Here is a 57,059-nt window from a genome sequence, read left to right as displayed (position 1 = left end):
GGACTCCTGGGCGCGCAGTGAGCACCCGCGCACCACTCCCGCGCTCGGTGCCCGGAGCCGGGCGGCGCGCCTAAGACCGCGCGTCCGCCGGCTGGTGCCCCGGGGCCTCGTCCTCGAAGAGCGCCGCCGTGCGGTCGGCCGTCGCCCTCGCCCAGCGGCCGGTGGTCAGTGCGCCGAGCAGCAGGACGGCCGCACCGCAGCCGGCGATGATCCACCACGCCGGGCGGCCGGCCGCGAGGAAGGCGTCCGTGGTGGCGGTGGCATGTGCCCCGCTCGCCAGTACGGCGCCGATCACCGCGACGCCGAGCGACTGTCCGACCTGTCTGCTGGTGGAGGCGACCGCGGCGGCCACCCCGGCCTGGGAACGGGGCATCCCGGACACCGCGGTGTTGGTGATCGGCGCGTTGACCAGGCCGAACCCGATGCCGAAGAGGACATAGCCGGTGAACATCAGCGGGTCCGTCGACTGGGCGTCGAACGCCGCGAAAAGCATTCCGCTGGCGCCCATCGCCGCACCGGCCAGAAGCAGGGAGAGCCGCGGCCCCCGGCTGCCGACCAGCCGTCCCGACAGCGGCGCGAAGATCAGCGTCATCCCGGCCATGGGCAGCATGTACAGACCGGCGTCCAAAGCGGACAGACCACGGATGTTCTGGAGATACAGCGTGTTGATGAAGAGGAAGCCGGCCAGCGCGGCGAAGGCGCACACCGCCACGACCGTGGCCCCGCTGAACGGCGCGCTGTGGAAGAACCGCAGGTCGATCAGGGGCTCCCGGCGGCGCCGCTCATAGCCGAGCAGGCCGGCCAGGGAGGCCAGCGCGAGCAGCACGAATGCCAGGATCTCCGGGGACGCCCAGCCGGCGTCCGGGGCCTCGATGATCGCGTACGTCAGCGAGCCGAGCAGCCCGATGACCAGCAGCTGGCCGACCGGGTCGACGCGGCGCGGCCTGGGGGCGCGCGATTCGGGGACGTAGCGCAGGGTCAGGAAGAGCGCGAGGGCGCCGATCGGGACGTTGATCCAGAAGATCGAGCGCCAGCCGACGCTCTGCACCAGCAGCCCGCCGATCACCGGTCCGGCCGCCATGCTGATGCCGACGACACCGCCCCACACCCCGATCGCGCGGGCCCGCTCACGCGGCTCGGTGAAGGTGTTGGTGATGATCGACATCGCGACGGGGTTGAGCATCGAGCCGCCGACCGCCTGCACCATCCGGAAGACCACCAGCCACTCCAGGCTCGGCGCCAGGCTGCACAGCAGCGAGCCGGCCGCGAAGACCACCAGCCCGACCAGGAAGACCCGGCGCCGCCCGAGCCGGTCGGCGGTGGAGCCGGCCAGCATCAGCAGCGCCGCCAGGACCAGGGTGTAGGCGTCGATGGTCCACTGCATGCCGGCGACCGTGGCGTGCAGATCGTGCTGGATGGACGGCAGGGCGACATTGAGGATGGTGTTGTCGAGGCTGACGATCAGCAGGCTCATACAGCAGATCGCCAGCACCAGGAGACGCCGTCGACGGCTGAGCTCAGGCATTCTTGAACGCTACAACGATCTGCCGTCCCCGGCCCTGGCGGGGCCACTCGCGCGGTGCGGGACAATGGGAGGTCGCAGCGGCCGGTTCCCCCGTACGGCCGCGGCCCGCCCGCCCCGCCAACGGAAGCCGAAGAAAGCCGAAGGTATCGCCGCCATGACTCTGCTCCAGATCGGTCCGCACGCGGTGCAGCCGCCCGTGGTCCTCGCGCCGATGGCCGGGATCACCAATGCCCCGTTCCGGACGCTGTGCCGGGAGTTCAGCGGCGGCAAGGGCCTGTTCGTCAGCGAGATGATCACGACGCGGGCGCTGGTCGAGCGCAATGAGAAGACCATGCAGCTGGTCCACTTCGACGAGTCCGAGAAGCCGCGCTCGATCCAGCTGTACGGCGTCGACCCGGACACCGTCGGCAAGGCCGTCCGCATGATCGCGGAGGAGGACCTCGCCGACCACATCGATCTGAACTTCGGCTGCCCGGTCCCGAAGGTGACCCGCAAGGGCGGCGGCTCGGCGCTCCCGTACAAGCGCAATCTGCTGCGCTCCATCCTGCGGGAGGCGGTGGCGAACGCGGGTGCCCTGCCGGTGACGATGAAGATGCGCAAGGGCATCGACGACGACCATCTCACCTACCTCGACGCGGGGCGGACCGCGGCCGAGGAGGGCATCACGGCGATCGCGCTGCACGGGCGCACCGCGGCCCAGCACTACGGCGGCACCGCCGACTGGGACGCCATCGCCCGCCTCAAGGAGCATGTCCCGGAGATCCCGGTGCTCGGCAACGGCGACATCTGGTCGGCCGAGGACGCCCGGCGGATGATGCGGGAGACCGGCTGCGACGGAGTGGTCGTGGGGCGCGGCTGCCTGGGGCGGCCGTGGCTGTTCGGGGATCTGGTCGCCGCTTTCGAGGGCACCGGCACCTACGCACAGCCGACGCTCAAGGAGGTCGCCGCCGTCATGCTGCGGCACGCCACCCTCCTCGGCGAGTGGATCGGTGACGAGGCGCGCGGCGTGATCGACTTCCGTAAGCATGTCGCCTGGTACACCAAGGGCTTCTCGATCGGCTCCGAGATGCGCCGCGGCCTCGCGGTGACCTCCTCCCTCGACGAGCTGGACGCGCTGCTGTCGGAGCTGGACCTGGACCAGCCGTGGCCGGCGGGCGCGGACGGCCCCCGCGGCCGTACCTCGGGCCGCAACCGCGTCGTGCTGCCGGACGGCTGGCTGGACGACCCGTACGACTGCGCGGGCGTGGACGCGGGCGCGGAGCTGGACACCTCGGGCGGCTGAGCCCCGCCGGGCGCCGGCTGCTCCGGCGGGTGGCTCCCCACACGACCCCCTGTGGCCTGGAGGCCGCCGTCCGGCCTACGGCACCCGTGTACCCCTGAGGCGTGTCGGCGCGCGGGCGGGGACCGGCGTGCCTCGACCCGTTATCGTTTGATCCCGTACGGGCGTTTTGTGGCAGCTCGTACGGCCGTCCACGAGGTCCGGCAGGAGTGGGCGGGACCGACGGACCGGCCGAGGGAGTCGCTGTGGTGAGCGGGCACCGTTCCACCGGGGACACGGAGAAGGACGTACAGGCCAAGCTCGGGGACACCCCCGTGCGCCACGAGCGGATGGCCGCGGTCGCACACCTCTACCGCGCCGCGGCCGCCGTACGGCAGCATTTCGAGAACTCCGTACTGCGCGGTGTCGAGCTGACCTGGACCTCCTTCGTCGTGCTGTGGGTGGTGTGGATCGGGGGCGAGCGGGAGACCCGCCGGGTCGCCGAGGACGCCGGGATCTCCAAGGGCACGCTCACCGGCGTCGCCCGCACCCTCCAGAGCCGCGGTCTGCTGGAGCGCAAGGACCATCCGACCGACGGACGGCTCGCCCTGCTCGCGCTCACGCCCGAGGGGGAGCGGCTGATGGCCCGGGTCTTCCCGGAGTTCCACGCCGAAGAGGTCTTCGTCACCGCGGGGCTGAGCGACGACGAGGCACTGGACCTGGCGGAGCTGCTGGGCCGGGTCGTGGCGCAGGTCGAGACCCGGGGCGAGGAGCGGCGGCTGGAGCTGCTGGACGGCCAGGACCCGCGCCCGCGGCGGAGCGGACGCCGGGCCAAGAGGTAGGGGAGCGGGGGCGTGGCGGCCGGGCGCACCGCCCCGGGCCGCGTCTACGGCCTTCGCTCCGTATGGGCCGCGCCCTTGCGGTGGCCGGTTCCCCGGGCCGCCGCCGCACCGGCGGCCACCAGCCCGGCGGCGCCGGTCTCCCGGTAGCGGCCGAGGAGTTCGCCGAGCACCCGGACGGCCTCCCCGTCGTCCGGCGTATAGATCCACATCTTGGCGTCCGGGACGGCCGTCGTGGTGAATCCGGTCGCCGTGATGGCGACCTCGCGGCCGTCGACCGTCCGGAACCGCTTGCGGTGGGTGACCGGTGCGGTGACTTCGTGCCGGGCCCACAGGTCCACGAAAAGCGGGCTCGCCTCGGAGAGTTTCCGGATATACGCGCGCCAGTGCGGGTCATGGAGCCGGCGACCGAATTCGGCGCGCAACTGGCCGACCATGAAGGAGACTTCCCGCTCCCAGTCGACGAGCGGCTGGCATTCCTCGTCCGCGGTGAAAAGGCGCCACAGTACATTACGGTCGGCCGGCGGCAGCAGCACCATACGGGGATCGAGCGCCGCATAGGCGTCGTTGAATGCCAGCACGTCATAACCGGCGGACACCAAGCCGGCCGGCAGCGGATTCAGCGAATCCAGAATGGTCTGCGCCTCGGACGGCAGCGGCTGCCGCGCCGGGGTGCAGGACGCGGTCCCGGGGATCCCGGCGAGCCGGTGCAGATGCTCGCGTTCGGCCGGGCCGAGCAGCAGCGCACGGGCGATCGCATCGAGCACCTGCACACTCGGGTTGATGGCCCGGCCCTGTTCGAGCCAGGTGTACCAGGCGATTCCGACACCGGCCCGCTGGGCGACCTCCTCACGGCGCAGCCCCGGGGTGCGCCGCCGCGGGCCGCCGGGCAGTCCGACATCCGCCGGGGTGAGGCGCTCCCGGCGGAGCCGCAGAAACGCGGCGAGTTCACCGCGCCGGGCGGCCGCGGCTGCTGGGGAACGGGTGCTGGTGCTGGACACCGCACCATCATGCGGGACGCCGTGACCCCGTGCCAGATACCGCCGGTACCAGGATCACTGGATATCTGGTACCCGAATACCCCGGCCGTGAGCATTGCTGTCATGAGTGAGATGACCCAGGACCGCCTCCCCGAATCCGGCCGGACAGCCGCCGGGGAATCCGTGGACGGCGGCACGACGAATCGGCAGCCTGTTGCCCCGGACGGAAAGCGACCGCGGCACACCGGAATTCTTCTCGTCATTCTCGGCGCGGTATTCATGGCGCTGCTGGATGCCACCGTGGTGAATGTCGCCACGCCGACCATACGGACCGACCTCGAAACCACCGGTTCCGCGCTCCAGTTGATCGTCTCCGGCTATACGATTTCCTATGCGGCGCTGCTGATCACCGGTGCTCGGCTCGGTGCCCGGCACGGCTTCCGGACCGTCTTCCTGGCCGGTCTCGCCACCTTCACCCTCGCCTCGTTCGGCTGTGGTCTGGCGCCGGGGGCCGGGGTCCTGATCGCTGCCCGGGTGGTGCAGGGCATCGGGGCGGGGCTGATGGTCCCGCAGATCTACAGCCTGATCCAGCTGACCTTCGAAGGACCCGCCAGGGCAAGGGCGTTGAGCCTGTACGCGGCGGTGATCGCGGTCGCCGTGGTCGTCGGCCAGGTCGCCGGCGGACTGCTGGTCAGTGCGGATCTGTGCGGCACCGGCTGGCGCCCGGTCTTTCTGATCAATGTGCCGGTCGGGCTGGCGCTGCTGGCCGCCGCGGTACGGCTGCTGCCCGCCGGGGCACCCCCGTCGGCCAAGGGCCTGGACCTGCCCGGCCTGGTCACCCTGACGGCCACGCTGTTGCTGCTGGTCGTACCGCTGGTCCTGGGCCATGAGCAGCACTGGCCGCTGTGGACGACGCTCTGTCTGGGCGCGGTGGTCCCGATGGCCGTGGTGTTCGTGCTGGTCGAGCGGGGGGTCGCCCGGCGCGGCGGGGCTCCGCTGGTGCCCGGCCGGGTGCTGCGCTCGAAGGATCTGGTGTGCGGTGCGGCCGCGCTGTTCTTCGGCATGGCCGGGTACGCCGGCTTCCTCTTCTCCTTTTCCCAGCATCTTCAGTCGGGGCTCGGCGAGTCCGCGACCCGCGCCGGTCTGGCCTTCGCCCCGCTGGCCGTCGGCGTCGCCACCGGCAGCCTCACCTGGCAGAAGCTGCCCGCCCGTTGGCATCTGCCGGTGATCGCCGCCGCCTGCGCGCTGACCGCGGCCGGCTACCTCGGCATCGGGTGGGCCCTGCGCACCGGCGGCCACGGCGGTCTCGTCCTGCCGGCGCTCCAGCTCCTGTGGGGCCTCGGTCTCGGGTACACCACCAGCCCGCTGCTGACCCTCGCGCTGTCCCGTATCGACCCCGCGGACGCCTCGGACGCCAGCGGGGTGCTCACCACCGTCCCGCAGCTTGCGCAGGTGGTCGGGGTCGCGGCGTACGGCAGCGTCTTCCTGGCCCTCGCGGACCGGCCCGGGACCGCCGGCGCCGCCGGTACGCCGTCGGCTCTCGCCTCGGCGCAGGCGCTGTACGCGACCGCACTGCCGGTGGCGGCCGGCGCCCTGCTGGGTGCGCTGGCGCTGCTCCCGCTGCTGCGCGCCCGGCGCTGAGCGTGGGGCGGCGCCCCGACGGCCCCGGGGCGTACGGCAGAGCCGTCGCGCCTGGCGGGCTCCCGGGCGATACTGAAGTTTGAGCCCAAACGGGGGCGTCGCATCCGGGGCCCCGGCGGCCCCGGCCGAGGGAGGGGAGTGACCGGCATGCGTGCCTTGGTCATCGTTCACGACCATCTGTCCACCGCGGGCCACGTGGGCGAGCGGCTGGCCGAACGGGGCTATGAGCTCGACGAACTGCTCGTCGTGCCGGCCGAGCGGTATACAACTCCGGACGTCGACGTGGCGTTCCCGGCGGCCGAGGACTATGGCCTGATCCTGACTCTCGGTGCTCCTTGGTCGGTGGCGCGGAGGAACGCCTGGATCGAGGCGGAGCTGGCCCTGCTGCGCTCGGCGCACCGGGCCGGGGTCCCGGTGCTCGGCATCTGCTTCGGTGGCCAGGCGCTGGCCACCGCCCTCGGTGGCGGCATCGAGGCCGCCCCGCGCTTCGAACTGGGCTGGAGCCGCCTGACGACCGACGCACCGGAGCTGGTCGGGCCGGGCCCCTGGTTCCAGTTCCACGGGGAACGCTGGCTGTTGCCGCCGGGCGCCCGGGAGCTGGCGCGCAACGACGTCGCCTCGCAGGCCTTCGTCTGCGGCCGCTCCTGGGGCGTGCAGTTCCATCCGGAGCTGACGCCTGAGGTGCTCCAGGCGTGGTTCGACGAGGACGGGGTGGCGATCGCGGCCGAGGTGGGCGTCGACCCGGAGCGGCTGGTGGCCGAATTGCGGGCAGATCTCCCTGCCGTCCGCGCGCGGGCCCACGTGTTGGTGGACGCTTTCCTTGATCACATAGCCGCGAGCGGGTCCAAATGATGGAACCGCGTCACACATGAGCGCGTGATTCTCGCCACCCCTGATAGGGGTGGCGCTCAGATGAGCGGTCGAAGTGGGGTTCCATCTCTCCAATGGTGGCACCGGGTGCCACGCTTCATTTGTTCGACTGATTAAGCCATTCGTTGCACTGAGTAGCACATATCCCTGGTTCTGACTGCGTAGCGGAGTGATGCATTCAGGTAATGAAGCATGGTCCAAACGCGTGATCACTTTCGATCTGGTGGCGGACGACTGGTTACGCAGGTATGTCGACCAAGTGGACGTACCCATACGCCTTCGATCTGGGTATGTTCCTCGCCGTCAGGGCAGCCCGTCGGCGAGGAGTCAGTGCCGTGCCGGAAACACAAGATCCCCACGTAACCAAGCCTTCGTCCGCGAAGTTCGTCTACGACTTCACTGAGGGCAACAAGGAGCTCAAGGACCTGCTAGGCGGCAAGGGCGCGAACCTCGCCGAGATGACCAACCTGGGACTTCCGGTCCCTCCCGGCTTCACGATCACCACGGAAGCCTGCAAGGTCTACCTCGACAGCGGCACCGAGCCCGCGGCACTCCGTGCCGAGGTCTCCGAGCACCTCGACGCCCTTGAGCAGAAGATGGGGAAGAAGCTCGGCCAGGCCGACGACCCGCTGCTCGTATCGGTACGTTCCGGTGCGAAGTTCTCCATGCCCGGCATGATGGACACCGTCCTCAACATCGGGCTCTCCGATGCGTCGGTTTCCGGCCTCGCCGCGCAGGCCGGTGACGAGCGGTTCGCGTGGGACTCCTACCGCCGCCTCATCCAGATGTTCGGCAAGACCGTGCTGGGCGTCGACGGCGAGCTCTTCGAGGAGGCGCTGGAGGAGGCCAAGCAGGCCAAGGGCGTCCGCGTCGACATCGAGCTGGACGCCGCCGACCTCCAGAGCCTGGTCGCGCACTTCAAGGACATCGTCGCCAAGGAGACCGGCCGCGACTTCCCGCAGGAGCCGCGCGAGCAGATGGACCTCGCGGTGCGCGCGGTCTTCGACTCGTGGAACACCGACCGCGCCAAGCTCTACCGCCGCCAGGAGCGCATCCCCGGCGACCTCGGCACCGCGGTCAACGTCTGCTCCATGGTCTTCGGCAACCTCGGCCCCGACTCCGGCACCGGTGTCGCCTTCACCCGCGACCCCGCCAGCGGCCACCAGGGCGTCTACGGCGACTACCTCCAGAACGCCCAGGGCGAGGACGTCGTCGCCGGTATCCGCAACACCGTGCCGCTCGCCGACCTCGAGAACATCGACAAGGCGTCGTACGACCAGCTGATGCAGATCATGGAGACGCTCGAAACGCACTACAAGGACCTGTGCGACATCGAGTTCACCATTGAGCGCGGCAAGCTGTGGATGCTCCAGACCCGGGTCGGCAAGCGCACCGCCGGTGCCGCCTTCCGGATCGCCACCCAGCTTGTCGACCAGGGCCTGATCGACGAGGCCGAGGCCCTCCAGCGGGTCAACGGCGCACAGCTGGCGCAGCTGATGTTCCCCCGCTTCGACCTCGGCGCGAAGTCCGAGATGATCGGGCGCGGTATCGCCGCCTCCCCGGGCGCGGCGGTCGGCAAGGCCGTCTTCGACTCGTACACCGCCGTCAAGTGGTCGCGCTCCGGCGAGAAGGTCATCCTGATCCGCCGGGAGACCAACCCCGACGACCTCAACGGCATGATCGCCGCCGAGGGCATCCTCACCTCCCGCGGTGGCAAGACCTCGCACGCCGCCGTCGTCGCCCGCGGCATGGGCAAGACCTGTGTCTGCGGCGCCGAGGAACTGGAGGTCGACACCAAGTCCCGCAAGATGACGACCCAGGACGGGTTCGTCATCGAGGAGGGCGACGTCGTCTCCATCGACGGCTCCACCGGCAAGGTCTACGCCGGCGAGGTGCCGGTCGTGCCGTCCCCGGTCGTGGAGTACTTCGAGGGCCGGATGCACGCCGGTGCCGAGGACGCCGACGAGCTGGTCAAGGCCGTCCACCGGATCATGGCGTACGCGGACCGGGTGCGCCGGCTGCGCGTACGGGCCAACGCCGACAACGCCGAGGACGCCGCCCGCGCCCGCCGGTTCGGCGCCCAGGGCATCGGCCTGTGCCGCACCGAGCACATGTTCCTCGGTGAGCGCCGCGAGATGGTCGAGCGCCTCATCCTGGCCGACACCGAGACCGACCGGGACGCCGCGCTCAGCCAGCTGCTGCCGCTCCAGAAGGCCGACTTCATCGAGCTGTTCGAGTCGATGGACGGGCTGCCGGTGACCGTCCGGCTGCTGGACCCGCCGCTGCACGAGTTCCTGCCCGACATCACCGAGCTGTCGGTGCGGGTCGCGCTCGCCGAGGCCCGCAAGGACGCCAACGAGAACGATCTGCGGCTCCTCCAGGCCGTGCACAAGCTGCACGAGCAGAACCCGATGCTGGGTCTGCGCGGCGTACGCCTCGGCCTGGTCATCCCCGGTCTGTTCGCGATGCAGGTGCGCGCGATCGCCGAGGCGGCCGCCGAGCGCAAGAACGCCAAGGGCGACCCGCGTGCGGAGATCATGATTCCGCTGGTCGGCACCGTCCAGGAGCTGGAGATCGTCCGAGAGGAGGCCGAGCAGGTCATCGCCGAGGTCGAGAAGGCCCACGGCGTCAGCCTCAAGCTCACCCTCGGCACGATGATCGAGCTGCCCCGCGCCGCCCTCACGGCCGGTCAGATCGCCGAGTCGGCCGACTTCTTCTCCTTCGGTACGAACGACCTGACGCAGACGGTCTGGGGCTTCAGCCGCGACGACGTCGAGGCCAGCTTCTTCACCGCCTACCTGGAGAAGGGCATCTTCGGCGTCAGCCCGTTCGAGACCATCGACAAGGACGGCGTGGGCTCCCTGGTCCGCAACGCCGCCGCGGCCGGCCGCGCCACCCGCCCCGACCTCAAGCTCGGGGTCTGCGGTGAGCACGGCGGTGACCCGGAGTCCGTCCACTTCTTCCACGAGGCCGGACTGGACTACGTCTCCTGCTCCCCGTTCCGCATCCCGGTCGCACGGCTGGAGGCGGGCCGGGCGGCCGCCGAGTCCAAGGGCAGCGACAGCCGCTGACCCCACCGGGGCACCGCGGGCGCCAGGCGCGTCCGCGGCGCCCCGGACAGCCCACCGGAGCCCGGTGCCACGGCACCTCTCCCTCACCGGCCTGGCACCGGCTCCGGCACCCCGACGAGGGCGGCACCTGTGCGGAGGTGCCGCCCTTCGTCACATCCAGACGTTGTGGCCGCCGCCCCGCCACTCGATGAGGTCATGGTCGTCGAGCGACACCACGTCGGTGTCCAGACCGGCCCGGCGCAGAAACTCCAGAAGATCGACGCTGCTGTACGCGAGGCCGAGGATCTCGCCCTCGATCGTGACGCGCCGGCCACCGGTGGGCGACGGCGGATGCACGATGACGGGCGGGTGCTCGGCCATGCCTCCAGCCTGCCCCCGTGTCCCCGAGGGTGCATCCGGTGGAGCGGGACTTTGAAAACAGGCCCCGAGGCCCTCCTGCTCCTGCCCGGTCCGACGAGAGCGGCACCTGTGCGGAGGTGCCGCCCTCGTTTTCTCCGGACTCCCCCCTCGGGAGCTGCCGCCACCCCGGTCGGCGCGGGAAGGCGGCCTTCAACGGGGCTGCCGAGCGGCCGGTGGTGTGCCCATCACCCCCCACGGGATCGAGCAACCCGGTCCGTTCGCACCGCCGTTGAATTGAGTACAGCATTCCTTCCGGCCCCCTGGCGGCGCGACCACTTTCAAGTCTGGCCAAAAGGGCATGGTGACCGCGCGTGTTGGCGTGCATACTCAGGCGTGCCGGGGGCCGACTGAGGAAACCAGGGGTGGGGGTTCGGTGTTACGCGTCCATTTCAGTGGACTCGATCTGGCCCGTGTGCGCATTGCGGCACGCCCGGACGCACTGTGGGAGACCGTCTTAAGCTTTCACCGGCTACGTGACAGACGGGACGATTCGGCGTTCGGCAAATGGCGATCGGAAACACGGGGAAGGTTGAATGGCGAAGCGCGGCTGCTGGCACCGCTGGTGCCCACCCGCGGCTATTTTCCCGATTTCCTGACGCCCGCCGAAGGGCTCCTCGGGATGACCGACGCGCTCGCCGCCCTGCGGGAGACGCCCGCCTCCCGGCTGGGTGCCGAGCTCGCCCGGCTCTCCACTGCCGCCCGCCCGTTCCCGTCCTGGATACGGGCGATGGCCGACGGTGACACCCGTGCCCTCGGCCGGCTCGCCGGGATACTCCAGCGCTATTACGAGGCGGCCGTCGCCCCGTACTGGGCGCGCGTCCAGGGCCGCATAGAGGCCGACCGGGCGGCCCGCGGCCGGGCGCTGCTCGACGGCGGCGCGGACCGGCTGCTCGCCTCGCTCCCGCCGATGATGCGCTGGCGCCCGCCGGTCCTGGAGGCCGACTATCCGGTGGACCGTGATCTCCACCTCAACGGCCGGGGGCTGTTGCTGCTGCCGTCGTACTTCTGCCGCCGCACCCCCGTCACCTTCCACAACCCGGATCTGACGCCCGTCCTGGTCTATCCGGTGGAGCATCCCGCGCCCCGGCTCACGCCCCAGGTCCCGCCGGAGCGCTCCCTGGGCCGGCTGGTCGGGCAGACCCGCTCCGCGATACTTCAGCGGATCGGCGTCGGCTGCACCACCAGCGAACTCGCCCGGCGCGCCGATGTCTCGCTGGCCTCCGCCAGCCAGCACGCGACGGTGCTCCGCGACGCCGGACTGCTGCTCACCCTGCGGCAGGGCAACGCGGTGCTGCACACCCTCACCCCGCTGGGCGCGGCCCTGCTGCGCGGCGCACGCCCGGCGGAGGAGCCGGCGTACGAGCGGCTCCGGTGAGGGGCGCCGGGGACGCCGTGCCGGGCGCCGGGAGCGTGCGGGAGGTAGGGACTCCCGTCGGCGGCGGCCCCGCGGTCAGAAGGGGCGGTCGCCCGCGATGGCGACCCGTTCGGCGACCCGGCGGTGCGTCCCGTAGTCGTTCACCGCGTAGTGCTGGGTGGCGCGGTTGTCCCAGAACGCGAGATCCCCCGGCTGCCAGCGCCGGCGCACCTGGAACTCCGGCACCTGCGCCTGCTGGAACAACAGCCGCAGCAACCGGTCGCTCGCCGCCCGGCCGAGACCCACGATGCGGGTGGTGAAGGAGGCGTTGACGAACAGCATCCGCCGCCCCGTCTCCGGGTGCTGGCGCACCACCGGATGCACAACCGGAGGGAACTCCTCCTGAAATGGCGCCAGTTGAGCGGGGGAGTAGAAGCGCGCGAAGCCCGGAAGATAGTCGTGCACCGCCCGCGCCTCATTGATCCGTGCCCGGATTTCCGGCGGCAAATTGTCGTATGCCGCCGCCATATCGGCCCACATCGTGTCCCCGCCAGCGGGCGGCACCTCACGCAGCTGCAACACCGCGCCCATCGCCGGGCGTTCCCGGAACGTCACATCCGTGTGCCATACATTTTCGAACGTCGGGACCCCGCCGGCCGCCTTGTCGAACCGCACCACGTCCTTCGAATCACCCGGCGCCAGCAGCGGATTGGTCTCCAGCTCGCCCCAATTCCGGGCGAATTCCCGCTGTGCCGCGGAGCTCAGCCGCTGCCCGCGGAAGAACAGCACCTTCCACTCCAGCAGCGCCCGGTTCAGCTCCGTACGCAGCTCCCCGGACAGTGGCCGGGACAGGTCCAGCCCACGGATTTCGGCCCCGATGGTGGCCGCCTGCGGTACGACCTCGAAGCGCTCGTAGGGGCGGTCGTCCCAGCCGTCGGGGGTCCGGCGCAGCAGACGGGGCCCTTCGTACAGCCCGTCGGCGGGGATGCGGTGGGGGCGCAGGACGGGAGTGGCGGAAGGGGCGGGAGTGGTGGCCGGAGCGGGAGCGGCGGAGTCGGTGAGAGCCGTCAACGGAGCCTCCTGGAGGGAAGGAAGAGAGGGGAGGGCAGGGCACGGCAGGGTGCGGTGAGGCGCGGGAGAGTCGCCGGTGGGCGTACGGCGGGCGTACGGCGGCCCGGGACCGCGGATGACCGGCGGCCGCGGCCTCAGCTCACGGAGCCGTCAGGACGTACAGGAACGGCCGGCCGGGGGAGAGCCCACCCGGCCGCGGCGGCGCAGAAAGCTCAGGCCGCGGGGCGCGCACTCGCCGTGGGGGCCGCGGTCGCGCGGCTCCGCCTCACGGACGTCCAGGTGCGTGCTCATGCCACGCACCGTACCCCCTCAGCCAGGTGTCCTCAATGCGTCAGTCATCGATCCCACTGCGCTCCACCCCCGCGACGATGTACCGCTGGAGCACCAGGAACACCACCACCAGCGGGGCGATCGAGACCGCCGCGGCCACGAACAGCTCATGCAGATTGAGGTTCTGCGCGGTGGTGAACGTCGACAGCGCCACCTGCACCGTCCAGGCATCCTGGTCCTGCCCGATCACCAGCGGCCACAGGAACGCGTTCCAGGCGCCGATGAAGACGATCGTGCCGACGGCGGCGAAGACCGGGCGGGCGTTCGGCACCACGATGCGCCAGTACGTCCGCCAGTAGCCGAGCCCGTCGACCCGCGCCGCGTCCTCCAGCTCCCTTGGGAAGCCCAGGAAGTACTGCCGGAAGATGAAGCAGGCGAACGCGCTGAACAGTGTCGGAATGACCAGCCCGCGCAGCGTGGAGATCCACCCGAGCGACGACACCAGCACAAAGCTCGGCACGAACGTCACGGCCGCCGGGACCATCAGCGTCCCCAGGATCGCGTAGAAGACGATATTGGCGTGCCGGTACGGGATCCGGGCCAGGCCGTACCCGGCGAGCGAGGCGAGCAGCACCGTACCGGCGGTCGTCGACACCGCGATCAGCGTGGAGTTGAGCAGCGCCCGCCCCAGCGGAAGGTTCGGGTCCTGGAAGACCTCGGTCAGATTCGACCACTGAAGCACCCGCGGGAAGAACGTCCAGTCGGGCGCGGTGATGTCCTGTTCGGTCGCCAGTCCGTTCCGCACCAGCAGATAGAACGGCACCAGGAACAGCAGCGCCAGGGCCACCAGCAGTACCACCCGCAGCGCCCGCCCGGCCCTCGTCAGCGCATCGTCCATCCCGCTCACTCCTCCACCCCCGCTGACTCCTCCACCCCCGCTGACTCCTCCATCCCCGCTCACTCCTCCCTGCGGCCGAGGCCGAACCAGCGGGCCTGCACCACCGTCGCCACCGCGATGATCAGCGCCAGGATCACCGCACCCGCACTGCCCAGCCCGAGGTTCTGATCCCGGCCCAGCGCCGTGTAGTAGAGATAGACCAACGGCGGCCGGGCGTACGGCGGATAGCCGCGCGCATCGCTCAGGAGGTTGTAGAACTCGTCGAACGCCTGGAACGCATTGATCACCAGCAGCAGCACCACCGCCACCGACGTGGCACGCAACTGCGGAAAGGTGAGGTGCCGGAAGGTCTGCCAGCCGGGCCGCGCCCCGTCCACCGCCGCCGCCTCGTACAGCTGCGGCGAGATCCGCTGGAGCCCGGCCAGGAACAGGATCATGTAGAACCCGGCCTGCAACCACAGCCGTACGGTCACGATGACCAGCCAGTACCAGGGCGGATCGGTCGTCGACAGCCAGGCGGTCTGGTCCGCCCCGAACCACCCCAGCACGGTGTTGGCCAGCCCGAACCGCACCCCGTTGAAGATCGACAGCTTCCAGATCACCGCCGCGACGACATACGAGCAGGCCGTCGGCAGAAAGAACACCGACCGGAAGAACGCCCGGGCGAACCGCAGCCGGTTGACCATCAGCGCCAGCGAAAGCGACAGCACATACGTCGCCGGCACGATGAACGCCGTGAACAGCAGAAACGTCCCCAGACTGCCGAGGAAGGACGCATCGCTCAGCATCGCGCCGTAGTTGCCGAGACCGACGAAATCCGCACCGGACGGACTCACCGTGTTGTGCGCGTCGAAGAAGCTCAGATAGACGCTCCACGCCAACGGCACATAGGTGAACAGCCCCAGCCCGAGGGCGAACGGCCCGACGAAGGCCCAGAACCACAGATTCCGCCGCTGCGGCCCCAGCAGCCGGACACCGAGCGAAGGGCGCCCGGCAGCCGGGGCGACCGCTGTCCGGCGGACCGGCCCGTCCTCGACCCCGACCGCCCCTCCGCTCCCTCCCGCCGCCGTCACTTCTTCTTGACCCGCTGAAGCTCGGCATTGACCTTGCGCACCACGGGCCTCAGCTCACTCTCCGGGTGGGCGCCGTCCTTGATGATCCGGCTCAGCGCGTCCTGATAGGCGGTACGGGCCGCGGTCGTCCACAACAGCGGCTCCGCATAGCCGTACTCGGTGGCAAGGCGGACCGCATCCGCCGCCGGCCCCTCACGCAGCTGCTCGGCCTTCTTCGCCAACGAGATCCGGGCCGGGATGTGGAACCCGTACGACAGCGCGAAATCCTGCTGGAAGTCGGTGCGGTCCACCCACAGCCACTTCGCGAAGGCCTTCGCCTCCGCCGTGCGCTTGCTCCGCGCGCTGACCGCCGAGCCGTAGGCGCCCACCGGAACGGACGGCTTCCCGCCGCTTCCGTCCTTCGGGAACGGCAGCACCCCGAAGTCGTCCCCCAGCGCCTTCTTGATCTGCGGCAGCGCCCACAGCCCCGACCACTGCATCGCGGTCAGCCCCTGGATGAACGCGGCCGGATCGGACCAGTCCGTGGGCGCCCCCAGCAGCAACGATCTGTCCGCGTACAGCTGCCGGATCTTCCCCAGCGTCCGCGCCGCGGCCGGATCGTCGAAGCCGGCCTTCCCGTCCGCGTCGATCAGACTCAGCCCGGCGGCGAACAACGGCGTCCCGCCGAGCACCCCCACCCCGCCGTCATTCCCCAGGAACAGCCCCTTGGTCTTCTTGCCGCTGAGCTTCTTCGCCCCGTCCACCAGCTCATCGAGCGTCCGCGGCGGCCGGACGCCGGCCTCCCTCAGCAGGCTCTTGCGGTAATAGAGCAGCTGCATGTCCACGACCTGCGGGATGCCCCAGACCTTGTCCCGCCAGATCTTCGGCGCCAGCGCGGCCTGGTGGAAGTCGTCCTTGACCGGCTCGACGACATCGGTCAGATCGGCCACCTGCCCGCCCTGGATCTGCTCCAGCATCGGCCCGTTGACCTCGAAGACATCCGGTCCCGAGTCGGTCAGCAGCGCCGCCGCCGTCTGCCGGTCGTAATCCCCCGGCCGCCACTGCACCGAGACATCCGCCTTCCGGTACGCGGCGGCATACCGTTTCACGGCCCGCTCGACCCCCGGCTCCCCGTACTGGTGATACCACTGCCTGATCTCCGCCCCCGAACCTCCCCCGCCCCGCCCCGTGTTGGACCCACACGCCGTCGCCAACCCCGCCGCAAGAGCGACCCCACCCCCGGCCGCCAACAGCCGCCGCCTGTTGATCTCCGTCATGCCACGTCGCCCCCTGCGGTCGTCATGTTCCGCACGCCACTTCGCCCCCTGCGCTCGTCACCTGCCGCACGACGCCACGTAGCCCCGCGCGCTTGTCACGTCCTGGTTATGGTCGATCACGGGTGGTGCGGGCGTCCATGGTGCCGCATGGGGGCGGGGGTGTGTTGCGGCTGTGGACAACGGGGGGTTGGGGTTTTATCGGGTTGCTGGTTGCTGGTTGCTGGTTGCTGGTTGCTGGTTGCTGGGCGCGGGTCTCCGGTCGCGGGTCGTCTGCCGCCTGGCCTCATTCCCGTACCCAGCCGTCTTTCGCCAGGGCGGCGATGCCGCTTTTCACGGCAGGCCACCCTGGGCCGTCAGGCGACCATGTCGACCAGTAGATCGCCACGTCGAACCGCATCTCCCCCTGGCTTCTGCTGACTTGGAACTCGAACGGAGCGTGCAGGACGGACGCGCCTATCGGACCGTAGACCCAGTCATTCCCCGCATGCCTTTCGACGGGGTGGTCGAGGTGATGGCCCGCCACCTCAAGCTGAATCGTGCTGCGCTCGAACCGGCTGCCATCATCGGGCAACCGCGCGGCCGTGGCATTGAACGCGAGCCCTTCCCAGCCCACTGCCGGCCCATCACTGACGCGGGCACCGTCGGCAGAAGAGAGAAAGCCCTCGATAAATCTGAAGGCAGCGGCCGCATCGACCTCTTCCACGAGGGTCAGCACGTCGCATCGGTAGCGCGGGTTCGCGTACATGCCTTCAGGGAGGGCGCGGCGTCGCAGCATTCCGCCTTCCAGCCGGAGTCCGGACGAAGGGAGCGGCAGGTCGAACTCGTCGTCCCACCACGCCGCCGCAATCTCCATGGAGAGCGGAATGCACAGCCCGGCGGAAAAGGTGAACAGCGCGTCAATCGCCCTCTTCGCCAGGTGGATGTGGTCGTCCGCGACATCCTCCACCTCCCTCGCCAGCCGGACGTTCACTCCGGGAAAGTCGTGCATTCTGGCGCTCAACACCTGGTGGGCCCTTCTTCTCCTTCTCCTTGTCCTGCTCCTGTTGTGCACGCTCCCGCCGGGGAATTTCGCCGCTCCGTCAATATGATCCGAGGTTGTCCAGTCTGCCTTCGAACACCTCGTCCCAGTGATCACCGGTTTCCGTGGCGGGGTCGATTTCCTCGGCCCATTCCCTGAGACTCCACCGGGCATCCACGGTTTCAGCGAGGGTGGACAGCCAGCTGGTGCGGTAATCACCGTAGAGCCGTAGCACCGTGGCGAATTGCGGGAGGCTGCTGGCCAAGAGGACTGTCGAATAGCCGCTCTCCGTGTCCTGGAGGACTGCGCCGCTCGATCCGTCCAGTACCACGGCTCCTCCCATCCACGAGCCGATCTGATAGAAGGGGCCCTCCGCCTCTGGATCCGTGACATCCTCCGGCCATTCGAATTCCGGAAGCCCTTGTTCGTTCAGGGGGGAAGAGGAGAAGAAGGGGATCTGGCCGTTCAGGTACGGAAGGCCGGTCGTGCTCAAGAACTCCCGGGCGGTGGGATTGCGCAGCCCGTCGGGTAGTTGAGCAGCACTCACTGTCCGGCAGCTTCCGGTACCGAAGATTCTCTCCAGCCATGACGTCGAAGGGGCACCATCAGCAAGCGCCTCCTCGGGACACCGCCAGGTGGCGGCCTTTGTTACCGGGCCGAGGTAGGGTCCCCCGCCCCACACGCCCGTTCCGGCATCGGCCGAGGCCACTGCGCGCACTGCGTACAGCCCGCCGTGTCCGCCGATGACCCAGCGGCCCGGTCCGGCCGGCCTGATGCTTCTGTTGACGTCGGGGGTTCTGGGCGCCGGCAGCGCCGCGTCCTCATGGAATTCCGCTGGCCTGGGCGTGTCCTGGGTATGCGGAATCCGTACGACGCTTTCCGTGCCTACCTGCGTGCCGTCATCGAGAGCGAAGACACGTTCCACATACTCGTCGTTCAATGGCCCGCCCATGTCGTCGTACCGGACGACCCGCCTCATCACGGCGACCGGCACGTCATCCCTGCGCTCCACGCGGATCTGGTCGACGCGTCCCACTTCCCCGTCCATCGGACCGAATACGCCGTACGGCCGTTGATGAGACCAGAGCGTCTTCCAGGGCATATCGATGCCGGCGTTGGCGAGTCCGTCTGCTACGGTGCGCTGCCCACGGTTCACTGCCGCCCAGTGCAACCAGGAAAGCCACTCGCCGCGCGAGACGGGATCAACTCGCTGCGTTTCCAGATAGTGCATATCCATCGCGACAGTGCCTTGGGGGACACCCGCCGGCCAGGCCGCCGCGATTCCCTGGAGCAGCCCGTAGCGTTCCGTTCGAGCGAGCAGCTCTCCATCGGCCAGCAATTCCTCAAGGCAACCGCCGAGTGCCGCGTGTACGGGGAGAGTCTGAGCGGCATATCGGGCGAGCTCGGGCGAGCCCGCGTGCGAGGAGAGGTAGTGGAAAAGGGCCTGCTGATCCACGGGGGAGAGGGGGATGGCCTCGCGAGCAATTGCCCGCGACACCGGTGTGGCGAAAGAAACGCTTTCGGCACCGTCCTCGGCGGTTTCCACAGCCAGTTGGTGCGGGTATTGGGCGACGAGCGACCGGAGCTCTCCCTTGTCCGTGGGATGTCCCAGAGTTTCGCAGAGCGCTGACCACACAGGAAAGGCAACACCAGGCGTCTCGGCCGCAGCGAGGAGCTGAATGGCGCGGTGCTGGGCCACGGCACCGGCCCCTTGACGACTTCCGGAGCTGCCCGGCTTGTCGCCATCGGTTATCGACATTTCCTGCAAATGGCGGCGGTGAGGGATGCGCGCACGCTCGGCATCACCTTCCACCACGATCCGCAGGCACCGGCGGTCATCGCGCCCGAAGCGCTCCGCGACCAGACGGAGCACCCGCCCGGGCTCCGTCGACGTGATCGTGGATCCGGCCCATTGGGCGTTGGTCAGCAATACAACCGCGTCACGGTTGATGAGCCCTTGCGCACTCCAGAGGCTCGATCGCCGTTCGTGAGCGGCCTCCGGATCCACCCCCAGACCGAGAAGTACATGAATCGCCACTTCCTCGGCACTCAGATGGAGACAATCGACGAATACTGCGTTGGGTACTCGTCGACGGAGGTCTTCGAGTACCTGCCTGGCACCGGAGCCGCCGGCGCCGCGCAATACGAGCACGCCGCCCTTGCGGCGCGGCTCACCGAGCCAGGCTTCAAGCTCCGCCACGACAGTCGGACCCGTCGGTCCGCTTCCGTACAGCCGCCGGGCCACGCGGTCCTCAGTCATTGTGGAGGGGATAGACCCACGCCCCCGCCGTCGAGCCGCGCCAGTCGATATTCCACAAGGTGTCTTCGATATCCCGTCGTAGCGAGTGGGCTTCGGTTTCGTTTTCGATGGAATCGAGGAGGTGCCGACCCGTGAGCCATTGGGCGGCCTTGGCGAGGAAGGCATCCAGGCTTGTGGCCACGAGTGTGCCCTCCAGGCCGTCTTCGTCAGGGCTGCCGGGCATACGCAGTGTGCGGCCGGTGGGGCCGTCGATGACGATCAGGCCGGCCGTCCATCGGCCGATCTTGAAGAAGGGGCCTTCGGCGTCGGGCGTCTCCAGGTCCTCCGGCCATGCGATCTCCGAGAGAAAGTCGGGGAGATCAGGTTCGAGGGCGATTCCTCTTGTGTCCATGACGGGGAGGCCGGTTTCGGAGAGCGTTCGTCGGGCCGCCGCGTCGGTGAGGCCGCTCGGTAGGCCGTTGAGGGGCGTGCGCACGACGACGGGTTCGTCAAGCAGTTCCGTCAGATCCGTCGGGGCGGGGTCGGGGGCGTGCGCAGGGCGGGTGGGGCCGGCCACTGTCGGGCATCCGGAGAGGGGCGGGCCGGTCGGCGGTGCGAGGCCCGGGAACTCGTCGGGGTCGGCAGGCTCCACACCGAACAGGCCGCCCGCGCCGGCCACGATGACGTAGTCCTCAAAGGACAGGGCGAGGTAGAGAAATTCCTCGTCGGGGCCTTCGTCGGCCCCGTCGGCCTCCTCGAAATCGCTGAGGGTGAGGGGGCCGCTGGTGTCATGGGCGTCGGGGTCGGCCCAGGTGAGGGCCTGCTGTGCGGCTTCCGGCAGGTCGTCGCCGTGCCAGGGACCGCCCAGCAGTTCGCCGGTGGCGAGGTCCCGGACGTGGATGGCGGAAGGGGATTCGCACTCGACGGCCACTGCGGGGCGGCCGTCCCAATGGACCGCGTAAAGGTCATTGACCGCCCCGGGGGCGAGATAGCGCGGGTGATAGCCGCCCGGCGGACGCCAGTGGGCCCAGCTCGTGGTCCATGGCATGCACAGGCCCGAGCCCGCAATGCCTGTCGCGAATGCGGAGTCCTCGCGTGCGGTCGCCATCAGATGCAGCCAGGCAGCCCACTCCGGCTGAGTGGTCGGGGTCACCCCGTAGCTCCACAGATGCACGGCGTCGGCTGCGGCGTTGTTTCCCGGAACCGATCCGTCGAAGGCGCAATGTGCTGCATCAAGCAGTGCTTCCTGCGTGATGTTGGCGATGAGGGAGCCATCGTGCAGCAATTCATGGAACAGCCCGGCTTGGACGGCATGCATGGCCAGCCCGTGCGCGGCGTAGCGTCCCATCTCCCCCGAGGCCGCCCACCCCTCGGTATGCAGGAATTGGGGGGAGATTTCCCTGAGCCATTCGACCATGTGTCGGTTGACGCGGAGCACCATCTCCTCGTCGGCGGCCTTGCGAAGAGCCTCCGCCAGCCCTTCATCGACGAATGCGACACCGTTGGCGTCGCGAGTCACCAGGTCGGGGAACTGGGCGAGGATTTCCTCAAGCGTGACCTCCTCCGTATCGCGCAACCCAGCGGACTGCGCGAGCTCCTGCCACACCCGGAGCGGCACCCGGCGCGGCTCGGCCAGTGCGAGTGCCCGGATCTGTGCCGGTACGTCAATGAGCTCAGACTCCGAGAGAGAGCCAGGACCATCGTCGAGATGCAGGACGAACTCGCGGGCCGGCGGATCAGCCTGTGGCGGAGCGGCAACGGCCACGGCGACCTTGCGCTGGTGGCTGAGCCTCCCGGCAAGCTCGTCCCGTACCTGCACAGGCCGCGCCGAACGCCGGGTGCGACCCGCTCGGTGTGCGTTCTTGAGCAGGATGCAGGTGTCGGCGGAGAAATATTTGCGCAAATGGCGCCAGGGCGTGTTGATTTGGGCCGCTCTCGGCACGCCGACAAAGTCAAGTACCTCCGTCACGATCTCCTCGGGCGTCTGCCCCGTGGCGTCGAGCAGCAGACTTCGAGGAATTCGCCGGTGCACTTCTTCCAGGACCTCGTCCGCGGCGTGACCGCTCACGATGTCGCAGCGGCTGCCGGCGGGACGCCCTTCGTTCCACCACTCGACAACGCGTGAGACCGCCTCGTCGGTCGAGAGGTGGTGGTGGCCGGGGGTACCGGGCTGATTCACGTAATTACCTCGGAACGATATGACGCGTGGCATCGGCCTCCCTGGGGTCGATCCTCTGGGGGGCCTGCGCCTACGGCCGCATCCCCTTCTGCGCGATACGGCGGCCCCTATCTTGACCGAATTGCGCGCCACGGTCGGCTGTCCGGGCCTGCCTGCGCGGGACACTGCAGGGATGAACTCGGACCGCGGTGACAGCCGACAGCAAGCGAGCGGAGCACCAGGGGAACTGCGTGGAGCGGCGGTTGTGCTACGGCCGACGACAGAAGCGGACATCCCCACACTCGGCATCATCGTCCGGGAACCGGAGGTCGCGGCATGGTGGTCGGTGCCCGACGACTACCAGGACATGCTCGCCATTCTCGTCGACGACGAGGTCATCGGCGCGATCCAGTTCTCCGAGGAGACCGACCCCGAATTCCGGCACGCCGCCATCGACGTCTTCATCACGGCGAGCCGGCACGGAAAGGGCCTCGGTACGGACGCCGTCCGCACCCTCGCCCGTTGGCTGATCCAGGAAAGCGGCCACCACCGCCTGACCATCGACCCGGCCGCCGCCAACACCGCCGCCATCCGCAGCTATCGCAAGGTCGGTTTCAAACCCGTGGGAATCATGCAGGCTTACGGGCGCGACTACCGGACGGGGGGCTGGGCGGACGGATTGCTGATGGATCTGCTGGCGGATGAACTGACCTGAGGGACAGCCCGGTCGCCTCACCGCGTGTCCGCTCGGTAGAACTTCCGGTACAGCGCGATGGAGTCAGCCGGCGGCCGTAGCGGAACCCGGCAGATTTCGCCGGTGTCCTTGGCGACCACTACACAGATACCGCCAGGACTCCTGGGGCGTCGGCGTTCTCCCGTCGGTGTGGTCCTCGGGTGCGGCGCGAGCTCTGCATACACGAGATATCCGATGTCGAACTCGCGCACTCTGAGCGGAGCCGGGGTGCCATCCGGCCAGACAGGCGTGTACTCCGTGCGGGCAATCTCCAGAGCTTCCTCTGCGCTGGTCGGTACCGGTCGATCGGGCTGGTGGGCATCTGGCGCGTCAGGCGAGGTCATACGGGATTCCCCGCCCGCTCGGCGCGGTAGCGGGCGATGGCGGAACGCGGCGGGTGATTGGGCACAAAGGTCAGTGCGCCGTCAGTTTTGGAGACGATCAGGTGGCTTCCGCCGAAGGAGCGGGGCTCGGTGGGCGGGAACGTGGCATGGACGAGATACCCGATGTCGAATTCCTGGACGTGCAGGGAGGCGGGGGTCCCGTCGCGACAGCGGGGCCGGAAGTGGGCGCGGGCTGCGTCCAGTGCTTCGCCAGCGGTCTTCGGCCCGATGGTCCGGGACTCCTCCTGGGTGTCGCTGGAATCGTTCTGCGTCATGATGCTTTGCCTTCGGCGCCGACGGCGCTGAGTGTCCGAGGCATTTCGTGTCAGGCGGGGGACTGGCGCTGCTGTCGGTAGAGCTCGATGGCTGATTCCGCGGGGAGGTTGGGCACGGTGACGGTTTCGCCGGTCTCCTTGGCCACGATGATCATTGAGCCGCCGGCCGGAGCCGGCTGCGGTTCGCCGGATGCGTCCGTGTCGTCGTCGAAGTCGGCGGACACGAGGTAGCCGATGTCGAATTCTTCGACCTGCACCGGAGCGGGAGAGCCGTCCGCCAGCGTCGGCTCGGCGTAGCGGCTACGGACGATGGCGAGCGCTTCGTCGGGGGTGGTGGGCGGAGTGGGATTGTCCTGCTGGCTGGCCATGTAGCTCCTTTGATGCGCGGGTTTCGCCTGGGTGCTGGCGAAGTGTTATGTGGGAAATTCGTCGACCGCTCGGCGTCGAGCAACCCTACGGATGCTCGGCCAGATGGTCATTGGGATGCCGTCTGCGTAATCTCCCACATTCAGGTCCTACCTGCGTTCGTCTTCTTCATGGACGCACGAATTCTCATCCTAGTAAGTGTCTGCAAATTCAATGCGCATGGCCATGCCTCACGCCGTGTAGGTTTTGTCCACCGTGAGGTTTCCTTCCTCGTCCCACTTCTGACGCTGCAGGTACCTCCCCTTGGGGCTGAAGACCGAGAACTCAGCGAGTTGGCCGTTCGGGTACCACGTACGCCACTCGCCAACAGCCACTCCCAACCGGCAAGTGCCCTCCTCCTTCTTCGACCCATTTGGGTACCACTCGGTCTGTGGGCCGGACTCGTAACCTTCGAGGTAGGAGACGAGGCTGATCACTCGGCCCTCTTCGTCGTGTGTAACGACTTCGCCGGTGAACGGATTGTCTTGGTAGTAGACGATGTTGCCGTCTTCCAAGTAGGTGTCTTCGTCGTCGATGCGCATTCGTTACTCCGAGGCGGGTGGCTCGTATCCTTGCGGCTCTTGCCTTCGATAATCGCGATTTGAGAAGTGGTAACGGCCGGAGAAGCTGGGGATGTCCCTGAGTATACAGTTGCAGTTTGCGCAGGCCGGTGCGGAGTCTCCCGGTGTGAAGTCAGGGTTGTCTCTGCTGGGGTTCTTGAACCAGCGGGGGTCGAACCGCATTTCCTTCAGCACTTCTCGATCGAGCTCGCCTTCTTGCTGCCGTTGACGCGCCCACAGCAATTCGTTCACGGCCTTGACCTCGGCATGCCGCAACGGCTGGTCCTCGTGGGCCTGCCCTTCCAGGATCCAGGGCACCCTCTCTCCCGGAATGGGCCTGCCGTTTTCGTCGGTCGCAGGCCTCTGGGTGGGCACGTCCGGTGAGTCCATCAGCGGATGCATCCACTCGGCCATGTCCATGTAGTTGTCTCGCAGCAACGGATGGAGGTGTTCCGGCGGAATGAGGTTCTTCGCCGTACCGTTGACGCCCTCGGTGATGATTCCGGTCCGAAGGTCGATCGCAAGGGCCGAGCACGGGCCTTCACGTTTCGTCGATCCCAGCTCGGCGTAATGCAGAGCGCGCTGGTGGGAAAGCTCCTGAAGGTATTGCTTGACCGGCTTTTCGTCGATCTCCGTGATCAGTTCGTTCTCGATCTTCACACGTTCATCGGTCAGGTCGATCGTTTCGACAATGGCGCCCCGCGACTTGTCCAGCTGGAACTTGGGGTCACTGATGTCCGGTGCGTCGCCCGGGTCCTCCGCAGCCCCGAAGCTAATGGGATCATCAACCCGTTCGTTGCTCGCCGACAGGGGCTTGTGCCGCTCGGTGGGCTCGTCGGCTTCGTCGCCCTGCTCTTCGTCGTGGTCGGCCGTCTGGTCGGCTTCCTCTTCCGCAGGGTCGGCAGGAGGCTTGTTGTCGTCTTCCTGCTGCGCGGTGTCGTGATCGTCGCCGGACGGCTCGGCCGGCCCGTTGGGTTCGGGCCGGGTGAGGCTCTCAGGGGTCGGTGTCGAGGTCGGCTGGCCGGTGTCGTCGGGGTTCTCGTCGTGCGAGTTCGGCGGTAGCTGGCTGCCGGGTGCCTCGGGCCTGCCGTAGATGAACGGATTGCGGTCGTGGCGAAGGGCGTTGGCGAGGTGCTGCGAAACGCTCGAGCCGTGGCCCTTGGGCGCACCTTCGTGATCGCTGGAAGTGGTGGGCTCCTGCGTATCGATGGGCGCATTCTCCGGCCCCGTAGTGGAGTCCTCGCCGGTAGACGCCTCGTCCGACGGAGTGTCGTCGGCGTCACCGGGCGACTCGTCCGCCGGGGTGTCGGTGTGCGGAGCGGGGGTGTTCTCAGGCTTGGACTCGGCCTGTTCGGTGGGGGTGTTGTCGGGCTTGGATTCGGTCTGCTCGGCCGGTGAGTTCTCGGGCTTCCCCTCCGCTTGGTCGGTGGAGGTGTTGTCCGTGTTGGTTTTGGTCTGTTCGGTGGTGTTGGGGTCCTGCTTGGGCTCGGTCTGCTCGGCTGCAGACTCGTCGTCGGGCTTGGGCACCGCCTTGTCCGCGTGCAGCGGCCGGCGGTTGGCGTCCAGCGGGATGTAGAACGCGTGCGTTGCCTTGGAGATGTGGATGGGGTCGTGGCTGACCTGTCCGGTCTGGGTGTCGATCCAGACGATCTTGCCGTGGTAGTTCACGGCGTTGAAGGCATGGCCGCCGCCCCTGGGCTTGGGCCAGTTGACCTGGACGATCGCCGCCGATCCGTGGCCGGCCTTCAGGAGGTCATTGGCGATGCGGGCGGCGGTGTTCGGGTCCTTGCCCTCTCCGGCGTAGGTGTGCTTGGCGCCGCTCCAGCGAATCTGGTTCTCATTGGACGCCCGCTCCGGGGACCAGGTGTCGGGCTTGCCGTCCTTGTCGGTGTCGGGAGTACGGGGTGCGGAGACCTGCGGGTTGCCGAACCAGGTCTCCAAGAAGGAGCGGGAGCAGTCGGCGCAGTTGTTGCTGCGGCCGGGAACGGTGTTGCCGCCGTCGTTCTGGAGCTGGGCCCACGAGTCGAAGGGGTTGGCGAAGCGCTGCGGGGTGCCGTCCTCGTTGCGCGGCATGGCGTTCTGCAGCGCCTGCTGGTCGTGGGGGTTCGGAGCGAGCAGGCCGTGGGGGTGGTGGTTGAGATCGTTGCGGATCGCGCCGTGGGCGTTGGGGTCCCCCGCCTGGTTCTGCGGAGGTGTGGCGTTCTCCTGGCTGTTGGGCGGCTGCTCGTGCGTCGGCTGTTGCTGGTGCTGCGGTGAGTGCGGACTCTGCTGGTGATGGGGCTGAGTCTGCTGTTGGGGTGCTTGCTGCTGGTGGGGGGTCTGCTGCTGCGGCTGCTGCGTGTGGGGTGCTTGCTGCTGGTGAGGTGCCTGCTGCTGCGGAGCCTGCTGTTGGGCGTGCGGTGCCTGCTGTTGTGGCTGAGGCGTCGACTGCTGCGGCACCTGTTGCTGGATGTGCGGTGCCTGCTGTTGCGGTGCCTGTTGCTGGGCGTGCGGTGCCTGCTGTTGCGGTGCCTGTTGCTGGGCGTGCGGTGCCTGCTGCTGCGGAATCGGCTGCTGGTGGTACGGGCTGGGCTGCTGTTGTGGTGCCTGCTGCTGTGGTTGCTGGTGGTACGGGCTCGGCTGCTGCTGTGGAGGCTGCTGCGGCTGCTGGTGCTGGGCGTACGGGTTCGGCTGGGGTTGCTGCTGGGCGTGCGGTGCGTGCTGCTGGTAGGGGTTCGGTTGCTGAGGCTGCTGCTGCGGCGTCGGCTGCTGGTGGTACGGGCTCGGCTGGTGTTGCGGTGCCTGCTGCTGGTGGTGCTGCTGGTACGGGTTGGGCTGTTGCTGCTGGTTGTACGGGCTTTGGTGCTGCGGCTGGGGCTGCTGGGCGTGCGGCGCCTGCTGCTGTGGCTGAGGGGTTGACTGCTGCGGCACCTGGTGCTGGGCGTGCGGTGGGTGCTGCTGGTAGGGGTTCGGTTGCTGAGGCTGCTGCTGCGGCGTCGGCTGCTGGTGGTACGGGCTCGGCTGCTGTTGCGGAACCTGCTGCTGATGCGGCTGTGCATAGGGGGCAGGTTGCTGTTGCTGGTACGGGTTGGGCTGCTGGTGTGGAACCTGCTGCTGGTGCTGCTGGAACGGACCCGGTTGCTGCTGGGGGTGCGGATAGGGCTGCTGCTGCGGGACCGGCTGCTGGGGGTGCGGTGCCTGCTGTTGGGCGTGTGGGCCGGGCTGTTGGTACGGCTGGTTGTAGGGGCTCGGCTGGTGTTGCGGTGCCTGCTGCTGGTGCTGCTGGTACGGGTTGGGCTGTTGCTGCTGTTGCTGGGTGTATGGGTGGGCCTGCTGGGCCTGCTGCTGCGCCTGAGCGTGGGCCTGCTGTTGTGCCTGGGCGTTCGCCTGGGCTTGCTGCTGCTGGGCCGTGGCGGGGACAAACGGCTGTCGGTTGGCGTCAAGGACGAGATGCCAGACCTCTGCGGCCTTGGTGTTGATGGGTTTTTTGCTGACCGCGCCGCTCTGGCTGTCGACCCAGACAACCTTGCCGTTGTGGTTGACGGCGTTGAAGACGTGTGCGCCGCCGGGCTGGCCGTTGCGCTTTTTCGGCCAGGTGACCAGGACTGCTGCCGATGCGCCGTGGCCGGCCTGGCGAAGCTCGTCGGCTATGCGGGCATAGCCGTCTTTGGAGTTCTTGCCGGAGGAACGGAACCCGGTGCCCGCATACTGCTCGATGTGGGCGGCACCGTCCCGCTCACCGGTCCTGTCGTCGATACCGCCCCTGCCGTCCGGGTCCATGGTGCGGGGCGCGGAGACCTGGGGGTTGCCGTACCAGGAATCCATGAAGGAGCGGGTGCAGTCGGCGCAGTTGTTGGACCGGCCGAGGACGCTGATGCCGCCGTCGTTCTGCAACTGGGCCCAGGGCTGGAACGGGTCGTTGAACGGCCGCGGAGTGCCGTCCGGGTTCCGCGGAAAGCTCGCCTCCAATGCCCGCTGGTCGCCTGGGAACGGCGAATACAGCCCGTGCGGAAAGTGGTTGAGCCCGCTCCGTACGTTGGAGTTACTCCGGACGTGCGGGGGCTGCGGGACCGGAGCCTGGTGGTCGGGATGCTGATTCGGCAGGTGCTGCGCCTGGTGGGGGTTTTGGTACTGGTGGTGCGGAGCCTGCTGCTGGTGGGGAGCCGGCTGCTGTGGGTCGGGCTGGTGCTGCGGCTGGTGCGGGGGCTGTTGGTGCTGGGGTGCGTGCTGCTGCGGGTGCTGCTGCTGAGGGGGCGTATGGCTCTGGAGCGTGGGCTGGTGCTGCTGCGGCTGTTGCTGAGCGTACGGCTGCTGGTGGGGCTGCTGGCTCTGTACGTGCGGCTGCTGCTGGGCGTATGGCTGTTGCTGCTGCGCGTAGGGCTGTTGCTGCAGGTGGGGGAAGTTGGGGTTCGGTGCGCCGGGGTTTTGGGCGTCCGGGCGTGACGGAGCCTGGTCGGGGCCGTCGGCCTGAGGGCGGTCCGCACCGGGCGAGTCAGGACGCGTGGTATCACCGCTCGGGTCGGCAGGGGTCGGCGGGCGGCTGTCGTCCTGGCTGGGCGAGTCCGGGCGATGAGGATCGGAGTTCTCGGGCCGGGAGCCATCGTCGCGGGCGGGGCCGTCGAGACGGGGGTTGTGCGGGGGGCGGTCGGGGGTGGGCTGCTCGGTGTGATCGCGGACGATCTGCGAGCCGTCGGGGCGGCGGTTGTTGCCGGGGGGAGTGGTGGGGGTGTCGCGGCGGGGCCCGTCAAGGCGCGGGTTGTGGGGCGGAGGCTCGGGACGGCGACGCTGGGTGGGGTCGTGGATGGCCTGGGAGCCGTCGGGGCGGCGGTTGGGGTCCGCGGGAGCGTTCCTGTTCCCGGTCTCGTTCCGGTGGCTTCCGCTGTTGCTGCCGTTGTTGCGGGGCGGGGGCGTGGCGGGGCCGCCCTGGGGTGGGATGGCGCCCGTCATCATCGGGCCATTGGCCTGAGGGCCGTTGGCCGGAGGGGTGTTGGGCTGGGCCTGATGCGGGGTGTGGGTGGCGGGCGCGCCCGTGTCGGCGGTGTGCTGGGTGGGCGGGGGCATGGTGGCGGTGCCCGCGGACTGGGTGGTGACGGTGGTGTCGTCCGAGTCGTCCACCGTGGGCATGGGGTCGCCGGGAGCCGGGTCACGCTGCTGGATGGGCTGGCCGGACGACGGGGCGTGCTGTACGGGGGCGCCCTGCGAAGGGATGCCGGCGTGCGGCATCGAGGCGCGGCCGCCGCCCGCGGAGCTGTCCCCGTTGGAGGTGCCGTTGCTGCCCGCGTCGTGAGAGTTGTCGCCGACGGAGGGCGGGTTGCCGGGTACGGCGTCCGGGCTCGGCGAGGCAGTCGGTGTCTGCTGGGGCGCGTCCGGGTGTGCAGGCCCGTCCTGTTGGGGGGACTGGCCCGGCGCGGGCTGGGTGCTGATGGGGTCCGCGGCGGGGGCGGGGCGCGCCGCGTCCGGGGTGTTGTCGTGGGTCGGCTGCGTACCGACCGAGTCCGCGTCCGGGCGGGCGGCGTCGGGGGTGTGATCCGGGGCGGGCTGGGTGCTGATCGAGTCGGGGGCCGGGCGCGCCGAGTCAGGGGTGTCGTCGGGGGTGGGCTGCGTGCTGGGGGAGTCCGCGTCGGGGCGGGAGGTGTCCGGGGAGGGCCCTGATTCGGGCGTGTGCCCGGAGTCGGGGGTGGGGCCGCTGTCCGGAGCGCGTTCGGAGTCGGGGGTGGGGGACATCCCGTACGGGTTGTCGTTGCCGCCGGAGTAGCCCTCGTCGAAGGGGGAGCGCTGGTCCGGCGGCGGGAGGGGCTGGGACTCCGGGGTGCTGCGCGAGGGGGCCGAGCCCTGGGAGGAACTGTCGGCGGAGGCACTCGGGTTGGTGCCCGCACCCGAATCCGTACCCGTACCCGAGTCCGTGGGGGAGCTGTTGCCGGAGTCCGTGCCGCCGGCGCCCGCGTTGTCCGAAGCGCGGGGGGTGTGGCTGGTGGCACCGCCGGTGTCCGAACCGCCGCGGTTGCCGCTGCCCGCGCCGTCGCCGCCGGAGTCACCGGAGGCGCGGCCGGAGCCGCCCCCGTCGGAGCCGGTACCCGAACCGGCACCCGAGTTGCTTCCGGAGCCGCCCCCGTCGGAGCCGCTGCCGGACCCGCCGCCCTCGGCCCCACTACGGGAGCCGCTACCGGACCCCGACCCGCTGCCGGACCCGCTGGAACCGCCGTCGCTGCCGCCGTCCGTGGAGTCGCTGCCGTCGCTGCCGTGGCCCGCGGCGCTGTCCAGGCCGCCGCGGGCGCGGCGGCCGGCGCGGCTGCCGGCGCCGTCGCGGAGGCTCTCGCCGAGGGTTTCGCCGGTGTTCTCGAGGGCGTCGGTGGCGGCCTTCTGCCCCTCCTTGGCGGTGCGGCCGAGGTCGTAGCCCTTCTGGGCGCCGAAGTTCTGGTTGACGGTCTGGGCGATGAGGTCGGAAGCCATGGCCTGCAGTGCGGAGATCACCGGCTCCTTGGCGGCCTCCATGATGGCTTCAAGGAGCTGCTGGGCGACCTTCTTGAGGATCCGGCGGACCGCCTCACGTGTCGCCAGAGTGGCGGCCGCGCCCCCGATTTCGGACAGACCGAGAGTGAACGGGGCCGCGGCCTGCGCTGCGATGATCTCCGTGGCCAGAATCACCAGTTGGACGATCACGGCGACCTTCATGCCGAGGACCAGCATGGCGGCGGCCTCGAAGGTGAAGGCGATGGTCTCGGCCGCCTCACGGGCATCGCTCAGATACCCCGAATTGCCGCCGAGCTTCTCCCATGCCTTGCTGAACCCCTCGATGGCATCACCAGAGTTCTCTCCGAGCACATTGTTCGCATAGGTGGCGCCGCGGGCCTGGTGCTCCGCGACCTCCGCCGCGAAATCACGCCAGACCTGCGCGCACTCCATCATTTTGTCTTCGTCTGCATGCGGCCAGTTGAAGCCGAGCATGTCCAGGACCCATTCAACGGCATCCGGTGGATTCAAAGACAAGGTGGAACTCCCCCGTAAAAAATGTGCATTCAGGCGCGTACCGGACGTGACCCGGACAGGTCACTACGGCAGAAAGTGTGTGGAGCGGCCGGCGGCGGTCAGTGCCTCGGAGGCGTGATGGAGGTACGGACATTGCTGTCGACCGTCGGGTCCTGCCAGGCCCTTTTGTTCTCGACGTGCTGCTTCATCAGCGACTCGTTGAAGTCCTCGTTCTCCGCATGGTTCTTGGACATCGACTTCAGTGCCTTGCCGATCTCCTGGAACTTGGCGACGAGATGACCCATCGACTCGTACATGCCGTCCCGCACACCCTCATAGACGACACCGAAGTTCTCGCCGATCTCGTCATCGCCCCACGGCGGGGCGCCGTCCTTGCTGTTGAAGGTCAGCAGACCGCTCAGGAATTGCTCGCCCTGCGACTTCTCCGGCGGCGCCTTCTCCTTGCCGTTGCTCGGCGGGCCGGCATTCTGCTTGTGCAGGCCGTCCATCAGCCGCGCGACCGACGACGCGAAGTCATCGCCGAGCTTGATGAGGTTCGTCCCCCCGGTCTTGAGGCTCTCCACGTCCGTCTGGAACCCGCCAGCGCCAGCCACAACATCCCCCGTGCTCCTGCTGGTTACTTCATCCGATTCAAGTCAAAGTTTAACGGGCATCGCTAATCGCCCGCCAGCTCCCCCCGGCGGGCGACCCGTCGGGCTCAGGAGCTGTTCGGGCGGTACACCCTGCGATAAAGCTCCGCCGCATCCTCCTCGGGGAAGTTGGGCACGCGTGCCACCTCGCCGTCGATTTTGGAGATGACGATGTTGCTTCCGCCCGGATCCGAGGGACGGCCAGTGGAGTCCTCGTTCGCCGGCCAGCCCGCATGGATGAGGTAGCCGATGTCGAATTCATACACGTACAGGTCGGTCGGTCCACCGGGTGAGCCGACCTCGGGAAAGTGCTTTTGACCGATCTCCAGGGCCTCTGCCTCATTCGTCGGCAGAGGGTGCGGCCCGAGCTGGGGACGGATCACGGGCGGTGTGGGGGGCAGGCCGGGGGCGCTGTCCGGCTGGTTGAATTCGGTCATCGTGCTGACTCCCTGTTGCTGATCCGGTGGACGCTGGTCAACTTAACTCACGCCGTGGTGGGCCCATTAGTTGACGTCCGGGCGGCAGCAGCCGGCCGGCGAACCCGTGGCTTCACCGCTCTCCTGTACAGCTCTCCAGCGTGTCCGATCGGTAGAACTTGCGGAACAGCGCGATGGCGTCGGACGGCGGCCGAAGCGAGGTCATACGGTCTCCAGACACTGTTCATCGAGCGGGAGCATCGGTCATAGTGCCGGCTCCCTGGGGGTGGCTGGACAGGTGGAGGGTGCGCAGACCTCACCCGAACAGCACCCGTGACAGCCAGAATTCCAGCAGTTCCCGGTCGCCCGTGATGGCGAAGGTGTCGCGGTCGCTCGGGACGCGGCCGTAGATGAGGAGCAGGAGGTCCGTCAGGGGGGCGCGGACGGAGACGGCGGCCGGCTCCTGGGCGCGGCGCCAGGCGAGGGTGTCGCCGGTGAGGTCGACGAGCCAGTCGGCGGCCGCTTCCGGTGGGGTGTCCGTGGCGTGGAAGTGGAGGGTGCGGCCGGGGCCGAGGAGGGCGCGGCGGTCGGGGTGGAAGTCGAACATCTCGGGCAGGGAGCCCAGTTCCATCCACTCGTCGAGGCAGTCGAGGGCGACCCGCCGGCCGACGGTGAAGTCCGCGCCGAGGGTGAGCGCGGCGTCGGCCCGGTGCATGACCGTCTCGTGGGCCATGCGGCGGGCGAAGAAGCGCGGGGAGCCGGAGGGGAGCGGGGTCCAGATCCGGGCATCGGGGCCGGCGGCGCGGAGCGTGTCCGCGAGGAGCCGGGCGCCCTCGGTGAGCCAGGCGGCGAGGGCGGCCGGGGTTTCGGTGGTCTCGCGCGGGAGGACCCGGAGGGCGGTCTCCGGCGGGGGCTCGGTCGCCCGGGTCCGGACGAGGTCCTCGACCCAGCGGTGGGCCTCGCCCAGATGCCGGACGAGCTGGGCGAGGTTCCAGTCGGGGCAGGAAGGGACCGAGGTGGTCAGGGACGTGTTCTCGTCGAGGTGGGAGCTCAGCAGTTCGGCCTGATGGACGATTTCGGCGCAGTGGTCGTCGTACTCCATGGTGGCGTCCATGTCGTCACGGTAAGGGCACCCACTGACAATGAGCGGTCACCACGTGTGAGCGGGCGCCGTCAGGCGGAAGCGGAGCCGGCAGATCACCGCGTCGGTGTCGCGGCGGACCGCGTGTGCGACGACCGCGCCGCGCTGGTTCTGGAGCAGCCGCTGCCAGAGGCGGGCGGGTTCGGCCTCCGGGATCAGCACGGTGATACGGCTGCCGGGGTGACGGGCCGACAGTTCGCTGACGTAGGCGGCGACGGTGCGGCCGAGGGAGCGGGTGGCCGAGGGCAGTTCGAGGAGGTCGACGCCGGGATTCCAGAGTTCCCAGTCGCGGCGGAGGGCCTCGGTGGCCGGGCGGTCCTCGGGGGTGTCGTGGGTGACGGTGACTGCCACCACCTCGTCGCCGAGGGACACCGCCGCGTTCAGGGCCTCGCCGGTGAGCCGGGAGAGGTGCGAGACGGGGACGACGACCAGGGAGCGGGCGCGGCGCGGGGGTTCCGGGAGGCGGCCCAGGCCCAGACGGGCGCCGATCCGGGCATAGGCGCGGTGCACCGCCTCGAAGGTGAGGACGAGGAGGGGCAGGGCGAGGACGATCAGCCAGGCGCCCTCGGTGAATTTGGTGGCGGTGACGACGACCGCCGAGACGCCGGTGAGCAGGGCGCCGACGCCGTTCAGCAGGGCCTTGCCGCGCCACCTGGGGGAGCGTGCACGCCGCCAGTGCCGGACCATGCCGATCTGGCAGAGGGTGAAGCCGACGAAGACCCCTAGGGCGAACAGCGGGACCAGGGTGTTCACGTCGCCGCCGGAGAAGACCAGCAGCGCGGCGGCGACGGCGGCCAGCGCCAGCACGCCGTGGCGGTGCACCTGACGGTCCGCCTTCAGGCCGAAGACGTGCGGCAGGTGGTTGTCCCGGGCCAGCAGGCCCATCAGGACGGGCAGGCCGCCGAAGGAGGTGTTCGCGGCGAGGGCCAGCAGCACCATGGTGGCGAACTGGACGACGTAGAAGGCCGCATTGTGACCGAGCGAGGCGTCCGCGAGCTGGGCGAGGACGGTGACGCCCTCGACCGGCTGGAGGTGGAAGCGGACGATGAGGACGGACAGCCCGATCAGCATCACTCCGAGCAGGGCGCCGAGCGCGACCTCGGTGCGCTGGGCGCGCCGGACCGCCGGGGCCCGGAAGGACGGCACCGCGTTGGCGACCGCCTCGACCCCGGTCAGCGCCGAACAGCCGGACGCGAACGCCTTGAGCAGCAGCAGGGCACCGACCGCGGGGGCGTGGTCGGCGACGACGGAGGCGTGTCCGTCGGCGGTCACGGTGGCGGCGGGGGCGGTACGGAACAGCCCGACGGCGATCATCGTCAGGACGGCGCCGACGAAAACGGCGGTGGGGACGAGGAAGGCCCTGGCCGAGTCGGCGATACCGCGCAGGTTGAGGGCGGTGATGAGGGCGAGGACCGCCAGGCAGATACCCACCCGGTCGTCGTGCAGGGCGGGGAAGGCCGAGGTCAGGGCCGCGACACCGGCCGTCACCGAGACCGCGACGTTCAGCACGTAGTCGAGGACGAGGGAGCCGGCGGCGAACAGGGCGGTACGGCGGCCGAGGTGTGTCTTGGCCACCGCGTACGAGCCACCGCCATCGGGGAAGGCCGCGATCACCTGACGGTACGAAGCGACCAGGACGGCGAGCAGGGCGGCGATGGCGAGGGTGACGGGGAGCGTGAAACCGAGGCCGTGGCCGCCCGCCGCGGCCAGAACCAGCACGATCGACTCGGGGCCGTAGGCCACGGACGCCATGGCGTCGAGCGAGAGGGCGGCCAGCCCCTGGAGGGCGGTGAGCCGGTGACGGGCGTCGGGCTCGGGAACGGCGGCGCCGCGGGGGGCGTGGGCGAGCCCGGAGTGGGGGCCGGAGTGGGAGCCGGACCCGGCCCCGGAGTGGGGGCCGTCACCCCTGCCGCCCGGCCCGTTGGCGGTGACCGCGGCGGTGGCGGTATCCGGCGGTTCCTCCGGTCGGCCCTCGGCTGGGGACACCTGCGGCATTGCTCGTCGTACCTCCGTGCGCACCGTGCGGGACCAGGCCAGCGTGCGGGGCGCGACGGCCGTCGTCCGCGGCCTTGGCGGGCCCTTGGCGGACAACGGGCCGTTCTTCACGGGTTCTTGACGGGGGTGGGGCGGCCGCACCCCACCGTGCCACCGCACTCCGTCCCGTTCAGCGCCCGTACGCCGGAACGAGTGCCCGCAGGTCCTTGTAGCGGACCAGGCGGACCCCGCAGAAGTCCTCGGGGTCGTCGTCCATCTCGAAGCAGGCGGCGATGATCCAGATCACGATGAAGAGGTAGCCGCCCAGCCAGCGGCGGAACAGTCGGGGAAGGCGCGGACGGCTGGCGTCCGTTTCGCGGATGACACGGGTACGGACCGCGAACTTGCCCAGGCTGGCGCCCGCGATACGGGTCAGCAGGACCTGGTTGAGGAACGACAGCCCGAAGCCCGCGCCGGCGACGGCGTAGCAGGTCTGAAGGGCGGGCAGACCGGCGTGCTCGGCGGAGTTCAGGGCGATGTAGGCGGCGGTCAGGGCCAGCAGGCCGTCGAGGAGGAGCGCTCCCCACCGGCGCAGCGGTCGCGCCTCGTCGGGGATGCGCACCGCCGCGGCGGGCGGTGCGTACGGGGACCGCGCAGCCGGCTGCGGGGCATACGGGTGCGGCGCCCCCTGCTGCAGCTGTGACGCCCCCTGATACGGCTGTGGCGCGCCCTGATATGGCTGCGGCGCCTCCTGATATGGGTGCGGCTGGTAGGGATGCGGGGGCGGCGGGCCCTGCGGGGAGGGCTGCTGCGGAGAAAGAGGTCGCTCGTACACGGGTCCGGATTTTCCCATGCCGTGCGGGTCAGAACGCCGCGGCGGGCCGGGAGAAGTCGTAGCGCACACCGGTGAGTTGTTCCGAGGCGGCCCACAGGCGCTCGCCGTTCGCGTCCTTCTTGGTCCAGGGGGCGCGGAAGCACTGGGCGGGGGCGCCGCGCAGTCCGCTGCGCGGCCCGATGAAGGAGTCCGGGCGCATGTGGGGGGCGGTGGCCGCGCAGAGGGTGCCCAGGGCGCCGCCGTCGGGGGACTGGGCGAGCACCTGGTTGGCCCGCTCGACCATGCGCTCGGTGGAGGTGCGGCCCTCCATCCGGACGCCCGCGGTCGCGAGGTTGGTGGCGGCGTATCCGGGGTGCGCGGCGGCCGCGACGACCTGCGAACCGGCCGCGGCCAGCCGCCGGGTCAGCTCGTGGACGAAGAGCAGGTTGGCGCTCTTCGAGCGGGCGTAGGCGATCCAGCGGCGGTAGGAGTGCTCGCTGTTGAGGTCGCTGTAGTCGAGGTCGGCCAAGGCGTGCAGCATGCTGGAGACGGTGACGACCCGGGCGCCGGGGGTGGCGAGGAGTTTGGGCAGCAGCAGCCCGGTCAGCGCGAAGTGGCCGAGGTGGTTGGTGCCGAACTGCATCTCGAAGCCGTCGGCGGTGGTGCGGTGCGGCAGCGCCATCACCCCCGCGTTGTTGATGAGCAGATCGAGGCGGTCACCGTCGAAGTCGTCGAGGGCGGCGGCGAAGTCCCGTACGGAGGACAGATCGGCCAGGTCCAGGGCACGGAACTCGGCCTCGGCGGTGGGGACTTCGGAACGCAGCCGGTCCAGCGCGGCGATCCCGCGCGTCTCGTTGCGGCAGGCCAGCAGTACGCGGGCGCCCTGGCGGGCCAGTTCGCGGGCGGTGACATAGCCGATACCGCTGTTCGCGCCCGTGACCACCACCGAGCGGCCGGTCTGGTCGGGGATGTGGCTGGTGTTCCACCTGGTCACGCCTGCACTCCTCCGTAGGGGGCAACCAGGTTACGCCGCCCGGTGAGGCGGACGGGGGTGGAGGGGCGGTGGTGACGGGTGTGGCGCGCCGGCCATGCCACCTCCCCGCCCGGTCATTCCCCTTCGGCGAGGCGCTTGATCGCCGAGAGGCGGGTGTCCCATGCGGCGGCCACCCGGTCCATCCACCGGGCGGTGACCCCCAGCCGCTCCGGGATCACCCGGTAGCGGGCCTCCCTGCCCTCCCGGTGGCCGGCGACCAGACCGGCCCGGTCCAGGACGCCCAGATGTTTGACGATGGCCTGGCGGCTGACCGGCAGTTCCGCCGCCAGGACCGTGGCGGTCGCCTCGCCGTGTGCGGCGAGCGCGTCGAGTATCCGGCGCCGGGTCGGATCCGCCAGCGCGGCGAACACCTCGGCCACGGCGTCCGCGCCCGCACCGGTGTCCCGCGCACGGCCGTCCGCGCCCGTGTCGGGGCCGGAGCCCGGGCCCGGCCCCGCTCCGGCACCCGACCCGTTCCCCGACCCCCCGTCCGGCCCCACCCCCGGCGGCCCCGCCCCCGGCCGCCCCGTTCCCGCTCCCGCCCCCGCGTCCCTCGTCATGCCGCGAGCTGCTCCGTGTACCGCCGGATGTTCTCCACCTGGCCGGACCAGCCCTCGGAGTGGCTCTCGTAGCCGGCGGTGGGCTGCCGGTCCTCGGGGATGGTGAGCGCGGCGAAGCCGGTCTCCACGACGCGCAGCCGGGTGCCGTCGCCCTCCGGGGTGAGGGTGAACTCGACGAGGGTGGAGTTGCCCTCCGTCGCCACCTCGCCCGGGAAGGCGCTGGCCCAGCGGTATGCGAGGTAACGCGGCGGGTCCACCGTCACGATGGTGGTCGGGAACTGTCCGTACTCGCCGTGGTCGAGCTCCATGATGCCGCCCGGCCGCAGATCGACCGGCGTCGGCTTGCCCTGCCCGAACCACGAGCCGACGTGCTCCGGTTCGGTGAGCACGGCCCACACCCGCTCCACGGGCGCGGCGATGCTGATCTCCCGCTCGATGCGGTCCTTGCCGCCGCCCGCGTCGCTGTCGGGGCCCTGATGGCTGTCGGTGCTCATGGCGTGCGCCTCCTGCCGTTCTCGGATCGGCTGATGCTCTACGTGCTACTCAAGGGTTGCACGTGGCGGCAGGAGGTGCAACCGATCGGTTGCACATGCGCCCCGGCCGGGACAGGGCTCAGACGCAGGGCCCAGTGACAGCGCTCAGTGGGCGCGCTCCCCGCTCCCCGTCCGTACGCGATACGCCGGGACGGAGACCGACGGGTCGTCCAGGCAGCTGCCCGACGCCAGGTCGAAACGCTGCTTGAGCAGGGGCGAGGCCACGAACGGGCGGCCGTCGGCCGAGCCGGTCAGGCCGCGGGAGAGCACCTGGGCGCCGGTGAACGGGTCGCGGTTGGCGATCGCATAGGGCTGCCCGGCGCGGTCGACGAAGAGCGCGGCCTGGGTGCCGTCCGGGAGGAGCGCGGCGACCCCGCGCCCCGGGATGAGGTCGTCCAGGGTGCAGACCGCGACCCAGCCCTGGGGGCAGCGGATCTCGACCGTGGCGGCCGCGATGTCTTCCTCGGTGCGGGTGCGCGTGGCGGTGGCGGTGGTCATCAGACGGAGGTCCCTTCCAGAGTGCGTATGGGCAGGGTCGGGCCGGCCAGCAGCGTCAGGTCCGGCTTGACCTGGTCGCGCTCCGGCACGAAGCGAACGGACGGATCGGGCGCGTCGGGCGCGTTGACGAAGGAGACGAAGCGGGCCAGCCGCTCGGGGTCGGCGAGGGTCTCGGCCCATTCGTCGCGGTAGTGGGTGACATGGGCGGCCATCAGGGCCTCCAGCTCGTCGCACAGCCCCAGGGAGTCATGGACGACGACGTCCCGGACGTGGTCGAGGCCGCCCTCGATCCGCTCCAGCCAGGCGGAGGTGCGCTCCAGCCGGTCCGCGGTGCGGATGTAGAACATCAGGAACCGGTCGATCAGCCGGATCAGTTCGGCGTCGCTCAGGTCCTGGGCGAGCAGATCGGCGTGCCGCGGATCGGCGCCGCCGTTGCCGCCGACGTAGAGATTCCAGCCGTTGGAGGTGGCGATGACGCCGAAGTCCTTGCCGCGGGCCTCCGCGCACTCCCGCGCGCAGCCGGAGACCGCGGACTTGAGCTTGTGCGGGGAGCGCAGCCCCCGGTAGCGCAGCTCCAGGTCGATGGCCATACGGACCGAGTCCTGCACGCCGTAGCGGCACCAGGTCTGCCCCACACACGACTTCACGGTGCGCAGCGCCTTGCCGTACGCATGCCCTGACTCGAAGCCGGCGTCCACCAGCCGGGCCCACACCTGCGGGAGTTGATCGACCCGGGCGCCGAACAGGTCGATCCGCTGACCACCGGTGATCTTGGTGTAGAGGCCGAAGTCGCGGGCCACCTCGCCGATCACGATCAGCTTGTCCGGGGTGATCTCCCCGCCGGGGATGCGCGGCACGATCGAGTACGAGCCGTTGCGCTGGAGGTTGGCGAGGAAGTGGTCGTTGGTGTCCTGGAGGGCGGCCTGTTCGCCGTCGAGGACGTAGCCGTCGGCGCCGACGGAGGGCGCGAGGGAGGCGATGATCGAGCCGACGGTGGGCTTGCAGATCTCGCAGCCGTCGCCGTTCCGCGCCTCCTCACGGCCGTGCGAGTCCAGCAGTTCGGCGAAGGTCGTCAGCCGCAGGGTGCGCACGATCTCGTAGAGCTCGGCGCGGGTGTGCGGGAAGCAGCCGCACAGCCCGGTGTCGATGGTGGCGCCGGACGCGGCCAGCTCGTCGTTCATCACGGCGGTCAGCGACTTCACGCAACTGCCGCAGCCGGTACCGGCCTTGGTGCACTTCTTGACCTCGGGGAGGGTGCCGCAGGAGTGCTCGGTGACCGCCGCCCGGACCGTCCCCTTGGTCACGTTGTGGCAGTTGCACAGCACCGCACTGTCCGGCAGCGCGGACGGGCCGAGCGCGGCCGCCCCGCCCCCGGCCGCCCCGGCGGGCAGCACCAGCTGCTCGGGCGACACCGGGGGAACGCTGCCGGTCAGCGGGCGCAGCATGCCGTACGCCTCGGCGTCGCCGACCAGCACCCCGCCCAGCAGCTCGCCCGCGGAGCCGATCACCAGCTTCTTGTAGACCCCGCTGCGGGCGTCGGAGTAGACCACGTCCAGACAGTCCTCGGTGGCGCCGTGCGCGTCGCCGAAGGAGGCGACGTCCACCCCGAGCAGCTTGAGCTTGGTGGACAGGTCCGCGCCGGTGAAGCCGTCGGTCGCTCCGGTGCCGGCGCCGAGTGCCTCGGCGAGGGCGCCGGCGGCCGTGCGGGCCATGTCATAGCCGGGCGCGACCAGACCGTAGACCCGGCCGTCGGCGGCCAGCGCGCACTCGCCGATCGCGTACACGGCGGGATCGGCGGTGCGGCACCGCTCGTCGACGACGATGCCGCCGCGTTCGCCGACCGGCAGCCCGCAGTCCCGGGCGAGCTGGTCGCGGGGCCGGACACCGGCCGAGAAGACGACCAGATCGGTCTCGATACGGGAGTCGTCCGACAGCCCCATGGCGGTCACCGCACCGGCCCCGTCCGCGACGATCTCCTTGCCGCCGACGCCGGTGTGCACCTCCAGGCCCATCTCCTCGACGGTACGGCGCAGCGCGCGGCCGCCGCCCTCGTCGACCTGGAGGGCCATCAGACGCGGCGCGAACTCCACGATGTGGGTGCGCAGCCCCAGCCCCTTCAGCGCCCCGGCCGCCTCCAGGCCGAGCAGCCCGCCGCCGACCACCACACCGGTGCGGGCGTTCTTGGCGTACTCCTCGATGGCGAGCAGGTCCTCGATGGTGCGGTAGACGAAACAGCCCGCACTGTCCTTGCCGGGCACCGGCGGCACGAACGGGTACGAGCCGGTGGCCAGCACCAGGGCGTCGTAGCGGACGGTCAGGCCGGAGCGGGCGGTGACCGTGCGGGTCGTGCGGTCGACGGCCGTGGCCGGGTCACCGAGGTGTAGTTCGATGCCGTGGCGGGCCATGAAGTCCGGATCGACCAGGCTCAGGTCGTCCGGGCTGCGGCCGGCGAAGTACGACGTCAGCTGGACGCGGTCGTAGGCCGGGCGCGGCTCCTCGCACAGCACGACCACCCGGCTCCGCTCGGTGACGCCGCGGTCGGCCAGCTCCTCCAGGAAGCGCTGGCCGACCATGCCGTGGCCGATGAGGACAAGGGTGGGGGTGGTGCCAGGCGCGGCGGCTGGCGTGGCTTCCGGGTGCGGCGGCATCGAGGTCATGTTCCTCAGCCTGCGGTCCGGCTGTTACCCGCCCGCATCTGCTCTGTTTCCCGGGCGGAACGCTGCCCTCAGTGGCGGGCGGGGCGCCGTGTGAGGGCGGGCCCGGCGCGTGCGGGCCCGCCCCCGGCCGCGTCAGGGCCCGCCCCTGGGGTCTGTCCGCTCCGGCTGACCGCCCGGTCAGCCCTGCGGCTGCGCCGGGCACAGCCGCCGCGGCTTGTCGTCGGTGCGCAGCTTGGCGTCCACACAGCCGCCCGGCAGACCGTCGTGGGCCCGGCTGCCGAAGTTGGCGGTGACGGTCAGCGTGCCGTCGCCGAAGACCGTGCGCTGCACGCTGCGGTCCGCGGTCAGCCACCGGAACGAGGTCAGCTGCTCGGTGCCGGCAGCCCGGTGCAGCGGCGAGAAGTACTTCTGGAGCGCCGCCATCTCCGGCCCCTTCTTCTCCAGCGTGGGCCCGTCGAGGACGTAGTTGAGCGGGGTGTTGTAGAGCATCGCCAGCAGCGCCCGGGTGGTCTTCTGCCCGGGCAGCTTCTCGTACGACAGCTCCCAGCGCTCGGCGTTGACCAGCGAGCCGTGCAGCGCGGTCTCGTAGAGGGGGACGCGGTACGTGGGGTCGTACATGGCCGTGGCCAGCTCGGCGGGCAGTTTCACCGGCTTGAAGAACGCGCCGGGGGCCTTCTCCGGGAAGTAGCCGCCCCAGGTCTTCCGGTCCTTCTCCAGCTTCCACAGACCGTCGGCGGCCGGGGTGCCCGAGCCGTGGTCGTAGGCCAGCACCTGGTTGGCCCAGGGCTGGGCGGACTCCGAGCCGAGGACGAGGTTCGCCGACAGCCGCCGCATCCGCGCGAGCCGCATCTCACGGTCACCGGCCTTGGTCATCCGATGGCCCTTGCCGTGGTCGCGGAACACCTCACCGGTCGCATCCACGTCGAGGAAGTAGCTGTCCGCGCCGTTCGCGACCATCTTGCGGGTGCGGTCGGCGAGGTAGTGCTTGCGGGGTTCGGCCCTCTCGAAGGCACGGGAGCTGAGGTAGCAGCCACGGCCCCCGAAGCCGCCCTCCGGGGTGCCGTCCGCCTTCCGTATACAGAAGTCGGGGTAGACCCGCCCCGGCCAGACGGAGGTGGGGCTGTCGGCGGACTTGGGGTCCTGCCCGTTGGCGAAGGTGTCGTACGGGCCGACGAGATAGCCCGCCTTCTTGGCGGCCCGCACCGCCGCGGCGTTCATCGGGTCCGGGCCGGCGTCGTAACCGAGCCACATCCGGTCCACGCCCAGCCGCTTCAGCCGGTCGACCCCGGAGGCGGTCCGGGCGTCGCCCCACACATAGGCGTGGAACGCGCCGAGCAGCTTGCCGTTGGCCGGGTTCTGCCGGATCTTCCGGCGCAGGCTGCCGAGCTGTCCGCGCTGGGCGAGGTAGGAGCGGTAGTCGGCGGCCGGGGCGACCGGATTGCCGTCGGTCAGTGCGAAGGAGACCTCGTAGTCACGGGTGTCCTCCCCGGCGTCGAAGGCGTGCTCGGCCGTGGTGCGCAGCCGTCCGCCGGCGGAGGCGAACTTCAGCGAGGTGCCGAGGTCGGTGGGGGTGAGGTAGCTGACGCCGCTGTCGCCCTTGCCGCCCGCCCCGCCCATGGAGTAGCCCCACAGCGGGAGGGCCAGGCCCTCACCCATGTCGACGGTGCTGCCGGCCAGCCCGCCCTTCTCGGGGCCTGCGTTCCAGAAGGCGTCCCGCACCGGGATGTCCAGCCCCTCGCCGCGCGGAATCTGCACGGCGGAGGCGGCCCGGTCGGTCCCGGTCACCGGCCAGCTGACCGACCCGTCGCGGTCCGCCCGCAGCGTGATCCGCAGCCGCCCGCGCTCCGAACCGGCCGTTACCTCCAGCCCCTTGCCGGGGTAACTCCAGCGCGCCCCGCGGGCCGTACGCGTCACCGGCCCCGGCTTCCCGAGCCCGCCGCCCGCCGGACCGGACAGCACCAGCGCCCGCCCGCTCGCGGTGCGCGCGTGCACCGCCAGCGAGGCGGTGTCGACCACGGCCGTACCGCCCCTCACGGGCAGTTCGAGCCGGCTGCCCTCCAGCGTGCCGGCAGCGGCACTGTCACATCCGGCCACCCCGAAGGTGGTCGCGGTGAGCGCGAGCGAGGCGGCGAGCACACGCGTGGCCGTCTGGCTGCGGCCGGTGCCCTTAGGGGACTTGGAAGCGTCGGAGATCATGGGGACCTGAATAGTCCCCGGTTTTAAGAGGGTTCTAAGAAGTCGCCTCATGCGGCGGGTCCGCGGCAGGAGATGAGGAGCCACGCGCCGGGCACGGAGGGGCGGAATGCGCAGCAGGCTCCCGGGACGTGGTCCCGGGAGCCTGCTGGTGGAGGACGGCCGGTGGGGCTGATGGGGCATCTCAGCGTTGTCGTCCTGCTAGGGCCGGAGCATCGCGCTCCGCGGAGTTCACCGCCGTCCGCCCTTCGCCGTACTCCCGGCCGAGGCCACAGCGCGGCGGCGTCACGTCGCCATGAAGCCGATCAGCGCTGCTTACGCCCGGTCGCAGGCCGTGCTTGCGACCGGGTCCTTGATTCCAAGGTCCCAGAGCGTCGTCCGGCATATGCTGTCGCCCGTCGGGCCCGTGTTACCTGCCGCCATGCCGCATGCCCTCTTCACCCATTTGCCGACCTTGTAGCCCTTCGAGGCCAGGTAATCCTCACACGCTCCTTGGGACGCCGAGGCGGGCGTCGCGAGGGCCACCGGCAGAGCGCCTACGATCAGGGTCAGAGATGCGGCGGCAGCCGCACGACGCAGCGCGCCGCCTCGGTGGTTCGTGCGCTTCTTGTCACGCATGGAATTTCCCCTCTTTTCCTGCATGGAGCTTTCCCCAGTTGATTCTTCGTGGCGCGGCTTCCGCGCCGGTTCGCGCCGGTCATGCGCGAGCTCGGCAAACGTTGGCTGGATTGGCGCCGAATCCGAGAGCACTCGCCAGAACATTCCGCATTGGCGATACGGGGTCCTCGTATGACGGCAAAGGCTCTCGCACCTCGCCATCACGTCAATACGCGGACAGCGAAGGGTGATTCACCCTAACAGCACGTGTCTCGGAGCAAAGTGGGGGAGAGGGCCGGCGGCTCGGGTTCATGGGCCGCTCCGGCGGGTTGGCACCCGCAGGGGCACCGGACCGACACCTAATACCCCAGCGCCGGGAACCAGTCCCCGCGCCCCCCGGGCGTGAGGTCGAGCAGATGCCACACCGGGGTGAGCAGGTCGATACCGCGCTGGTCGATGTCGTCGGCCATACGGGGGTGCACCGAGTAGAAGTGGCGCAGCGACCCGGTGTCGTCGCGGGTGAACACCGACACCGTCGAGTCCTGGTTGCCGTCGGCGTCCTCGCTGCCCAGGTCGTACTTGAAGGTGTTCGCGCCGGCGCTGAGCAGCCGCAGATTCGTCCACTGCCGGTCGCGGGCGTACGCCCGCAGCACCGGCAGCTCGGCCGCGGCGACGACGGCGAAGTCCGCGTTCTGGGTGACGTGGTGGGCGATCCCGTTGAACCCGTCGATCCACATCGTGCACATGGGGCAGGCCTGCTTCTGCTGCTTGCCGAACATGAAGTGGTAGACGATCAGGTCCCGGCCGGGCCCGCTGAACAGCTCGCTGAGCCGCACGTTCCGCGCCGGGGCGTCCCCGGCGTGCAGATCCGCTGGGCCCTCCTCGAAGACGTAGTCGTCCACGACGGGGCCCGGCGGCAGCCCCCGGCGCAGTTCGGCGACCCGTTCGCGCCGGCGCATCAGCTCGATCTCGGCCTGCCGCAGCTCCTCGCGGGCGTCGGCGTATGCGGTCGACTCCCTGGTGAGTTGGGTCTGGCGCATTGCCACCTCCTGGACGACTACGGCGGGTAGCCGCGGTCCCTGGCCACCGTCTGCTCCGGCCCTCATTGTCGGCCGGTGCACCGCGGCCCGCCACGCGACGGCGGGCCGCTCAGTCGAGCCACTGGGAAGCGAGCCCGGCGAGGTAGGAGAGCGACAGGGCCATTGTGGTGATCTGGAGCGCGGTGGTCCCGCCGGCCCAGTGAGTGAGCAGGGCCATCGCGGAGGCCACCCACACACTCGTACACCAGCTACAGCTGACCAGGTAGGACGGTTTGGAGTCATCGCCGAAGCGGTCGGCCACCCAGGAGCGGAACCCCGCCGCGAGCGTGTCCTTGGTGACGAATCTGGTGAGCCGACACGTGGCGCCGAGGGAAAGAAGAAACTCCGGAAGACTCATGCATTCCACCTCCACCCTGTCACCCCGCGGGCGCCGGGTAGTCCCTTACTGAGTGATGACGGTGATGGTGCCGATGCCGCCGGCCCGTTGGTTGGCCGCGTCGGCCTCCTGCCAGGTGTAGAACAGGCGCACCGTGCCGTCCGGCAGAGTCAACTGGTAGAGGGTGACGCCCTGACGGGCACCGCCGCCGCAATTGCAGCCCATGGTCCGCTCCTTGAGTGACGTTTCGCGAGGAGGGCCGATACGGCCCGGCCGGTGCGGGGAGGATGTCCCCTGGCCTGTCTTGGGCCCGCAGCCGTCCCCCGTATCTGCGTTACGGGGGACGGCTGCTTTGCCGGGTCTGGTCAGCCCGAGGGTGTTCGTGCCGCTTCAGCTGCGCGGCTTTCTGCTACCGGCCGTGCGCACACGCGCCGGGGGAGGGCGTCAGGTGCAGATGGCCAGGCTGCTGGACGCCTGGAGCGGCCCACTGGCGCCGGTGGTGGTCGCCGTGTAGGTGGCGAACACCACCTGCGCGATGTTGAGGGTGGCCGTGCAGCTGGCATTGCCGCTCGCGTCGGCGGTGGCGGTGCACACCACCGGCCCGTTGGCGCCGCCCAGGTGGAAGGTGACCAGCGAGCCCGGAGTCGCGCCGCTGGCACTGAACGTGGCCGTCGCGAAGGCCCAGGGCACCGGGGGGAAGCTGATCGTGTAGCAGGCCGGGTGCGCCGTGAAGCCGCTCGCCGCGCCCACGGTCACGGTCCCCGTGCCGGAGACGCCGACGCAGGTGCAGGCGCTGGTGCCGGCGATCACGGTCGCCGTGACGACGGTGCTGCCGGCGGGCAGGCTGCTGGTGGTCACGCTGGCCTGGCCGGCCGGGCTGGTGAGGCCGATGCCCAGCGGCCCGCCGGTGGTGCTGAAGAGGACGAGCGCGCCTGCTACCGGGGCGCCGCCGCAGGTGACGGTGGCGGTGACGGTGACCGGCTGGCCGGCGGTCGGGCGGGCCGGGGTGGACGACAGGGTGATCACGCAGCTCTGCGCCGGGGAGACGTTCACGGTCGTGGTGCCGGAGACGCCCACGCAGGTGCAGGCGCTGGTGCCGGCGATCACGGTGCCGGTGACGACGGTGGCCCCGGCCGGCAGGCTGCTGGTGGTCACGCTGGCCTGGCCGGCCGCGTTGGTCACGCCGATCCCCAGCGGCCCGCCGGTGGTGCTGAAGAGCACGGTCGCGCCTGCCACCGGGGCGCCGCCGCAGGTGACGGTGGCGGTGACGGTGACCGGCTGGCCCGCGGACGGGGTGGCCGGCGTCGAGGCCAGGGTGACCACGCAGCTCTGCGGCGCGGTGACGGTCACGGTGGCCGTCGCCGAGACGCCGACGCAGGTGCAGGTGGTGTTGGCGGCGGTGACCGTGGCGGTGACGACGTTGACGCCGGTGGGCAGCGCACTGGTGGTGACGCTGGCCTGTCCGGCGGCTGTCGTGACGCCGACGCCGAGGGAGCCGCTGGTGGTGGTGAAGAGGACCGTCGCGCCTTGGACCGGGACGCCGCCGCAGGTGACGGTGGCGGTGACGGTGACCGGCTGGCCCGGGGCGGGGTTGGTCGGCGTGGCCGACAGGGTGACCACGCAGCTCTGCGGCGCGGTGACGGTCACGGTCGCGGTGGCGGAGGCGCCGACGCAGGTGCAGGTGGTGTTGGCGGCGGTGACCGTGGCGGTGACGACGTTGACGCCGGTGGGCAGCGCACTGGTGGTGACGCTGGCCTGCCCGGCGGCTGACGTGACGCCGACGCCGATGGAGCCGCCGGCGGTGGTGAAGAGGACGGCCGCGCCTTCCACGGGGACGCCGCCGCAGGTGACGGTGGCGGTGACGGTGACCGGCTGGCCCGCGGCGGGGTTGGTCGGCGACGCCGTCAACGTGACCACACAGTTCTCCGGCTCGGTGACGGTCAGCGTCACGGAGGAGGCGCCACTGGTGGGGCCGGCGGCGACCACCACGTCCGTTGTGGTCGCGGTGAACGTGGCGCTCGCGTTGCCCATGGCGTCAGCGATAACGGTCTGCGGGGTCGCTCCGTCGTAGGTGAAGGTGATCGGCTCACCTGCCACCGCCCCGGTGACAGCGGCTTGGAAGGTCTGGCCCGCCAAGACGGTTGACGGGGTGAGCGTGAGAACGAGTGCCATGCTGGACAGCCCCTTTCGAAGGCTCCGTATGCGGAGGTGGGGGCTGTGGCACGCCGGAGGGCAGGCAACTGTCCTGGCGCGCTCACCTGTCGGGGGTGCCCTGAAGAACACGACGGAACCGCATCACACCAGCAGCCGTCCATGGTCCCCCGCCAGGGGATGGGCACCCCACCGTCGGTAGCACCGATTCAAGGGACCGCCCGCACGACACGCCATAGTTGACGACCGGGTTAGCCCGGATGGCGCAGCGCGTATCCGTGGCGAGTACCGACACCGGGCCTCAAGTATTCCCGTGCACGGAGACGTCCGTCAGGCGGTGAACTGCCCGCGCTTGACGGCCGAGACGAACGAGGACCAGTCGCCTGCGCGGAATATGAGCGCCGGGCCGTCCGGATCCTTGCTGTCACGGACGGGGACGAGGCCGTGAGGTTCGGTGAGGGCGCGGGAGAATTCGAGGCAGTTCCCGCCGCTGGCGTCGCTGTGGGAGGACTTGGCCCAGGTGAGGTCGCGGGAGAACTCAAGGCAATCGCCGCCGTTGGCGTCGCTGTACGAGGACTTGAGCCAGGTGAAGGTGCGGGAGAACTCGACGCACTCGCCGCCGTTGGCATCGCTGTAGGACGACCTGACCCATTCAGCGGCGGTGAGATCCAAGTCGGCACTCATGCGCGGTACTCCTTCAACAGGGTCTTGATCAGGGCCACTGATCGGTCCGGGGACAACGCGTGTGCCCTGAGAAGATCGTAGTCATCCAGGGCTGCGTCGACCGTTTGTGCGGAGTCGTGCATCCTGCCTCCTACCCGGGTCTCCGTGTAGAGCACCGAGCGGGAGTCTGTGAAGCGGAGCACAATGAACGGCTTCGTGGATCCGGCCGGAGCGCCCGCCGAGAAGGGCATGACCTGCAACTTGACGTGCGGTGAAGCGGCCACTGTCAGCAGAAACTCCAGCTGCCCTGCCATGACCTGCGAGCCACCCACGACCGTTCGCAGGCATGCCTCGTCAAGGATGGTCCATAGGAACGGTGGGGCATCCCTCTCGAACATCGCACGCCGTCGCAGGCGCGCTGCGACCTTTCCATCGATCACCTCCGACTCTTCCCTGGAGAAGTACGAGTGGAAGACGGCCCGCGCATAGTCCTCGGTCTGGAGAAGGCCCAACACGACGCTCGCTGAATAGGCCAGTATCCGCGACGCCTTCTTCTCCAGGTTCAGATACGGCACGAACCAACTCGGGTGATCCCCTTCCTCGATCCTCCGCAGCAAGCCCGCGAACAACTCCCCCGTCCCGAAGGTGAGATCGCAGCCCTTCGCGAACTTCTCGCTGGGGCGAGGGAGCAGCGTCCCGGATTCGACCTTGCTGACGTAGCCCTCGGAGTAGCCCGTGGCCTTGCCCAGTTGCTTCTGGGTGAGCTTGCGGGCCAGCCGTACCTGTTTGATGTCGCGGCCGAAGCGCTGTAGCGGATTCAAGTGCTCGGGCGGGGTCGTTTCGTCCAACGCCATGACCTCTCGGCATGTGGGTGCGTGCCGGTATCGCGGCAGGTCGCAGACTTGCGCACGGCCGCTTCAAGCACTCCGACCCTATTGCCCGCCCCGTTGTCCAGGTGACCAATTGGCTACATCCAGTTACCAAATACGGCCGCAGCCACCGAAGACAGCTTGGAGTTCACGCGATGACCGAATCCACCCCACGGCTCCTGCCCTGGTCGAGCCCCGACGGAAAGCCGTGCTACGTCGCGGGCGACGGGACCGGTTTTGTGTCCCGCACCGCCGACACCATCGAGGCGACGCAGCTCGGTTCCGCTGCCGAACTCATCGGAGAGGCCCGGGCCGTGCTCGCCGGACGGCGCTGGACGCCGGGCGAAATCCACCTCCTGGCCGAGGACTTGACCGCCGCGCTCGCCGATGTGCACCGCGTCGCGGAGAGCCGGGGCGCCCGGCTGGCCGAGCTGTTGGGGTGAGGGGACCGGCGCCGGAGGCGCACCGCGGCACCCGCGGTTCTCAACCCGCGGTTCTCAACCCGCGGTTCTTAACCCCCGGTCAGCCGATCCTCAAGGCCGCCTTAAGGATCTGCGCAGAGGACCTGACCTGCTGTTTCCGGCCACCGGGCGGCCGTATTTTCGACGCCGTGACGATCCAGGCCGACCTCAGCGACGGGTACGCACCGGGCGGCGCGCCCGGTCCTGGTGCCCCGCCTCCGGGCCCCGCCGAACCGCCCTCCACCCATCCGCTGTACTCGCGGCTCACCCCTGCGTACGCGCCGCCCCGGCCGGACTACGCGCCCCGCAGGGCTCCCGTGCCCGCGCCTCCGCTGCGCCTCTCGCCCATGACCCTGCTGCGGGTGCTGGGCCTCGGTGCGGTGGTGATCGTGGGGCTGTGGCTGGCGCAGGCCGAGCCTTCGGTGCGGCTCGACGCGCTGTTCGCCACCCTGGCCCATCTCACCGGGCTGCTCGCGGGCTACGGAATCCTGGTGATGCTGCTGCTGATGGCCCGGGTCCCGGCCGTCGAACACGGCGTCGGTGCCGACCGGCTGGCCCGCTGGCACGCGCTCGGCGGCCGCCATGTCCTCACCCTGTGCTTCGCCCACACCGCCTTCGCGCTGTGCGGCTACGCCGTCCACACCGACACCGATGTCCTCGACGCCACCGTCGACCTGATGGGCTACCCGGGGCTGGCCGCGGCCGCCGTCGGCACCGCGCTGCTCGTCGCCGTCGGCGTCACCTCGGCCCGTACGGTCCGCCGCCGGGTACGCCATGAGACCTGGCGCGCCGTCCATCTGCTGACCTACGTGGGCGCCGCCCTGGCCTTCGCCCACCAGCTCGCCGGCCCGGATCTGGCCGGCGGCGCGTTCGCCGCCTGGCTGTGGACGCTGCTGCACACCACCGTCGGCACCCTGCTGGTCTGGTACCGCCTGGTCGTTCCCGCACGTCAGGCACTGCGGCACAGCCTGCGGGTGGCCGAGGTGCGGGTCGAGGGGCCGGACGTGGTCTCGGTCGTCATGCGGGGCCTGGACCTGGACGCGCTGCGGGCCGAGCCGGGACAGTTCTTCCGCTGGCGGTTCCTGTCCCGGCGGCTGTGGCGGACCGCCCTGCCCTTCTCGCTCTCCGCGCCCGTACGCGACGACACCCTCCGGATCACCGTGAAGGCATGCGGCGACCACACCCGCCGGATCCGCCGGCTGCGGCCGGGCGTACGGGTGCTGGCCACCGGCCCGTTCGGGGCGCTGACCGCACACCGGCGGACCCGCCGCAAGGTGCTGCTGCTCGCCGGGGGCGTCGGGATCACGCCGATGCGGGCGCTCTTCGAGACCCTGCCGGGTGAGCCCGGAGATCTCACGCTCCTCTACCGGGCGGGCAACGCCGCCCAGTTGGTGCTGCGGGAGGAGCTGGAGGAGATCGCCGCGGCCCGTGGCGCGGCGCTGCACTACCTCCTCGGCCCGTCCGACGGCCCCTTCGATCCACTGGCGCCCCGAGCCCTGCGCAACCTCGTCCCGGACCTGGCGCTGCACGACGTCTACCTGTGCGGCCCACCCGGCATGTCCAGGGCCGCGGCCGCCGCCCTGGAACGGGCCGGGGTGCCGGCCGACCGCATCCACTCCGAGCGGTTCACCTTCTGAGGGCCCCGTCGGCCCGCCACCAGCCCGCGCCGCTGTCCCCGACCGCCGTCCCGACCCGCAAGGAAGTCCCCCCATGGCCCGACACCGCAAACCGCACACCGTCCCGGCCGTCACCGTGTGGGCGCGCCGTCAGCTCGCCGCATGCCTGGTGGGGGCGAGCGCGCTCACCGCCACCCTGGTGTCCCGGACGGTCACCCCGGCTGCCCCGGTCTCCCCTGACCGGGCACCGGCCGGGTACAACCTTCCCGAGCAGCCGAGCGGCGGCTTTGTCACGCTGGTCAGCACGGCCTCGGCGCCGGTCGGCACGGCGTCGACACCGGTTCGTACGGCGTCGGCACCGGTCCGCACGGCGCCGTGAAGTCCGCAGTCGGGCCCGCGTCCCCAGGCGCCCTACGCCAACGCCGCCCACTCCACCCATCGGTCCAGCAGGTGGCAGCGGTTCTGCACCGACGCGATGGGGACGATCTCCCGGGGCCCCAGCAGCCGGGGCCGACGAGCCCGCCGGTGCCGAGGCCGAGCCGCCGGACCGGCAGCTACCCGCCGAGGGAGAAATCGGCCAACACGGTTTCCACAGCCATGAATTCGGAGTCCAAGGGGCGGTCCCGTAGGTGGCGGCGCGCTTGCACCGCGCGGCCGCCGCGGCCGGTTCATAAGATCAGCCGGTGCTTGCTGACATATCGCTCTTCACCCTGACCCTGCTCTGCCTGGCCGCGCTCGCGGCGGGCTGGATCGACGCCGTGGTGGGCGGTGGCGGACTGCTGCTGCTCCCCGCGCTGCTCGTCGGTCTGCCGCACGCCCCGGTCGCGTACGTGCTGGGGACCAACAAGTCCACCGCCATCGTGGGCACCACCGCGGCCGCGGTCACCTACGTCCGCAAGGCCCCGATCGATGTCCGGACCGCGCTGCGCATCGGCCTCGCCGCGGTCGCCGGCTCGCTGTCCGGGGCGTTCTTCGCGGCCGGTATCAACAGCGCGGTGCTGCGCCCGCTGATCATGGCCGTCCTGCTGGGGGTGCTGGTCTTCATCCTGGTGCGGCCGGCCTTCGGGACCGCCCCCGCGCCCTCGGGGCCCGTCTCCCGTCAGCGCGTCCTGGCGGCCGTCCTCATCGCGGGTCTGGGGATCGGCTTCTACGACGGGCTGATCGGACCCGGGACCGGGGCGTTCCTGATCATCGCGCTCGCCGCGATCCTGCACATGGACCTGGTCACCGCCTCCGCCACCGCCAAGGTCGTCAATTCCTGCACCAATATCGGCGCGCTGACGATGTTCGCGATCCAGGGCACCGTGCTGTGGCAACTGGGCGCCCTGCTCGCCCTGTTCAACTTCACCGGCGGCATGGTGGGCGCCCGGATGGCCCTCAAGCGCGGTACCGGGTTCGTCCGCGGAGTGCTGGTGGTCGTGGTCGTCGGGCTGCTGTGCAAGCTGGCCTACGACCAGTGGCTGGCGGCCTGAGGGGGCGGGCGGGCCGGCCGTGGCCGGTGGCCCGGCCCGGTTCGGGGGCCCACCCCCGTGGGACCCCGCTGCCAGGTCGGCGCCGTCGGCCCGGCCCCGCCGCTCAGAACCGGCAGTGGTACATCCGCCCCATGTCCCGCACCGCGGGCACCTTCGCCGACATCCGGGCCGCCAACCGGCTGCCCGCCGACAGCTTCTCGATGCCGGGGATCTCCAGGGCGCTGACGCTCTCGACGATCTCCAGCTTCGGGCTCAGCGCCGCGACCCCCGCGCTGTCCGTGCCCCAGTACAGCCGCGCGCCGGCCTTCACCACGACGCGGTTGAGCCACTGGGCGCGGATCGCGAACCGGCTGAAGGCGTCGAACGCCAGCTCACCGCTCGGCACCCGGTCCATCAGCCGCCGCAGCAGTGCCGTGCCGTCCGCCTCGGTCAGATACATCAGCAGCCCCTCGGCCACGATCATCGCCGGCCGGTCCGCGGGAATGTGCGCCACCCACGCCGGGTCGGTCACGGACGACGGGACGGCCGTGTAGCCCGCGCGCTCCGGGTAGAGCTGCCGCCGCAGTGCGATGACCTCGGGGTAGTCCACGTCGAACCACCGCACCCCCGGCCCCGGGTCGAGACGCTGGACGCGGCTGTCGAGCCCGCAGCCCAGATGCACCACCGTCGCCTCCTCGTGCCGGGCGAGGAAGCGCGCGGTCCAGACGTCCAACTGCCGGGCGCGCAGCGCGACCGCGGCCGCTTTGCCGGGGCTCAGCCGCATCTTTCTGAAGTCGTAGTCGAGCCGCCGCACGGTCTCGGCGGCGGTGGTGTCGCCGAGGATCGGATCCTTCGCGCGGCTGTCGACCGCGCGGCCGTAGAGCGTGGCGAGAAGGGTTTCCTTCTCCTCGGTCAGATGCACCTGGGTACGCGGACTGGTCATGGAGTAGAGACTACTTAAGATTCATAAAAATGTGAAGTCTCAGAACTTCGGGTAGGTGCTCCGGGGTGCCCGCGCTATCGCGGGTCCGTCCCCGCCAGGGTCGAAGGGCGCGCCCCGGCCGGAATCTCCGTGACGGCGGTCAGCAGTACCGCCGAGTCCTCCAGGGCCAGCAGACCGTGCCGCTCGCGCGGTGTCATGGCGACCTGACCGGTCATCAACTCCTGGCCACCGCCCGCTCCGGTCAGCCGGACCCGCCCCCGCAGGACTTGCAGGCTCGCCGCCGGGGGAGCGTTGTGCTCGTCCAGCTCGGCCCCCGCGACCAGTGCGATCACGGTCTGCCGCAGGCGGTCGTCGTGCAGGAAGAGCCGGGCACTGCGCCCGTGCGCGGAGGTCCTGGCCTCGTCGAGCTGCTGGCGGGCGAGCGCATCGAGATCGTCCATGATGCTGGCCTTTCGCGTGCGGACCGGCGGCTGGGCTGCCCTTTCCATCGTTGCCGGTGCACGGGGGGACGCAACCGGGGAGCCCGCTCCGGGGCCCGGAGAGCCCGGCGGGCGGGGGCGGACGGCGTCCGGGTGCATACCGCTGCGGGGCGGGCCGGTCACTTACGGGATGATCATCCGGTCCGTACGATGCGAGGCGGTCCGTGGCGTCGCCGAGTCCGCTCGGCCACGCCACGGACCCCTGCCGCCGGCCGGCCCTGCCCGGCCGAAGCGGCCCCACCGTCCCGCCCGTTCCCTCCCGACCCCCACCGTGAAGGATGCGCACCCGTGGCCGACCCGACCGCCCCGAACAACCCGCCCGACCCCACCGGGCAGCAGACCGGATTCCTGACCGTCATGACGACCACCGACAGCGAGCCCAAGGCCCGGAAGCTGGCGCGCGGGGCGATCGAGGGCCGGCTCGCCGCCTGTGCGCAGATCAGCGCGCCGGTGACCTCGGTGTACCGCTGGGACGACGCGGTCGAGGCCAGCCAGGAGTGGCAGGTGCTGTTCAAGACGGCCGAGGCGCGCTACGAGGCGCTGGCGGCCTATCTCCTCGACGCGCACGACTACGACACCCCCGAGATCATCGCCACCCCGATCACCCGCGGCGGCGCCGGCTATCTGTCCTGGGTCGCAGAGGAGACGAGCTGAACATGGAGCGCGACACCGCAAAGCGCGGCGCCACGACGCGGGTTCACCGGGCGCGGCCCACCCGGAAGCGCTGGATCAAGGCCGCGACGGCGGTGGCCGGAGTGACGGTGTGCCTGGCCACCGCGACCGTCGGCCACGCCGTCAACGAGGCCCGGCGCGCGGCACCGGGCGACGGCAACCCCAGCCCCGACGCGACCTGGACCAGCCGGGACGCCGCCGCCTACTGGACGCCCGACCGGATGGCGGGTGCCGCACCGGCCGGCAGCGACACCCCGGCCCGGCCCGAGGCCCCCACCCCGACCACCGCCACGACCCGGTCCGCCGCGCCGAAGGGGGCCGCCGCCGCGGCCCGCGCCGGGCGCACCGCCCGGCACTTCAACGGCATCCCGTCCGTCGGCGTGCTGTTCTCCGTCGACGGGGACTCCAAGGCGCACCACTGCACTGCCAGCGTCGTGCACAGCCCGCACGGCAACCTCATCCTCACCGCCGGGCACTGCAACCCGGGGACCCGTGCCGCGTTCGTCCCGCAGTATCGTTCCGGCGCGACCACCCAGCCGCACGGGGTATGGGCGATCAAGGACACCTTCGCCTACCCCGGGCGCGGCACCAGCGGTGCCGGGGCAGACCTCGACTTCGCCTTCGCCACCGTCGCCCCCGACGAGGACGACCGCACCCTGGAAGAGGTCACCGGCGGCAACACCCTCTCCCCGACGCCCGGTTACACCAACGACGTCACCGTCATCGGCTACCCGAACGTCCGCAACGACCCGGAGGACCGGGCCGTGCGCTGCGCGACCCGCACCGGCCGGCTGAGCGGCACCCGTGAACTGCGCATGGAATGCGGCGGGTTCTACGGCGGCACCTCCGGCAGCCCCTGGCTGAGCGACTTCGACGAGGACAGCGGGACCGGCCGGGTCATCGGCGTGATCGGCGGCCTCAACGGCGGTGGCCCGAAGGGCCCGGACGCCGACCGGATCTCCTACAGCCCGTACTTCGGGACGAAGATCCTCAACCTGTACGCCCGCGCGGCCGAGAAGTGACCCGCTGACGGAGGCGCTAACCGGCGTCCGCCAGCGCCTCCGTCACCCCCTTCTCCTGCGGCCCGAGGAACTGCGGATCGGGCCGCAGCAGCGCGTCCGCCGCCGCCTTTCCGGCCGCGAAGATCTCCCGCACCCCGCCGTACGCCCAGGTCACATCGTGCTTCGCGGCCACCCCGACGCCGTCGGAGTCGACCCCGGCCGCGTTGCACAGGGCCAGCGCGCGCCGGATGTGGAAGCCCTGGCTGACCAGCACGGCCCGGTTCACCCCGAAGATCCGGTGGGCCCGGCTGCAGGAGTCCCAGGTGTCGAAGCCCGCATAGTCGCTGACGATCTTCTGCGCCGGGACGCCGTGCCGCAGCAGATAGCTGCGCATCGCGTCCGGCTCGTCGTAGTCGGTCCGGCTGTTGTCGCCGGTGACCAGGACCGCGCGGACGGTGCCCCGCTCGTACAGCGCGGCGGCCGCGTCCAGCCGGTGGGCGAGATACGGCGACGGCGCGCCGTTCCACAGGCCCGCGCCGAAGACGAGGGCCACCGGCGCGGACGGGGCGTCCGCGACACCGTGCACCCGGGGCCCCGCGGTCGCGTTCATCCAGGTCGCGGGCGCCAGCGCGAGCACCGTCACCACCACCACGGCCTGGAAAGCGCGGCGCCGGCCCCGCCGGGTCCGCGGCAGCCGCACACGGCGCACCCCGCTCCGTATCCGTCGCACCAGTCCCGGTACCGGCCCGCGCATCCCTGCCCCCGTCCGCTCGCGATCGATCTCGCAGGCTGCGACGCCCGGTGCACCCGTGATGGTTGCAGCCCGGGCCTGGCATCGTGGCAGTGAGCACCCCGCCCGGAGAGGACCGCACCACCATGACCCGCGAGCCCGAGCGGCTGCCGTTCTTCGTCTACGGGACGCTGCGGCCCGGCGAGGCCAACCACGGCCGGACCCTGCGCGGCCGGACCGCCGCCGAGGAACCGGCCCACATCGGCGGCGCGCTGCTGTACGACGGCCCCGGCTACCCGTACGCGACGACCGGGCCCGCC

At 70.4% G+C, this 57,059-nt stretch carries 51 protein-coding genes (2 of these 51 running past the window's edge); 15 read left to right on the top strand and 36 right to left on the bottom strand.

What is annotated here, in order from left to right:
• Positions 1–21 carry the 3' portion of a hypothetical protein gene (locus ACZ4XD_RS01515; RefSeq protein ID WP_468037075.1) on the top strand. 342 nt of this gene lie to the left of the window's left edge, so only the last 21 of its 363 coding nucleotides appear in the window; its start codon lies off the left edge, out of view; the stop codon is at positions 19–21.
• A gap of 49 nt (positions 22–70) precedes the next feature.
• Here ACZ4XD_RS01515 and ACZ4XD_RS01510 read toward each other — a convergent pair whose 3' ends face one another.
• Positions 71–1,525, bottom strand: coding sequence for an MFS transporter (locus ACZ4XD_RS01510; RefSeq protein ID WP_468037073.1), 1,455 nt, complete (start codon positions 1,523–1,525; stop codon positions 71–73).
• Between the two features lie 154 nt (positions 1,526–1,679).
• Here ACZ4XD_RS01510 and dusB point away from each other — a divergent pair, with 154 nt between their 5' ends.
• Together dusB and ACZ4XD_RS01500 are read left to right on the top strand one after the other, a co-directional pair.
• Positions 1,680–2,807: a tRNA dihydrouridine synthase DusB gene (gene dusB, locus ACZ4XD_RS01505; RefSeq protein ID WP_468037071.1), complete on the top strand. Its 1,128-nt coding sequence runs from the start codon at positions 1,680–1,682 to the stop codon at positions 2,805–2,807.
• A gap of 242 nt (positions 2,808–3,049) precedes the next feature.
• A complete protein-coding gene (locus ACZ4XD_RS01500; protein ID WP_468037069.1) occupies positions 3,050–3,625 on the top strand; it encodes a MarR family winged helix-turn-helix transcriptional regulator in 576 nt (191 codons plus the stop codon).
• Positions 3,626–3,669: 44 nt separating this feature from the next.
• Here ACZ4XD_RS01500 and ACZ4XD_RS01495 read toward each other — a convergent pair whose 3' ends face one another.
• Complete coding sequence (locus tag ACZ4XD_RS01495) at positions 3,670–4,623, bottom strand: helix-turn-helix transcriptional regulator (protein ID WP_468037067.1); 954 nt, start codon at positions 4,621–4,623, stop codon at positions 3,670–3,672.
• 102 nt (positions 4,624–4,725) lie between these two features.
• Between ACZ4XD_RS01495 and ACZ4XD_RS01490 the strand changes: the two genes are divergently transcribed.
• From ACZ4XD_RS01490 to ppdK, 3 genes are all read left to right on the top strand, one after another.
• Positions 4,726–6,243 (top strand): MFS transporter, encoded by a 1,518-nt coding sequence (locus tag ACZ4XD_RS01490; RefSeq protein ID WP_468037065.1) that lies wholly within the window; start codon positions 4,726–4,728, stop codon positions 6,241–6,243.
• Between the two features lie 147 nt (positions 6,244–6,390).
• A complete protein-coding gene (locus ACZ4XD_RS01485; protein ID WP_468037063.1) occupies positions 6,391–7,095 on the top strand; it encodes a type 1 glutamine amidotransferase in 705 nt (234 codons plus the stop codon).
• A gap of 308 nt (positions 7,096–7,403) precedes the next feature.
• Complete coding sequence (gene ppdK, locus ACZ4XD_RS01480) at positions 7,404–10,184, top strand: pyruvate, phosphate dikinase (RefSeq protein WP_468037178.1); 2,781 nt, start codon at positions 7,404–7,406, stop codon at positions 10,182–10,184.
• Between the two features lie 150 nt (positions 10,185–10,334).
• On the opposite strand, the gene ACZ4XD_RS01475 is transcribed toward ppdK, so the two are convergent.
• The gene (locus ACZ4XD_RS01475; protein WP_018088149.1) at positions 10,335–10,544 is read right to left on the bottom strand and encodes a hypothetical protein; all 210 of its coding nucleotides are present in this window, start codon (positions 10,542–10,544) and stop codon (positions 10,335–10,337) included.
• Between the two features lie 568 nt (positions 10,545–11,112).
• On the opposite strand from ACZ4XD_RS01475, the gene ACZ4XD_RS01470 reads away from it, so the two are divergent.
• Positions 11,113–11,958 carry an ArsR/SmtB family transcription factor gene (locus ACZ4XD_RS01470; protein WP_468037061.1) on the top strand — a complete coding sequence of 282 codons (846 nt, stop codon included), beginning with the start codon at positions 11,113–11,115 and terminating at the stop codon, positions 11,956–11,958.
• Between the two features lie 75 nt (positions 11,959–12,033).
• Here ACZ4XD_RS01470 and ACZ4XD_RS01465 read toward each other — a convergent pair whose 3' ends face one another.
• The 8 genes from ACZ4XD_RS01465 to ACZ4XD_RS01430 all read right to left on the bottom strand — a co-directional run bounded on the left by ACZ4XD_RS01465 (position 12,034) and on the right by ACZ4XD_RS01430 (position 21,941).
• Positions 12,034–13,008 carry a TauD/TfdA dioxygenase family protein gene (locus ACZ4XD_RS01465; RefSeq protein WP_468037059.1) on the bottom strand — a complete coding sequence of 325 codons (975 nt, stop codon included), beginning with the start codon at positions 13,006–13,008 and terminating at the stop codon, positions 12,034–12,036.
• Positions 13,009–13,158: 150 nt separating this feature from the next.
• The gene (locus ACZ4XD_RS01460; protein WP_468037057.1) at positions 13,159–13,299 is read right to left on the bottom strand and encodes a hypothetical protein; all 141 of its coding nucleotides are present in this window, start codon (positions 13,297–13,299) and stop codon (positions 13,159–13,161) included.
• A gap of 40 nt (positions 13,300–13,339) precedes the next feature.
• The gene (locus tag ACZ4XD_RS01455) at positions 13,340–14,176 is read right to left on the bottom strand and encodes a carbohydrate ABC transporter permease (RefSeq protein ID WP_468037055.1); all 837 of its coding nucleotides are present in this window, start codon (positions 14,174–14,176) and stop codon (positions 13,340–13,342) included.
• Positions 14,177–14,235: 59 nt separating this feature from the next.
• Positions 14,236–15,144 carry a carbohydrate ABC transporter permease gene (locus ACZ4XD_RS01450; RefSeq protein WP_468037176.1) on the bottom strand — a complete coding sequence of 303 codons (909 nt, stop codon included), beginning with the start codon at positions 15,142–15,144 and terminating at the stop codon, positions 14,236–14,238.
• A gap of 101 nt (positions 15,145–15,245) precedes the next feature.
• Positions 15,246–16,505, bottom strand: a complete 1,260-nt coding sequence (locus ACZ4XD_RS01445) for an ABC transporter substrate-binding protein (protein WP_468037053.1) — start codon at positions 16,503–16,505, stop codon at positions 15,246–15,248.
• Between the two features lie 283 nt (positions 16,506–16,788).
• Positions 16,789–17,493: a hypothetical protein gene (locus tag ACZ4XD_RS01440; protein ID WP_468037051.1), complete on the bottom strand. Its 705-nt coding sequence runs from the start codon at positions 17,491–17,493 to the stop codon at positions 16,789–16,791.
• 91 nt (positions 17,494–17,584) lie between these two features.
• Positions 17,585–19,783, bottom strand: coding sequence for an SUKH-4 family immunity protein (locus tag ACZ4XD_RS01435; protein ID WP_468037049.1), 2,199 nt, complete (start codon positions 19,781–19,783; stop codon positions 17,585–17,587).
• Positions 19,776–21,941, bottom strand: a complete 2,166-nt coding sequence (locus ACZ4XD_RS01430; protein ID WP_468037047.1) for an SUKH-4 family immunity protein — start codon at positions 21,939–21,941, stop codon at positions 19,776–19,778. The genes ACZ4XD_RS01435 and ACZ4XD_RS01430 overlap by 8 nt, the downstream gene beginning before the upstream one ends.
• A gap of 172 nt (positions 21,942–22,113) precedes the next feature.
• On the opposite strand from ACZ4XD_RS01430, the gene aac(6') reads away from it, so the two are divergent.
• Entirely contained in the window at positions 22,114–22,635 is a 522-nt protein-coding gene (aac(6'), locus tag ACZ4XD_RS01425; protein WP_468037045.1) for an aminoglycoside 6'-N-acetyltransferase, read from the top strand.
• A gap of 358 nt (positions 22,636–22,993) precedes the next feature.
• Here the strand turns inward: aac(6') and ACZ4XD_RS01420 are convergent, their stop codons facing one another.
• From ACZ4XD_RS01420 to ACZ4XD_RS01315, 22 genes are all read right to left on the bottom strand, one after another.
• Positions 22,994–23,311, bottom strand: a complete 318-nt coding sequence (locus ACZ4XD_RS01420) for a hypothetical protein (RefSeq protein WP_468037043.1) — start codon at positions 23,309–23,311, stop codon at positions 22,994–22,996.
• 50 nt (positions 23,312–23,361) lie between these two features.
• Positions 23,362–23,679 (bottom strand): hypothetical protein, encoded by a 318-nt coding sequence (locus ACZ4XD_RS01415; RefSeq protein ID WP_468037041.1) that lies wholly within the window; start codon positions 23,677–23,679, stop codon positions 23,362–23,364.
• Positions 23,680–23,907: 228 nt separating this feature from the next.
• Complete coding sequence (locus ACZ4XD_RS01410) at positions 23,908–24,258, bottom strand: toxin-antitoxin system YwqK family antitoxin (RefSeq protein WP_387240242.1); 351 nt, start codon at positions 24,256–24,258, stop codon at positions 23,908–23,910.
• 3 nt (positions 24,259–24,261) lie between these two features.
• Entirely contained in the window at positions 24,262–31,242 is a 6,981-nt protein-coding gene (locus ACZ4XD_RS01405) for a toxin glutamine deamidase domain-containing protein (protein WP_468037038.1), read from the bottom strand.
• A 98-nt stretch (positions 31,243–31,340) separates the two neighbouring features.
• Positions 31,341–31,835 (bottom strand): hypothetical protein, encoded by a 495-nt coding sequence (locus ACZ4XD_RS01400; RefSeq protein WP_387240250.1) that lies wholly within the window; start codon positions 31,833–31,835, stop codon positions 31,341–31,343.
• A 104-nt stretch (positions 31,836–31,939) separates the two neighbouring features.
• Entirely contained in the window at positions 31,940–32,308 is a 369-nt protein-coding gene (locus ACZ4XD_RS01395) for a hypothetical protein (protein WP_468037036.1), read from the bottom strand.
• 295 nt (positions 32,309–32,603) lie between these two features.
• A complete protein-coding gene (locus tag ACZ4XD_RS01390; protein ID WP_468037034.1) occupies positions 32,604–33,401 on the bottom strand; it encodes a maleylpyruvate isomerase family mycothiol-dependent enzyme in 798 nt (265 codons plus the stop codon).
• A gap of 36 nt (positions 33,402–33,437) precedes the next feature.
• The gene (locus ACZ4XD_RS01385; protein WP_468037032.1) at positions 33,438–35,423 is read right to left on the bottom strand and encodes an APC family permease; all 1,986 of its coding nucleotides are present in this window, start codon (positions 35,421–35,423) and stop codon (positions 33,438–33,440) included.
• A gap of 169 nt (positions 35,424–35,592) precedes the next feature.
• A complete protein-coding gene (locus ACZ4XD_RS01380) occupies positions 35,593–36,237 on the bottom strand; it encodes an RDD family protein (RefSeq protein WP_468037030.1) in 645 nt (214 codons plus the stop codon).
• A 28-nt stretch (positions 36,238–36,265) separates the two neighbouring features.
• Positions 36,266–37,210 carry an oxidoreductase gene (locus ACZ4XD_RS01375; protein WP_468037028.1) on the bottom strand — a complete coding sequence of 315 codons (945 nt, stop codon included), beginning with the start codon at positions 37,208–37,210 and terminating at the stop codon, positions 36,266–36,268.
• Between the two features lie 113 nt (positions 37,211–37,323).
• Positions 37,324–37,629, bottom strand: coding sequence for an ArsR/SmtB family transcription factor (locus ACZ4XD_RS01370; RefSeq protein WP_018088131.1), 306 nt, complete (start codon positions 37,627–37,629; stop codon positions 37,324–37,326).
• Positions 37,630–37,805: 176 nt separating this feature from the next.
• Complete coding sequence (locus ACZ4XD_RS01365) at positions 37,806–38,303, bottom strand: SRPBCC family protein (protein ID WP_468037026.1); 498 nt, start codon at positions 38,301–38,303, stop codon at positions 37,806–37,808.
• A gap of 144 nt (positions 38,304–38,447) precedes the next feature.
• Positions 38,448–38,840, bottom strand: a complete 393-nt coding sequence (gene nirD / locus ACZ4XD_RS01360) for a nitrite reductase small subunit NirD (RefSeq protein ID WP_468037024.1) — start codon at positions 38,838–38,840, stop codon at positions 38,448–38,450.
• On the bottom strand, positions 38,840–41,497 hold the full coding sequence (nirB, locus tag ACZ4XD_RS01355) for a nitrite reductase large subunit NirB (protein WP_468037022.1): 2,658 nt from the start codon (positions 41,495–41,497) through the stop codon (positions 38,840–38,842). Before nirB ends, nirD begins: the two co-directional genes overlap by 1 nt.
• A gap of 177 nt (positions 41,498–41,674) precedes the next feature.
• On the bottom strand, positions 41,675–43,693 hold the full coding sequence (locus ACZ4XD_RS01350; RefSeq protein ID WP_468037020.1) for a glycoside hydrolase: 2,019 nt from the start codon (positions 43,691–43,693) through the stop codon (positions 41,675–41,677).
• A 312-nt stretch (positions 43,694–44,005) separates the two neighbouring features.
• Positions 44,006–44,308 carry a hypothetical protein gene (locus ACZ4XD_RS01345; RefSeq protein ID WP_468037018.1) on the bottom strand — a complete coding sequence of 101 codons (303 nt, stop codon included), beginning with the start codon at positions 44,306–44,308 and terminating at the stop codon, positions 44,006–44,008.
• A gap of 338 nt (positions 44,309–44,646) precedes the next feature.
• Positions 44,647–45,327, bottom strand: a complete 681-nt coding sequence (locus tag ACZ4XD_RS01340; protein WP_468037016.1) for a DUF899 family protein — start codon at positions 45,325–45,327, stop codon at positions 44,647–44,649.
• Between the two features lie 109 nt (positions 45,328–45,436).
• A complete protein-coding gene (locus ACZ4XD_RS01335; RefSeq protein ID WP_251084958.1) occupies positions 45,437–45,724 on the bottom strand; it encodes a DUF1360 domain-containing protein in 288 nt (95 codons plus the stop codon).
• Between the two features lie 45 nt (positions 45,725–45,769).
• Complete coding sequence (locus ACZ4XD_RS01330; RefSeq protein WP_468037014.1) at positions 45,770–45,928, bottom strand: DUF7196 family protein; 159 nt, start codon at positions 45,926–45,928, stop codon at positions 45,770–45,772.
• A 219-nt stretch (positions 45,929–46,147) separates the two neighbouring features.
• Entirely contained in the window at positions 46,148–47,875 is a 1,728-nt protein-coding gene (locus tag ACZ4XD_RS01325; RefSeq protein WP_468037012.1) for an Ig-like domain repeat protein, read from the bottom strand.
• 309 nt (positions 47,876–48,184) lie between these two features.
• A complete protein-coding gene (locus ACZ4XD_RS01320) occupies positions 48,185–48,538 on the bottom strand; it encodes a DUF397 domain-containing protein (RefSeq protein WP_468037010.1) in 354 nt (117 codons plus the stop codon).
• Complete coding sequence (locus ACZ4XD_RS01315; RefSeq protein WP_468037008.1) at positions 48,535–49,371, bottom strand: helix-turn-helix domain-containing protein; 837 nt, start codon at positions 49,369–49,371, stop codon at positions 48,535–48,537. Before ACZ4XD_RS01315 ends, ACZ4XD_RS01320 begins: the two co-directional genes overlap by 4 nt.
• Positions 49,372–49,541: 170 nt before the next feature.
• On the opposite strand from ACZ4XD_RS01315, the gene ACZ4XD_RS01310 reads away from it, so the two are divergent.
• The 4 genes from ACZ4XD_RS01310 to ACZ4XD_RS01295 all read left to right on the top strand — a co-directional run bounded on the left by ACZ4XD_RS01310 (position 49,542) and on the right by ACZ4XD_RS01295 (position 52,935).
• The gene (locus ACZ4XD_RS01310; RefSeq protein ID WP_435602641.1) at positions 49,542–49,829 is read left to right on the top strand and encodes a hypothetical protein; all 288 of its coding nucleotides are present in this window, start codon (positions 49,542–49,544) and stop codon (positions 49,827–49,829) included.
• Between the two features lie 365 nt (positions 49,830–50,194).
• Positions 50,195–51,484, top strand: a complete 1,290-nt coding sequence (locus ACZ4XD_RS01305) for a ferredoxin reductase family protein (protein WP_468037174.1) — start codon at positions 50,195–50,197, stop codon at positions 51,482–51,484.
• A 73-nt stretch (positions 51,485–51,557) separates the two neighbouring features.
• Complete coding sequence (locus ACZ4XD_RS01300; protein ID WP_468037006.1) at positions 51,558–51,842, top strand: hypothetical protein; 285 nt, start codon at positions 51,558–51,560, stop codon at positions 51,840–51,842.
• Positions 51,843–52,146: 304 nt separating this feature from the next.
• Positions 52,147–52,935: a sulfite exporter TauE/SafE family protein gene (locus ACZ4XD_RS01295; RefSeq protein ID WP_468037004.1), complete on the top strand. Its 789-nt coding sequence runs from the start codon at positions 52,147–52,149 to the stop codon at positions 52,933–52,935.
• 103 nt (positions 52,936–53,038) lie between these two features.
• Here ACZ4XD_RS01295 and ACZ4XD_RS01290 read toward each other — a convergent pair whose 3' ends face one another.
• The gene (locus ACZ4XD_RS01290) at positions 53,039–53,857 is read right to left on the bottom strand and encodes a class I SAM-dependent methyltransferase (RefSeq protein WP_468037002.1); all 819 of its coding nucleotides are present in this window, start codon (positions 53,855–53,857) and stop codon (positions 53,039–53,041) included.
• A 74-nt stretch (positions 53,858–53,931) separates the two neighbouring features.
• On the bottom strand, positions 53,932–54,297 hold the full coding sequence (locus tag ACZ4XD_RS01285; protein ID WP_468037000.1) for a cupin domain-containing protein: 366 nt from the start codon (positions 54,295–54,297) through the stop codon (positions 53,932–53,934).
• 327 nt (positions 54,298–54,624) lie between these two features.
• On the opposite strand from ACZ4XD_RS01285, the gene cutA reads away from it, so the two are divergent.
• Positions 54,625–54,990 (top strand): divalent-cation tolerance protein CutA, encoded by a 366-nt coding sequence (cutA, locus tag ACZ4XD_RS01280; RefSeq protein ID WP_468036998.1) that lies wholly within the window; start codon positions 54,625–54,627, stop codon positions 54,988–54,990.
• Between the two features lie 2 nt (positions 54,991–54,992).
• Complete coding sequence (locus tag ACZ4XD_RS01275; protein WP_468036996.1) at positions 54,993–56,030, top strand: trypsin-like serine peptidase; 1,038 nt, start codon at positions 54,993–54,995, stop codon at positions 56,028–56,030.
• 16 nt (positions 56,031–56,046) lie between these two features.
• Here the strand turns inward: ACZ4XD_RS01275 and ACZ4XD_RS01270 are convergent, their stop codons facing one another.
• Positions 56,047–56,763 (bottom strand): SanA/YdcF family protein, encoded by a 717-nt coding sequence (locus tag ACZ4XD_RS01270; RefSeq protein ID WP_468036994.1) that lies wholly within the window; start codon positions 56,761–56,763, stop codon positions 56,047–56,049.
• Positions 56,764–56,885: 122 nt separating this feature from the next.
• Here ACZ4XD_RS01270 and ACZ4XD_RS01265 point away from each other — a divergent pair, with 122 nt between their 5' ends.
• Positions 56,886–57,059, top strand: partial view of a gamma-glutamylcyclotransferase family protein gene (locus ACZ4XD_RS01265; protein WP_468037172.1) — the 5' portion only. 267 nt of this gene lie beyond the right edge of the window; the window shows 174 of its 441 coding nt (coding positions 1–174); its start codon is at positions 56,886–56,888; its stop codon lies beyond the right edge, outside the window.

The organism is Streptomyces sp. NPDC029466, assembly GCF_055574515.1.
The sequence above is the reverse complement of the archived record's forward strand: the minus strand, read 5'-3'. Positions and strand labels throughout refer to the sequence as shown.

Bases quoted from the DNA above. Each gene is read 5' to 3' on its own strand.
- ACZ4XD_RS01345 (WP_468037018.1), bottom strand. From the start codon at position 44,308: ATGCGTGACAAGAAGCGCACGAACCACCGAGGCGGCGCGCTGCGTCGT.
- ACZ4XD_RS01475 (WP_018088149.1), bottom strand. From the start codon at position 10,544: ATGGCCGAGCACCCGCCCGTCATCGTGCATCCGCCGTCGCCCACCGGT.
- ACZ4XD_RS01350 (WP_468037020.1), bottom strand. From the start codon at position 43,693: ATGATCTCCGACGCTTCCAAGTCCCCTAAGGGCACCGGCCGCAGCCAG.
- ACZ4XD_RS01275 (WP_468036996.1), top strand. From the start codon at position 54,993: ATGGAGCGCGACACCGCAAAGCGCGGCGCCACGACGCGGGTTCACCGG.
- ACZ4XD_RS01410 (WP_387240242.1), bottom strand. From the start codon at position 24,258: ATGCGCATCGACGACGAAGACACCTACTTGGAAGACGGCAACATCGTC.
- nirB (WP_468037022.1), bottom strand. From the start codon at position 41,497: ATGACCTCGATGCCGCCGCACCCGGAAGCCACGCCAGCCGCCGCGCCT.
- ACZ4XD_RS01415 (WP_468037041.1), bottom strand. From the start codon at position 23,679: ATGGCCAGCCAGCAGGACAATCCCACTCCGCCCACCACCCCCGACGAA.
- ACZ4XD_RS01290 (WP_468037002.1), bottom strand. From the start codon at position 53,857: ATGACCAGTCCGCGTACCCAGGTGCATCTGACCGAGGAGAAGGAAACC.
- ACZ4XD_RS01445 (WP_468037053.1), bottom strand. From the start codon at position 16,505: ATGACGGAGATCAACAGGCGGCGGCTGTTGGCGGCCGGGGGTGGGGTC.
- ACZ4XD_RS01300 (WP_468037006.1), top strand. From the start codon at position 51,558: ATGGCCCGACACCGCAAACCGCACACCGTCCCGGCCGTCACCGTGTGG.
- ACZ4XD_RS01335 (WP_251084958.1), bottom strand. From the start codon at position 45,724: ATGAGTCTTCCGGAGTTTCTTCTTTCCCTCGGCGCCACGTGTCGGCTC.
- ACZ4XD_RS01340 (WP_468037016.1), bottom strand. From the start codon at position 45,327: ATGCGCCAGACCCAACTCACCAGGGAGTCGACCGCATACGCCGACGCC.
- ppdK (WP_468037178.1), top strand. From the start codon at position 7,404: ATGTTCCTCGCCGTCAGGGCAGCCCGTCGGCGAGGAGTCAGTGCCGTG.
- ACZ4XD_RS01385 (WP_468037032.1), bottom strand. From the start codon at position 35,423: ATGCCGCAGGTGTCCCCAGCCGAGGGCCGACCGGAGGAACCGCCGGAT.
- ACZ4XD_RS01305 (WP_468037174.1), top strand. From the start codon at position 50,195: ATGACCCTGCTGCGGGTGCTGGGCCTCGGTGCGGTGGTGATCGTGGGG.
- ACZ4XD_RS01390 (WP_468037034.1), bottom strand. From the start codon at position 33,401: ATGGACGCCACCATGGAGTACGACGACCACTGCGCCGAAATCGTCCAT.
- ACZ4XD_RS01440 (WP_468037051.1), bottom strand. From the start codon at position 17,493: ATGCACGACTTTCCCGGAGTGAACGTCCGGCTGGCGAGGGAGGTGGAG.
- ACZ4XD_RS01270 (WP_468036994.1), bottom strand. From the start codon at position 56,763: ATGCGCGGGCCGGTACCGGGACTGGTGCGACGGATACGGAGCGGGGTG.
- ACZ4XD_RS01395 (WP_468037036.1), bottom strand. From the start codon at position 32,308: ATGACCGAATTCAACCAGCCGGACAGCGCCCCCGGCCTGCCCCCCACA.
- ACZ4XD_RS01485 (WP_468037063.1), top strand. From the start codon at position 6,391: ATGCGTGCCTTGGTCATCGTTCACGACCATCTGTCCACCGCGGGCCAC.
- ACZ4XD_RS01435 (WP_468037049.1), bottom strand. From the start codon at position 19,783: ATGACTGAGGACCGCGTGGCCCGGCGGCTGTACGGAAGCGGACCGACG.
- ACZ4XD_RS01320 (WP_468037010.1), bottom strand. From the start codon at position 48,538: ATGAGTGCCGACTTGGATCTCACCGCCGCTGAATGGGTCAGGTCGTCC.
- nirD (WP_468037024.1), bottom strand. From the start codon at position 38,840: ATGACCACCGCCACCGCCACGCGCACCCGCACCGAGGAAGACATCGCG.
- ACZ4XD_RS01315 (WP_468037008.1), bottom strand. From the start codon at position 49,371: ATGGCGTTGGACGAAACGACCCCGCCCGAGCACTTGAATCCGCTACAG.
- ACZ4XD_RS01510 (WP_468037073.1), bottom strand. From the start codon at position 1,525: ATGCCTGAGCTCAGCCGTCGACGGCGTCTCCTGGTGCTGGCGATCTGC.
- ACZ4XD_RS01455 (WP_468037055.1), bottom strand. From the start codon at position 14,176: ATGGACGATGCGCTGACGAGGGCCGGGCGGGCGCTGCGGGTGGTACTG.
- ACZ4XD_RS01420 (WP_468037043.1), bottom strand. From the start codon at position 23,311: ATGACGCAGAACGATTCCAGCGACACCCAGGAGGAGTCCCGGACCATC.
- ACZ4XD_RS01285 (WP_468037000.1), bottom strand. From the start codon at position 54,297: ATGGACGATCTCGATGCGCTCGCCCGCCAGCAGCTCGACGAGGCCAGG.
- ACZ4XD_RS01310 (WP_435602641.1), top strand. From the start codon at position 49,542: ATGACCGAATCCACCCCACGGCTCCTGCCCTGGTCGAGCCCCGACGGA.
- ACZ4XD_RS01330 (WP_468037014.1), bottom strand. From the start codon at position 45,928: ATGGGCTGCAATTGCGGCGGCGGTGCCCGTCAGGGCGTCACCCTCTAC.
- ACZ4XD_RS01325 (WP_468037012.1), bottom strand. From the start codon at position 47,875: ATGGCACTCGTTCTCACGCTCACCCCGTCAACCGTCTTGGCGGGCCAG.
- ACZ4XD_RS01460 (WP_468037057.1), bottom strand. From the start codon at position 13,299: ATGAGCACGCACCTGGACGTCCGTGAGGCGGAGCCGCGCGACCGCGGC.
- ACZ4XD_RS01365 (WP_468037026.1), bottom strand. From the start codon at position 38,303: ATGAGCACCGACAGCCATCAGGGCCCCGACAGCGACGCGGGCGGCGGC.
- dusB (WP_468037071.1), top strand. From the start codon at position 1,680: ATGACTCTGCTCCAGATCGGTCCGCACGCGGTGCAGCCGCCCGTGGTC.
- ACZ4XD_RS01490 (WP_468037065.1), top strand. From the start codon at position 4,726: ATGAGTGAGATGACCCAGGACCGCCTCCCCGAATCCGGCCGGACAGCC.